The following is a 57,671-nucleotide window of genomic DNA, read 5'->3' as shown; positions in this document are numbered from 1 at the left end:
AGGCTCAATCATCGCCATCATGTCAGGGAAACTATTGAGCGTTACCCCGACAGACAAAAAGTAATCCACACCGCGTGCTTTTGCCTTGGCAAGCACGTCATCAATGCCGGTATGCAGCTTGTCGTAATCCAGTTTATCCAGGTGACAATGCGAATCTACTAACACGTTTTTTCCTCAGTATTCGGTTCTTTGCACGCTATGCGTGCGGTCTGTCTGTCTGTCTGTCTGTCTGTCTGTCTGTCTGTCTGTCTGTCTGTCTGTCTGTCTGGCCGCATGTTAAGGCTGGTTCATAAACCCTGTCAGCCAGTCGACAATCAACAGTTCCTGGTTCAGTCCGGTCTGTTGTTCAAGTTGCCGCAGCAGTGCATTAACTTTACGAACTTGGCTTTGCAGCAGAATCGGGTCTGTCGTCGCGGCTGCTTGCTGCACCAACGGAAGCGATTCACAGTGAATCAGGTGCTCTGTTACCCCTTGCTGCCATTTCAGACAGTCCACCAGGAAATAGCTCAGCCATTTCAAACTCTGATGCCCTTCTTCAACACACATGCCCGCAACGTCAAATACACCGAGGAAAGGCGGGTTCAGAAAACCAGCGAAAGCTTCCAGTAATTTACGGTAGCGGATATCCTGCCCCTGCTCGATGAACTGAAGCGTTGCCAGCGGTGCTCGCCCGTTAAGGCGAACAGTTTCAAGCGGGATACTTTGCATCAAGGCACTTTCGACCCAACGGCGGGTATCCGCTTCAGCCGGCATTGCAAGCCGCCATTTATTGCATCGGCTGTTTATAGTCGGCAGCAAATTGTCCAGTGACGTAGCCATCAGAATAAACTGACAGCCCGATGGCGGCTCTTCCAGAGTTTTAAGCAAGGCGTTTGCTGCTGCCTCTCCCATCACATCCGCCTGTTCAATCAGTATGACCCGCTCTCCGCTCAACTGCGATGTTTCAACAGCCCAACGGTTACACTGACGAATCGCATCAACCCCGATTTGCTTACCATCAACCGGCGCGAGGTGGTGATAGTCCGGATGCGTGCCCGCATCAAATAGCCGGCAGCTATGGCACATTCCACAAGGCTCTGTGATGCCATTCTGGCACAGTACGGTTTTGGCCAGCTGTTTCCCTAACGCCTCACGCCCGCTGCCTGTCGGTGCGACCAATAGAATCGCATGGTGGAGGCGTCCCTGATCCAGCAACTGCTGCCAGTTTTTCCAAATGCCTTCCTGCCAGGGATACAACATCTTACTGGCGCTCCAGCCATTGCTCGAGTGCATCGGTAATATCAGCGGTCACTTTCTCCAGAGACTGACCAGCATCAATGATAACAACACGTGGATCCTGCTCGGCCAGTTCAAGAAAACGGGCACGGGTACGATGGAAAAAATCAATGTTCATCTTTTCGATCCGATCCAGCTCTCCCCGGCCTCGAGCGCGCTCCAGACCGACAACCGGATCAATATCCATATAGATAGTAAAGTCCGGGCGAAAATCACCCAATACCGTATCACGCAGCTGAGCCATGACGGTTTGATTGAAACCACGACCACCGCCCTGATAAGCCTGTGAAGACATATCGTGGCGATCACCCACGACCCAATGACCGCCAGACAGAGCCGGTTTGATAACATTTTCCACCAGCTGTGAACGCGCGGCATACAGCAGCAGCAGTTCAGCCATGTCTGTCAGCGGCTCATCCGGATGGCCTTCTTTCACCAGTTTACGCATCTGCTCTGCCAGAGGGGTTCCTCCCGGTTCACGGGTTGATGTGATATCCGAGATCCCATGTTCAGCCAGCACGCGGGTAACCTGCTTGATGGCAGTACTTTTCCCTGCCCCTTCAAGCCCTTCAATTACGATAAACTTACCAGTCATTGTTATTTACTTAGTGTTCTGAGGTAGTCACGAACTGCACGGTTATGCTCAGTCAGTGTTTTGGAGAATTTGTGGCCACCTTTGCCATCGGCCACAAAATAGTAATAGCTGCTTTCAGCCGGTTTCACCGCCGCCAGAACAGACGCCTTGCTCGGCATCGCGATTGGCGTGGGCGGCAGGCCAAAAATCGTATATGTGTTGTAAGGGGTCGGGGTGCGTAGATCCCGCTTACGGATATTTCCGTCATAGCTTTCACCCAGCCCGTAAATCACGGTTGGGTCTGTTTGCAGACGCATTCCTTTATTGAGGCGGTTCATAAATACAGAAGACACCACACCGCGCTCATCATCCACCGCCGTTTCTTTCTCAATAATCGAAGCCATGATCAGCGCTTCATAGGGTGATTTCAGCGGAATATTTTGATCCCTGGTCTGCCAGGCTTCATCCAGCAGCGACATCATTGCCTGATAGGCGCGCCGCATCAGCTCAATGTCGGATGTTCCGGCAGTATAATGGTATGTCTCCGGCAGCAGGTATCCTTCCAGTTTCTCTATGCCCGAGGCCCCAATAGCTTTGGCAATCTCCGCTTCACTCATCGTTTTGCTGGCATGCTTCAGATATGGCGCCTGTGTCAGTTGGGTCTGCCAGTCAATAAAACGATCCCCTTCGATAAGAGTGATCGCAAACTGGTGCTCTCGGCCAGAAGCGATCAGTGCCAGGACATCACGCAGCGTCATCACCGGCGTGATCTGATAGGTTCCGGTTTTCAGCCTGACCAGTTCCGGTTCAAGACGCGGGATCCAGCGAGTCCAGGTTGATGGGCGAATGATTTTTTCCTCCGCCAAATGATTCAACAGGCCACGGAAAGATGTTCCGGATTTTACCGTGATCAGGACGTTTTCAGGTGTCTGCACCGGCAGATCAAGTGAAGACTTCACCTGCTGATACGACCAGACCAGTCCGCCCGCAATGATCAGCGATAACAGCAAACAGGCGATCAGCAACTTTTTTAGCACGTGTACAACCTCTTATTCAGTGCATTGAGCAAGGTTCGCTCAGTGAACTGTTTTCCTTTAATTTCATTTACCGGCACTAACGCCATCAGGGCATTAGTAATAAAGACTTCATCTGCACAAAGCAAGTTATCGAGGGGTGTTTTGACAAATTCTAAACAATATCCGAGCTGCTTGCAGAGCTCGATAATATGGCGGCGCATTACGCCATGTACCCCGGACATATCCAGTTCTGGCGTGAAAACCACATTTCCCTGGCGCCAGAAAATATTCGAAGCGATTGCCTCAACCACACAACCATTCACATCCAGTACCACAGCATCAAGCCAGCCATTTTGCTCAGCTTCGCGTTTCAGCATCACCTGCTCCAGACGGTTTAAATGCTTATGACCGGCGAGCATTGGCGACAAGGCTAGCCGCTGCTGACAAACCCCCAGAGTGATCCCATCTGCCTGCCACTGCTCATAATGAACCGGCCAGGCAAAATCAGACACAATTACCGTCGTCTGCTGGCACCCCACCGGACTGTAGCCCCGGCCACCTGCACCACGGCTTATCAGAATTTTGATACCACCTTTATTGGCATACTGCGCAGCTAGGCGCTCCACCTCAAGGGTTAGGGTTTCCCAATCTGGCTCGGCTATCGCCAATACCTGAAGCGTACGTTGCAACCGGGATAAATGATACGGCCAGAGTCGGACAGCCCCCTGCTCCACCAGCATGGTGGTGAAGCAACCGTCACCGTACTGCGTCGCCCGGTCAGAGATACCGAGCGTGTCTCCCGCTTTCCCATTGATCAGTATCATACCTAATCCCTGCGAATATGCTGAAAAAACAGATAAAAAAACGGCCCGGTGGGTTACCACCAGGCCGTACTATGATAACAGGTACTATAATAACAGGTTATCGTTAGATTTTCTTAAACAGCAGAGAGCCGTTAGTGCCGCCGAAGCCGAACGAGTTACACAGAGCGTACTCCAGTTTCGCTTGGCGGGCTTCGCCTGGTACGTAATCCAGATCACAACCTTCATCTGGATTATCCAGGTTGATTGTTGGCGGTACAACCTGATCAACCAGAGTCAGTGCCGTGATGATCGCTTCTACAGAGCCAGCTGCACCCAGCAGGTGACCTGTCATTGATTTGGTTGAAGAAACCATAACTTTATCAGCCGCAGCACCCAGTGCACGTTTGATACCCAGCGTTTCTGCTACGTCACCCGCAGGGGTAGAAGTACCGTGTGCATTCACGTAACCGATTTGGTCAGCATTGATACCCGCATCACGGATAGCCGCTTCCATGGCCAGTGCACCGCCGGAACCGTCAGCACTTGGTGAAGTCATGTGGTAAGCATCACCACTCATACCAAAGCCAACCAGTTCAGCATAAATTTTCGCACCACGAGCTTTCGCGTGCTCATATTCTTCCAGCATCATCATGCCGGCACCGTCACCCAGTACGAAACCGTCGCGATCTTTGTCCCACGGACGAGATGCAGCCTGAGGATCGTCGTTACGAGTAGACAGCGCTTTTGCCGCAGCAAAGCCACCCATACCCAGCGGAGTTGATGCTTTTTCAGCACCACCAGCCAGCATTGCATCTGCATCGCCGTAGGCAATCATACGTGCCGCGTGGCCAATGTTATGCAGACCTGTTGTACAGGCAGTTGAAATAGCGATATTCGGACCGCGCAGACCGTACATGATAGACATGTGGCCAGCGATCATGTTTACGATGGTTGAAGGAACAAAGAACGGGCTGATTTTGCGCGGTCCTTTTTCCAGCATTGCCTGATGGTTAGCTTCAATCAAGCCAAGGCCACCAATACCTGAACCAATAGCTACACCAATACGTGCGTTATTTTCTTCAGTGATTTCAATACCAGAGTCTTTTAATGCTTGCACGCCTGCTGCGATGCCGTACTGGATAAACAAATCCATTTTACGTGCATCTTTTTTCGACATGTAATCTTCACAATTGAAGTCTTTGACCATACCAGCAAAACGAGTAGCAAATGCGCTAGCATCAAAATGTTCAATAGTGCTGATACCGCTAGTTCCGGCAAGCAGGGCTTTCCATGAAGATTCAACGGAATTACCTACCGGTGACAGCATACCCATGCCAGTAACCACTACGCGACGCTTAGACACGATTAATTTCTCCGGGAATTGAGGATAAAACAGGATTCATAAGAAAAATCAGGCGGTCATGGTGACCGCCTGGAGGGAGTTCTTTAATTACTCAGATGCGCTAACAACGTAGTCGATAGCTGCTTGAACTGTAGTAATTTTCTCAGCTTCTTCGTCAGGAATCTCAGTATCGAATTCTTCTTCCAGAGCCATTACCAGTTCAACGGTGTCCAGAGAGTCTGCACCCAGATCGTCAACGAAAGAAGCTTCGTTCTTAACTTCAGACTCGTCTACACCCAGTTGCTCAACGATGATTTTCTTTACGCGTTCTTCGATGTTGCTCATTAATCTATTTCCTTAAAACAAGAATTCGCTAATGCGATTTGCTGTAGTTTATTCAATACTGCAAAAGTTGCAATACTCAACACGCTGGTCAAACCACGATTTTCAGTGAAAACAAATTGAGTTTGACCTGCATCATCAAGTTATGCAACTTTTTTGTTTAAATCATGTACATGCCGCCGTTGACATGCAGCGTTTCACCGGTTACATAACCAGCATCATCTGAAGCCAGGAAGGCAACAGCTGCTGCAATTTCACGCGGTTCACCCAGACGGCCAGCCGGAACATTAGACAATGTTGCCGCACGCTGATCATCATTCAGAGCTTTAGTCATGTCAGTTTCAATGAAGCCTGGAGCAACCGCATTCACGGTAATACCACGAGAAGCCACTTCACGCGCCATTGATTTAGTAAAGCCAATCAGACCCGCTTTCGCTGCAGCGTAGTTAGTCTGACCCGCGTTACCCATGGTGCCGACCACAGAACCGATGCTGATGATGCGACCGTAGCGCTTCTTCATCATAGAACGCAGAACCGCTTTTGACAGACGGAAAATAGACGTCAGGTTGGTGTCCAGGATGTCCTGCCACTCGTCATCTTTCATGCGCATCAGCAGATTGTCGCGAGTGATACCGGCGTTGTTCACCAGAATATCAACTTCACCGAACTCGTCTTTGATCTGCTTCAGAACCGCTTCAATTGATTCAGGAGAAGTGACGTTCAGCGCCAGACCTTTACCGTTTTCACCCAGGTACTCGCTGATCGCTTCTGCGCCTTTCTCAGAGGTGGCTGTACCAATAACAGTGGCACCGCGTTCAACCAGGATTTCTGCAATCGCACGGCCGATACCACGGCTTGCACCTGTTACCAGTGCAATTTTACCTTCCAGGCTCATTGTTATTCCTCTTTGCTTGGATTGAGGTGTCAGCCGCACAGGCTAAGGCTGCCCGGCTGACCCAGTATTTTAGTCGCTTGTTATGTAGCGGCTTTTTATTTCGCAGCTTCCAGTGACGCCGGATCGTTAACTGCTGAACCGCCCAGTGAACGGCTGATACGTTTAGTCAGGCCAGTCAGGACTTTACCCGGGCCAAACTCCAGCAGTGATTCCACACCCTCTGCTGCCATACGCTCAACAGATTCCGTCCAGCGAACCGGTCCATACAGTTGCTTCACCAGCGCCTGCTTGATTGCAGCCGGATCAGTTTCCGTTGCCACATCCGCATTATTGATTACAGGTACTGACGGTGCATTGAACGTGATCTCGTCCAGAGCAACGGCCAGTTTCTCAGCGGCAGGCTTCATCAGCGCACAGTGAGACGGCACAGATACCGGCAGAGGCAGTGCGCGTTTCGCACCCGCTTCTTTACACAGTACGTTGGCACGCTCAACCGCTTCTTTATTACCCGCGATAACCACCTGACCAGGAGAGTTAAAGTTCACTGGCGAACAAACCTGACCCTGCGCCGCGTCTTCACACGCTTTCGCAATCGCGTCATTTTCCAGGCCAATGATCGCTGACATCGCACCAGTACCCGCTGGGACAGCTTCCTGCATCAGCTGACCACGCAGCTCAACCAGTTTGACAGCGTCTTTGAAGTCAATCACACCCGCACAAACCAGTGCAGAGTATTCACCCAGGCTGTGGCCGGCCAGTACGTCAGGCTGGGCACCGCCCTGCTCCTGCCATACACGCCAGATAGCAACAGAAGATGTCAGCAGCGCAGGCTGAGTACGGTGAGTCTCATTAAGCAGTTCAGCCGGACCGTTCTGTACCAGTTCCCACAAATCATAGCCCAACACTTCAGAAGCTTCGGCAAAAGTCTGTTTAACCACTTCAAACTGCTCAGCCAGCTCCGCCAGCATGCCAACAGCTTGTGAACCCTGACCAGGGAATACAATCGCGAATTTAGACATTCGAGAATCCTTATTTTGTGACTGAAACATTCAGTACTAAATAGAGGGAGACCGTCAGATGTGCCGTTTGGCCCACAGGCTCCCTCATTGAAACGAATTCGGTAGGCTAAGCCTTAAAATTTCACCAGTGCAGAACCCCAGGTGAAACCGCCACCAAAGGCTTCCAGCAATAGGGTCTGACCACGTTTGATGCGGCCATCACGGACGGCTTCATCAAGCGCTGTCGGTACGGTCGCCGCCGACGTGTTACCGTGGCGATCAAGCGTGACCACAACCTGATCCATCGACATTGATAATTTTTTCGCCGTCGCGGAAATAATACGCAGGTTAGCCTGATGAGGCACCAGCCAGTCCAGTTCTGACTTGTCCATATTGTTAGCAGCCAGCGTATCTTTCACCAGGTTTGACAATTGAGTCACTGCCACCTTAAAGACTTCATTACCTGCCATGTACAGCCACTTGTCGTCGCTGAACGTCTGGCCATGTTCCGGCACCGCCAGGCTCAGCAGGCCACCAAAGTGACCGTCAGCATGCAGGTGGGTAGAAATAATCCCCGGCTCATCACTGGCACCAACAACAACCGCACCGGCACCGTCACCAAACAGGATGATCGTGGAACGATCTTCTGGATCACACTTGTGAGACAGCGCATCAGAACCAATTACCAGCACGTTTTTCGCCATGCCGGTCTTAATGTGCTGATCGGCAATACTCAATGCGTAGATGAAGCCTGAACACGCAGCGGCAATATCAAACGCCGGGCAGCCTTTAATATCCAGCATACCTTGCACCTGGCAGGCCGCCGATGGGAAAGCGTGGCTCGCACTGGTAGTCGCTACGATTATCAGGTCAATCTCGTCCTTGGCAATGCCAGCCATTTCAATGGCTTTCAGGGAGGCCTGATATCCCATTACCGCAACAGTTTCATCCTCTGCGGCAATGCGACGCTCTCGAATACCGGTACGAGCAACGATCCACTCATCGCTGGTATCGACCATCTGTTCTAAATCGGCATTAGAACGTACTTGTTCCGGCAGGTAGCTGCCAGTACCTAAAATTTTGCTATACATGAAGACTAATAATGCCTCTCGAGTAAGACTTGTTCCAAACGGTCACTGATTTTTATCGGTATCTGCCGTTTGACCTCGCAGACTGCTTCACCAATGGCATTGGTAAAGGCAGCGATATCAGCACTTCCATGGCTCTTCACCACAATACCGCGCAATCCTAACAGACTCGCGCCGTTATACTGGTCGGGGTTCAGTTGCCTGAGGCTCTCGAATAGGTCACGAAACAACCATTTAGCGACCAGACGCTTAAACGGATTGTCCGAAATGGCTTTTCGGATATTGTTTATAAATAGATTAGCCACCCCTTCGCTGGTTTTCAGGCTTACATTGCCAACAAAACCGTCGCAGACAATCACATCGGCTTTTCCGCTGTACAGCTGGTCCCCTTCCAGATAGCCTATGTAGTTAATTTCCTTAGCGTCCGCCAGCATTTCTGCACATCGCTTGACGAGATCATTACCTTTGATCTCTTCTTCGCCGATATTCAGCAGTGCAACGCGTGGCGCCGCCTTCCCCTGCTCGGCCAGTACCGCTCCCATCACCGCAAACTGGAACAGCGTATCAGCATCGCATGACACATTCGCGCCCAGATCGAGTAACCAGGTTTTCGTTTCGTTTTGGGTCGGAATTGCGGAAACCAGTGCGGGACGATCCACACCCGGCAGCTGTTTGAGGATATAACGGGACAAGGCCATCAGCGCACCGGTATTACCGGCACTGATACAGGCGTCTGCCTGACCTTCTGAAACCGCCTCAAGCGCTGCCCGCATCGATGAGCCCTGGCTATGGCGTAATGCCTGTGACGGCCGGGTATCGTTGGCGATGACATTGTCACAATGGACAATCTTAATACGGGGATGGTTGGTTTGATTCAGGAGAGAGAGTTGCGATGTGATCAAAGTCTGATCACCAAATAACATGACTTTAAGCTCCGGGAATTGCAACAGTGCCTGCACGGAGGCAGGCACTGTTACTTGAGGACCGAAATCCCCGCCCATTGCATCAAGTGCAACGGTTAGACCACTCAAGGCTCAACCTTACTTTTTGATAACCTTGCGGCCACGGTAGAAACCGTCAGCAGTCACGTGGTGACGTAGGTGAGTTTCACCACTTGCAGAATCTACAGACACAGCTGCAGTTGTCAGTGCATCGTGAGAACGACGCATACCACGTGCTGAACGTGATTTTTTGCTCTGTTGTACGGCCATTAACCCTACTCCTGTTAAAAATTACTTACTTCAAGTTTTTCAATACTGCAAACGGATTCGGACGCTCATCAGCAACGGGGATCTCACCAAAAGTCATGTTTCCGCTGGCTTTGCAGTCAGCTTCATCATGCATAGCGACTTGTGGCAATTCCAAAATCAACTCGTCTTCAACGATTTGAATCAGATTGATCTCACCATTTTCGTCGACGTCAGCCGGCTCATAAGCTTCCGGTAAATCATCTGCACCCTCTCGGTTGAGGAGCGGACTATAACAGAATTCAACACTATATTCGTGTTTGAATTCTTCCTGACATCTCTGACAGGTTAGCATCACTTCCACATCCGCGCGGCCTCGCATGAATGCAATATGACGCTGGTCCAGGTCAAATGATAAGGTGACGTTTGCATCACGTGTTACGCTCTGTGTTGACTCGGCCAGACGCTCCAGTAACTCGGCTTTGATGATGCCATCATAATCGAGTTTCTTTTGAGCGGCGCGAACCGGATCAACTTTAAGCGGCAATTTTACCTTTTGCATAGGGCGCGAATATTAGCCTTCTAATCAGCTTGAGTCAAAGGAAATGTGCTCGAATTAACAGCATTTAAGCTAATTCGAGGGTGCCATTTTACCTGCAGCGCAGTCGTCACCACCACTTCCGCCAATTTGATGGTAAATGCCCGCCAGAGAATGACCCGTTATGGTTTATTCAATGCGGTCAAATTACCGTCAACTGCCTGGTGAGATACCAGTCTCTCACCAGACTCACCTTCATTATATAGCCATTTATGCTGATGGCACGTAGACTATCTTCAATCAATTTCAACCGGAAACCCGCCATGACCCAACCCTTGCTGCTGGCATCGACTTCACCTTTTCGTCAGGCCCTGTTGGAAAAACTCCAGGTGCCCTTTTCTATCGCCAGTCCTGACTGCGATGAAACGCCTCTGCCCAACGAAAACGCTGAGCAGTTGGTTCGCCGTCTGGCCGAAGGGAAAGCCAAAGCCTGTGCAGCCAGTCATCCTGACCATATCATCATCGGGTCAGATCAGGTTTGCGTCATCAATGACAAGATCATCGGTAAACCATTGACCGAAGAGAAAGCCTGCCAGCAACTAAAAGACGCCAGCGGCCAGGTGGTTACCTTTTATACCGGCCTCTGCGTTTTTAATGCCCGAACCGGTGACAGCCGCGTTATCTGTGAACCTTTTCATGTTCACTTCCGCCAACTGAGCGATGAAGCCATTGCCCGCTATGTTGCCAAAGAGCAGCCGCTGTACTGTGCTGGCAGCTTCAAATGCGAAGGGCTTGGTATTGCCCTGTTTGACAGGTTAGACGGGCGAGATCCCAATACCCTTGTCGGTCTGCCGCTCATCGCCTTGTGCGATCTGCTGCAAACCCAGGGAATCGAAATCCTTTAGAGCTACGAATTACACCCACTCTCGCCTATCCGGCTAGGCTTCACCTGTTTGGTTTGAGGCTGTGGTTGTGGTTGTGGTTGTGGTTGTGGTTGTGTCAGTCAACCACTGATATAAACCCCAAACAAATAACGGCAGCTTTCGCTGCCGTTCGTGTTTGAAGTGCCACCTACGACCGATTTGGCATTACAACGCCAAACTGGGCAAATCACACCACTTACAAGCCAGAGCCTTACATCAGAAAGGAGCTCAACCACCCCTCACGCTGATTTTCGGCGCAATTGCTCGATGGCTTTCACCAGCATCGGCTCCATCGGCGCACTGATATCCATCTTTTCATCCGTTTGAGGATGCGTGAACTGGATATTCGCAGCGTGCAGGAACAAACGGTTTAGCCCCACCTTCTTTGTATACGCATCAAAACGCGGGTCACCATAGCGGTCATCCCAGGCAATCGGGTGCCCAGCATACTGACAGTGAACACGAATTTGGTGCGTCCGGCCGGTTACCGGGCTCGCCTGAATCAGGGTCGCCTGCTCCAGTCGTTCAATAATTTTAAAACGGGTGTCAGACGGCTTACCGTTCGGGTTCACCCGAACAATACTATTTACCTCATTTTTCAGCAGCGGTGCCGTCACTTTTTTACACGAAGCCTTCCACTCGCCCATTACCAGCGCATAGTAATATTTCTGCACGGTTTTCTGGCGGAACTGCTCCTGCAGCTGACGCAGTGCAGACCGCTTCTTGGCGACCAGCAAAATACCGGAAGTATCCCGGTCGATACGGTGTACCAGCTCCAGGAAACGCGCATCCGGACGCAACGCACGCAAGGCTTCAATGGCACCGAACTTCAGTCCGCTACCGCCATGCACAGCGGTACCTGACGGTTTGTTCAGAATCAGCATGTGATCATCTTCATAGATAATGCATGATTCCAGCTTCGCCACTTTATCCAGCTTCGTACTGACCGGCGCCTGTTCTTCCCTCTCCGGGACAACGACCGGAGGTACCCGAACCAGATCCCCGTCTTGCAGCTTGTATTCCGGTTTTATTCTTTTTTTGTTTACCCGCACTTCCCCTTTACGCAGAATCCGGTAAATCATACTTTTTGGTACATTTTTTAGCCGCGCCCGAAGAAAATTATCGATTCGCTGGCCTGCAAAATCATCAGAAATCTCGATGAACTGCACTTTTGGTTTATCATCTTTCATGGGTTTCATTCTAACATGCCTACAAAGCAGATTGCCGCAAAAAAGTCACCCTGCTATGATTGGCGTGCACAAGTGGGAAAAAGTGCCTACTTTGCTAACAGGGTGTGCAGAATACCACCCACCTGACTACTTTATATACCGCTCTAACGAATAACGCAGCATGTGGCGTAAGACGTTCACTTCCTTGGAGTGTTTTTTTGTTCTCTTTGTGACGATTTTTCTATTGGTGTGAGAGATACCGCCGTGATTACCGGTGTGCCAGCTGTACATTTACCGATCTAACCATCCAGGTACAGTTGGATAAGACGTGTTGCCATTAGCACCCCTGAAATTCCAGCCGTGAGGTTGCATGAAAGATCAGACTTGGGGTCGGGCACCACCAATACCAAACTTGGCGCTGAGAGAACGAGCACAACGAAATAACGAGTAAAATATAATGAAAAGAATGTTGATCAACGCAACTCAAAAGGAAGAGTTGCGCGTCGCATTAGTTGATGGGCAGAAGCTCTTCGATTTGGATATCGAAAGCCCTGGCCACGAATCTAAAAAAGCAAATATCTACAAAGGACGCATCACACGTATCGAACCAAGCCTGGAAGCAGCGTTCGTTGACTATGGTGCAGAACGTCACGGTTTCCTTCCTCTTAAAGAAATCGCCCGCGATTACTTCCCTGCTGATTACACTTACCAAGGCCGTCCTAACATTAAGGAAGTCCTGAAGGAAGGTCAGGAAGTTATCGTTCAGGTAGACAAAGAAGAGCGAGGCAACAAAGGCGCCGCGTTAACCACGTTTATCTCTCTGGCTGGTAGCTATCTGGTTCTAATGCCGAACAACCCGCGTGCAGGTGGTATTTCCCGCCGCATCGAGGGTGACGAGCGTACCCAGCTGAAAGCTGCACTGAGCACACTGGAACTGCCGCAAGGCATGGGCCTTATCGTGCGCACAGCCGGCGTGGGTAAATCAGCAGAAGATCTGGAATACGATCTGAACTACCTGCTGAACCACTGGGATCGCGTAAAAGACGCAGCAGACTCAGCACCAGCACCGTTCCTTATCCATCAGGAAAGTAACGTTATCGCTCGTGCTATTCGTGACTACCTGCGCCGTGACATCGGTGAAATCGTCATTGACAGCAAAAAGATCTACGACCGTGCCCGCGAACACATTCAGCAGGTACGTCCGGACTTCATGTCTCGCGTAAAACTGTATGAAAACAGCGATACACCACTGTTCAATCATTACCAGATTGAGAATCAGATCGAATCAGCCTTCCAGCGTGAGGTTCGTCTGCCATCAGGTGGTTCTATCGTTATCGACCCAACCGAAGCTCTGACCTCTATTGATATCAACTCCGCCCGTGCAACTAAGGGTGGCGATATTGAAGAAACCGCTCTGCAGACTAACCTGGAAGCGGCCGATGAAATCGCTCGCCAGCTGCGCCTGCGTGACTTGGGTGGTCTGGTGGTCATCGACTTCATCGATATGACACCAGTGCGTCACCAACGTGAAGTAGAAAACCGTCTGCGCGAAGCCGTCCGTATGGACCGTGCCCGTGTTCAGATTGGCCGCATCTCACGTTTTGGTCTGCTGGAAATGTCTCGCCAGCGCCTGAGCCCGTCTCTGGCAGAAGCGAGCCATCACGTTTGTCCTCGTTGTAGCGGTACGGGTGTTATCCGTGACAGTGAATCACTGTCGCTGTCCATCCTGCGTCTGATCGAAGAAGAAGCCCTGAAGGATAACACCTCTCAGGTACTGGCGATTGTGCCAGTGGCTATTGCTTCTTACCTGCTTAACGAAAAACGCCGTTCTGTTCAGTACATTGAAAAATCGCACGATGTGCGCGTGATCATCGTACCGAATGCCGATATGGAAACGCCGCACTTTGAAGTGATTCGTGTCCGTACCGGTGATGAGCATGAAACACTGTCTTACAACCTGCCTCGTGCGATTGAAGCATTGCGTGAAGCCGAGTCGAACGAATCGCCTCAAGAGCGCCTGACCGTGAAGAAGCGTGAAGAACCTGTTCTGCAAGGTTTCAGCGCGCCGCAACCAAAGCCGGAAGCCAAAGCGAAACCGCAGGCGGCTCCTGTTGCAAGCGCGCCAAGTGAAACCAAGCCAGGTATTTTCAGCCGCCTGATCACCGCGATTGCTAACTTCTTCTCGCCTGCCACTGAGGCAAAGCAGGAAGAGAAACAAGACAACGGTAAGCGTAACCGCCGTGACCGTCGTGACAACCGTCGTCCGGACAACCGTCGTAACGAGCGTCAGGAAGGCCGTCGTCAGCCGAAAGAAGGCACTCGCCGTAACCGTCCTGAACGTCAGGAAGCGGACAACAAGCAAGTTGCTGAGCAGCGTGAACAGCGTATGTCTCGCCGTCGTAACGAGAAGGCGAAAGACAAACCTGAACAACAGCAACCACAGGCTAGCGATAAGCAAGCAGCTCCGCAGCGTAAAGAGAAAGAGCAAAAACGTCAGTCACGCCGTGAAGACATTCAAGCTCAGAAACAGCGCCGCACTGAAGAGAAAGCACCAAAGGCTGCGAAACCTGCCAAAGCTGAAAAACCTGTTGTGGAAGAGAAGCCTGAGCAGGAAAAAGCCGCTAAGGTGAAACAACGTCGTCAGCGCCGTGACCTGCGTAAGAAAGTGCGTCTTACTGATGATGCCGAGCAGACACAAGAGCTGATGCTGGATGCCGTACAGGACGCGAAAGATGCTTCGCCACTGCAAGCAATGGGCACAGAAATGGCAAAAATGGCCAAGTCTGAAGAGATTGTTGAAGAAGCAGCGGAAGAAGCTATCGAACAGGACAACGGTGGTCAGGAAGGTAACGGTCAGCGCCGTAACCGTCGCTCGCCGCGTCATCTTCGTGCAAGCGGCCAACGCCGTCGTCGTATCCGTGACACCCGTCCGGAAAAAGATGAAGACGTTGAAGGCATCGTAACGGAAGCTGTGGGCCATGCGGTTGAAGAAGCCAGCGATGTTCTGAACGATATCGAAAACGTGATTTCTGTTGTTGAGAAACCAAAGGCGGTTCCTCGTCTGCACAGCGGCGTGGCTTCACCAGAAATGGCAATGGGTAAAGTATGGCCATCTGCGTCTAAAGAGCCGGTTGTCGCTCTGGATGAAGAAGCTGTAGTAGCAGAAAACGTAGCAGTTACAGAAGCAACGATTGCACAAGAAACGGTTGCCGTGACTGAAGCATCGGCTGTACCGGCACTGCGTAGCGGTGTAGCGTCTCCAGAGATGGCAATGGGTAAAGTCTTCCCACTGCGCTCAGAGGTGACGGCTCAAGCGCAACCAACCGAAGCGCCTGTAGCAGCCGAGCCTGCCCGCCAGGAAGCCGAGGTGACTACCGTTGAGGTTGTTGAATCAGCTGCAACTGAGGCGACTAACGTGGCTAAAGACGTTACGGTAGCCGAAGAGCCAGTTAACGCTGAAACAACCACGGCGGATGCTGAGGTTGCTGAAGCCGTTGCTGCTGCACAAGCCGCTATGATGGGTATGACAATGCCTATGGATGCTGAAGCAGATGCAGTCGCACCGGTAGCTGAAGCACCTGTTGTTGTGGCAGCAGTGAAAGAGCAAGTGACGGCGAATACACCTCGCGGTAACCATGCTGTTTCTCCGATGACCAAAGCACCAGCACCATCAATCGTAGCGGAACCAAGCATCGTGGCCATCGCACCAATGCGTGAACCTCGTGTACTTGGCCGTCAAGGTGGCAGCCAGGGAGCAAGCAACCGTGCAACATCGCCAATGAGCAAACCGACTGCAGAATAAGCCGTCTGGCTCTCACCTGCTGGTACCATCCGGCAGGTGACGATGAAAGTACCCATAAAAGCCATGCCTTAAACGGCATGGCTTTTTTATTGCCAAATGTTTGTAACAACGGTGCCTCCGGCTATCGTGATTTCTCCTTTACGGCTTGAACTCACAACGAGCACACCGCAGACATGCCCACTACCTGCAAAATCACACGTTTTTCAAAATAAACGTAATAGCCATCAAGCTTTTTTACATTCCGAGACAAATCTTGCTAAACAAGTTGAACAAAAGTTGAACCGAATCACAGATTTCTGTAGGATCACGGCCTTTGTACGCTCTTTGTCATCACCAGACCCAAAGCAAATCGAATCATCATGTTTGAGTTCCCACAATTTTCAAGACAGTCAGTCAAAAATGACGTTCTTTCAGGGCTGACCGTTGCCCTGGCTCTTGTTCCGGAGGCTGTTGCCTTCGCTTTCGTTGCCGGTGTCGACCCAATGGTCGGCCTGTATGCCGCGTTCATCGTCGGCCTGGTTACCGCGGTTCTTGGCGGCCGCCCGGGTATGATTTCCGGTGCCACCGGTGCTATGGCCGTTGTCATGGTCAGCCTGGTTGCCGAACACGGAATCCAGTACCTGTTTGCTGCTATCATGCTGGCGGGCGTATTCCAGATCCTCGCCGGTGCCTTTAAACTGGGTAAGTTCATCCGTATGGTTCCTCATCCGGTCATGATCGGTTTTGTGAATGGTCTGGCGATCGTTATTTTCCTCGCTCAGCTTGGCCAGTTTAAAGTACCGGATGCAACCGGGGCGCTTCAGTGGATGCAGGGTACCCAACTTTACCTCATGCTGGGCCTGGTGGCCCTGACGATGGCCATCATTTACTTCCTGCCTAAACTGACCAAAGCTGTTCCGTCTTCACTGGTTGCAATTATCACCGTTACCGCGTTGGTACACGGCCTGGGCCTGGATACCCGTACGGTGATTGATTTTGTCCGCTCGATGAGTGGCAATGCCGACGCTACTCTGGCAGGTTCACTGCCGACGTTTGCGCTGCCTGAAGTTGGCTTCAATCTGGAAACCTTGAAGATTATTCTGCCGTACTCTCTGATTCTGGCAGCCGTTGGCCTGATTGAGTCGCTGCTGACGCTGACCGTGATTGACGAAATGACCGGAACACGCGGTCAGGGGAACCGGGAATGTGTCGGCCAGGGCCTGGCTAACATGACCTGTTCGGTGTTTGGTGCAATGGGTGGCTGTGCGATGATCGGCCAGTCAATGATCAACATTAATTCCGGAGGCCGTGGCCGTCTGTCAGGCATCACAGGGGCCGTGGGTCTGCTGCTGTTCATTCTGTTCGGCTCTGATCTGATTGAAATGATCCCGCTGGCGGCGCTGGTTGGTGTGATGTTCATGGTCGTGATCGGCACCTTCGAATGGGCAACCTTCAAGCTGGCACGCAAGGTACCAAAACATGACTTTTTCGCCATCATCCTGGTGACAGGGGTCACTGTGGCGTTCGACCTGGCACTGGCAGTACTGGCGGGTGTGATCTACTCTGCCCTGGTTTTTGCCTGGGAACATGCCAAGCATATTTTCGCCACCAGCCACACCGATGAGAACGGCTCGAAAATCTATGAAGTGAACGGTCCGCTGTTCTTCGGCTCAGTTTCTCATTTCCTGGACCTGTTTGACTCAAAAAATGATCCACAAGACGTGATCATTGATTTTGCTCAGTCGCGTGTTGCTGATCACTCTGCAGTCGAAGCCATTGATACCATCGCCGAGCGCTATGCCAGCCAGGGTAAAACGCTGCACATCCGTCACTTAAGTCCTGAATGTCGTTCCCTGCTGAAAAAGGCCGGTAATCTGGTGGAAGTTAACCTGATGGAAGACCCGACGTACAAAGTAGCGACCGATACTCTGGGCTAACCAGCCACGATAGTCGTTTTGTGGTGCTGGTTTTCTGGCGCTGGCTTCCTTGCTCTGGATTTTTGGTGCTGGTTACCTCGCGCAGAAAGATGTTAACAGCTAAATCAAAACGCCCGCGTAATGCGGGCGTTTCATTGCATATTACAGACGTGAAGAACATACCTGAGCGATCGTCACGAAACGTGAACGCCACTCAGCGAATCGGCAATGTATCCAGCAGTGCTTCAGCTGCGTCTTCCACTAAGTCCAAAACATGTTCAAAGCCGTGAGGGCCACCGTAATACGGGTCTGGAATTTCGGTGACGCCGCTGCGGCCATACGCCATAAACAACTTCACCTTGTGTCGATAGTCAGCCGGACAAATGGCCTGAAGATCCCGTAAGTTAGCGTTATCTGCCGCTAATATCAGGTCAAATACTTCAAAATCCTCCGGAATAACCTGGCGGGCACGCATCCCCGAAAAACTGTATCCCCGAGCTTCCCCTGCTGCACGAGAACGCGGATCAGGCAACTCTCCTGCGTGATAACCTATTGTCCCGGCAGAATCGATCTCCATGGACAGCCCACGTTCTGCCACTTTAGTCCGTAATACCGCTTCAGCCGTCGGTGAACGACAAATATTACCCATGCAGACGACCAAAACCCGTTGCACCATACCCTCTCCTGTTACCCATTAAGACCCATAGCCAGTACCTCAGCAATAGCAGTTTGCCTGCCTATCTTCAAGCCTGCCCGCCAATCCTGTGACTGCTGCTGAAAATAAATTCATCAATAGCTTCGCACGGCCTCAACACTACCCTATCCTTCATGCCTTAGATCTCAAATGCCAGATGATCCCCGTGACATAGTAGACCGGATGAATATACCGTGTCAGAGCGACAAGTTCTGGGGTTAACACCTGCGCGTAAATCACAGCCTGCCGCGAAGTGACCGCTAAACAAGTCCAGCCACAGGCCAATGCCAGATTTAAAAAACAGAAGAGTGAAATATTGAAAATCACAGCTGAAATTGATGTATCCCGCCAAGAGCACGAAGCAATTACTCGGTTGCGAAATGCCGCATTCCCCGAGCATCAGGTAGCACGTTCTTATTACAAGCAATTACCCCATATGCGAGTGACGAAATACCGGGATGACACACTTGTCGGTTATATGGGGCTGGATTATCGGGTCATCAATGTCGCTGAGACCCCACTAAAAATACTGGGAATTATTGATTTTTGCATCGACGCGAATTATCGGGGAAAAGGTATAGGCTCAGCGATGTTAACTGAACTCAGCGATTATGCCATAACAAAAGATGTTGACTTCATTATCCTGATTTCCGATTTGGCAGCCTTCTATACACGTCACGGTTTTACCCAAGTCAGCGAGCCAAATACCTGGTTAAGATTACATGAACATCAAAGTTATGGTGTGGCGACTGAGCATGTCGACGATCTTTTCATTAAATCGATCAGTGGCAAAGTCTGGAATAACGGCTCAATCGACTGGCTAGGCTATATGTATTAATTGCTTTTCACCGACACCCTATTTTTGAACTTATTTTATTCGATTGAATCATCGTTCGACGCGGTATCGTCATTTACATTGCCCAAGCCGCTAAAGACACTTTTTTAATCTTGATCACAAATACATGAGAATAACTTTCATTTATTTCTTAACATATTGTTACACGAAGCATATTATTGCGTTATCCATTCATCCAATGAGAAAGAAATGAAAAAGTTAGTGCTGTTTTTTCACTGCCTGGCAGTGATGCTCCTTTCCGGCTGTGTGACGACCGGCGCAAAATTTGATAACTCTGTAAAAGTCGACAGCGATAAAAGTGCCCTGTATCTGATGAGGCAAAGTAAATTTGTTGGAGCACTGATTTGTCGTCCCGTCATCATTGATGAGGTTGAAAAAGGCTGTCTGACAAATGGCGGCTTTCTTCGCGTAGACCTTGAGCCTGGTGAGCATGTCATTACGATGCCAAAGGTAAATCGTAGTGACTGGTTTAAAGAATTAAAAGTTAACGGCACATTTAACCCGGGCAAGATCTATTATCTGGAATGGACCGGAGAACTGGTCAATCTCAATGTCTTACCCATGGGTGCTCTGACAAACGTCGAAGGGGAGACCCAAAGCATGCTTATCGAGCACACTGAAAGTGGCGCACTCTCTATTCTTAAAGGTTTAAGAAACTCGAATTAAGTGACTCAAGCTCAACGCTAACACTTTTACCGCCAATTTTTGCAGGATTCAAACACCACATACGCTTGGCTGAATCCTGTTTTTCTTCAATATCGTCCCTTTCTCAGATCACCGCCAATATAAATGCGTTGAAACATTCAGGTTGCAATACAGGGATTCACATAGCTGCCACATATCCGCTACACTGGCCGTATTCGATTTTCTTGGCGGCTTAGTCTTAATTATTCCTCAGCAGTCAGCCAATGAGTGTTGATTATCTTCAATAGTCCCCATGCGTACATTGCACCAACATGGAGATACGCCGCGGTCCACTGTTATAGCACCGTTGAACAACCAGATGTGACGATTCCGTACCCTCGATGGATAAATGGGTTGCGCAGGAGCTAGCCAGCGATATGAAAAAAGAAACTTGGTTACCGACCACGGACTCTACACACGCCAGACGTAAATACAAGCAGCACACTAACAAGCTTACTTAACAAGCTATAAATAAAAATAGAGGATTAACATGGAAGTCTCATGCCACTGTGGAAATATCACCCTGAAAGCGAACTATAAGCCTGAAGAAGTGGGTGAATGTAATTGCTCTATTTGCCGCCGTTATGCCGCATCATGGGCGTACTACCCACCGCAAGAGGTGGTGATCAGTTTTGCAAAAGAAAGGTCAATATTCTACATCTGGGGTGACAAAGAAGTTGAGTTCCACCGCTGTCACCTCTGCGGCTGTATCACGCACTATAAAACCACGCCTCAATGCGCTTCCCAGATAATAGCGATCAACATGAAAATGGCTGACACCGAATTACTGCAAAGTATTCCGGTCAGAAAAATTGATGGGGCGCAGTATTAAGCAACGGGTGCCGCAACAACTGGATAATGTTATCCAAAGCGGCAATCAGTTTGCACCAACAAAACGGAAAATGGATAACCAGCATTATGCGCCACTCATTAAGAGAAAAAATCATCGACGTTTGTACAAAAAAGATCGCGAAGAAAGGAGAAAACGTGGGGGTTTCTTTTTATGCATTCTTTGCCAATAAAAACGATGACCCGGAATTACTGATGGAAGCGGCGACTTGGTGGATACACACTCATCAGCTGGATCATTTTGAAAAAGCGAGGAAGATTATCACTATGGTAGAAGCTGGCCGTTAACCACTACGGCAATTAAATACGCTCAATGCTTCTTTAATTATTCACAAAGCAGCCGAAGGAAGTGCTGTCACATTTTTACTGAAAAGGGAAAAGATGAAACTGTACAAAGTCACACGCCAGCATCGAAGTGAATACCCTCACCCTATTCATTTTGCGAAAGGCGCCACATTGTTCGTAGGCGAAGAATATCAAGGTCAGGAAGAGTGGCACAACTGGTTTTATTGCCGGACTGAAGACGGTGCAGCCGGATGGGTTCCCGAGCAAATTTTCAAAAGAATAACCAATGACACGGCCATTGCACTTAAAAGCTATACCGCGCGGGAATTAAACGTGGATGAAGGGGATACACTGTATGGATCAACCCGTATGAACGGTTGGATATGGTGTGAATTTCCAAATTGTAGCAATAAAGTCGAAACCTCTGGCTGGGTACCCATCGATAACCTGACAGATGCATGCACACTCACTCAGTGCTAACACAGGAAGCAGGACAAGCAAAAAGTGAGCGATACCAAAACCATGACCAGCCGTTCAATTAAAACACAGGCAACCAATAATCGGTTTTTAGAAGATCCTCTTCCTGCCCCCAAATACCCACGTTGCGAATAACTATTCGTGATTCGTCTTACATTCCGAGGGATGCGAACTTCGTATACTGCCAGAAAGAAGTTATTTACATTCATCTCAATTAAGTCAGCCTTGAGAATTTTATGCTTTTAAATAAAACAATAAAAAGAGAAGTCGAGTCACTACGGCGACAATTACAGCAAGAACGAGAAAACCATCAAGCTGAAATCCAGGAACTTAATGCTGAATTAAGCCAGCTTCACCAGAAACTCGATCTAGAAAAACAATCCAACACTTTAGAGATTGCTCTGCTGAATTTACATCTGCGCGGCAGTGGAATGCTGGAAACGATCCGTAATGGCTTAGCCAGCAGCGCGGAGAGTCTGGAGCAAGAAAATGAGGCACTAAAAGAGCTTGATGAAATGTTTTCTCAAACTCATCAGGCGTTAAGACGGCTCACTTCAAGAGCGGAAAAAATCGAACAGCAGGCACAGGAGAGCATGGAATCTGCCATTGTGCTGGACAACACGGCCAACGCTATCGGAAAATTAGTCGGAATGATTCAGGAAATCTCATCGCAGACCAACCTATTAGCCCTGAATGCCGCCATTGAAGCCGCACGGGCCGGTGAAGCAGGACGTGGGTTTGCCGTGGTTGCCAGTGAAGTCAGAAACCTGGCCGGTAAAGCTCAGAGCGCCAGTTCGGATATTGAATCACTGGTCAATCAGGTACAATCGCAAACTGACGGCATCAAAAAATCAATCAATGAAAATCGTCATTGCGCCGATGATGTTGCCACATCAGCGACACAAATTGAGATCGTAGTTTCTGACGTACTCACTAAGTCTAAGCACATGCAGGAAGTGATTAGAGCTGCATCCACAAGGGCTTTTCTTGATACGGTGAAACTTGATCACACGGTCTGGAAAAACAATGTCTATAGCCAAATCGAACAGCGAAACTTTGCCTCTGTCCTGAATGCCCATACCGAATGCCGTCTGGGCAAGTGGTACTTTGAGGGCGCGGGCATGGAAAAATACAGCCATTTACCGAGTTTCAGCAAACTGAACCCGCCACACCAGTTAGTGCATGATTCCGGTAAAAACGCATTACATGCAGGGTTACATCAGTCATCACAGGCACTACTCCAGCATATTGAAGCCATGGAAAGTGCCAGCGATGACGTGGTACAGGCTATTGATCGATTACTGGATGATGTTCTCAGCGAGTACTGAGTATTCGTCCTGATCATGCCCGTTAAGCTAAAGCCGTCTCGAGACTGTAAATAATTCTGTGAGACGGCCTCATGAAACAATTCTGTACAGACCGGAGCAGGTAACTTGTATTAGTTCAGGTAACTTGCTCTAAACCTGCTTACAACGACAGTTAAAACAATACGGTTCAGACCATTTGTTACACTGATTTCTCCGCTACCTGACGGATGTGCGCCGCCACACTGGCTAACTCGGCATCATCAGCGCGATGACTGTCATGGGAAGAAAGGTAGCCTTCATATTGCTCAAAGTATTTGTCAGACACTGATTCTACCGGTTGGAAACGGGAATCATTTCCTGTTCCGTGCATCGGGAACAATTTACTGTGCAAGTGATCGACGCCGTATCCTTCAAAAAACATACCGGTCCGTGCGACATTCTCGAAGGATTTATCCAGCAATCGGGCAACCTGTTTGGTAGCCAACACCAGTTTGCTCAGCACCTCATCCGATTGTTCAAAGGCGTAACTGCCATGATGAGCTTTAGGAATAACGACAGTAAACCCTTTGGTATTGGGGAAAATAGACAGAAATGCCAGATGGTCTTCATCTTCCCAAACTTTATGACACGGTGCATTCCCGGCCACGATCTCACAAAATATGCAGCTCATTTAATCCTCACTTCCTGTCATTTTTACAATTATCTCTAACTAACGGCAACTAAGCACAATCCTGTTCTGTGTGGTCAGTATCTGGCTGATACTGCGTTTTACCGTGTTCTTGTCTCGGTGCTCATCCGTCTCAATATGCACCAGAATATAAACAATACCAAGTGTATCAGCGGTTTTCATCTAAGTGACGAGAGTCTGAATTGAAACGGCCTTGCTTCACCAACCCGTTACGTTCAGTTAGCTGATCGCTTGACTTACATCCACCGACGCGCTCAATGCTCAAAAATGCCTTATCCGGAGCAGGAATGGCGGGAGAAAATCGTTAATCACTCCTATCTACCCCTCATCTCCATCCCTTTGTATTCCCACAATATCACTGGCTATTATTATTGCCCTGGCGGCTTCTTTTATGATTATTCCGACGGTGCATCTTGTTATTCTTTTTACGATATCGCTTTCTTACGGTATAGCTTTCTCACGATATAGATTTCCCTAACCATTTTCAGTACCTTACAGCTACTTATCGCATCGCCTTCAGCCAGGAACCTTCATGAACAAGCAATGGCAGACCTTTCTCATCGCATTAGCCTTTTTCACCCGCATCCCGATACCAGCCGATACCCCCTATTCACCGGAGCGGTTGAATCAGGCCAATCGCTACTTTGCGCTGGTTGGGGTACTGATCGGTTTGTGCAGCGCGGCGGTCTTCTGGCTGAGTGCGAATTTTCTGCCGGTTTCCGTCGCAGTATTGCTGGCGATGGGAGCCAGCTTATTACTGACCGGCGCATTCCATGAGGATGGTCTGGCAGACGTGTTTGACGGGTTTGGCGGTGGTTGGGATGTGGCGCAAAAACTCACCATCATGAAAGACTCCCGGCTGGGTACATATGGCGCTGCCGCTCTGTTCATCAGCTTAGGGCTGAAATGGACACTGCTGACCGAGCTGGCGACACTCAACATTGAACTGGCCGCTACCGCATTGATTGTGATGCACGGCCTGAGCAGGGCCATCGCCGCCAGTCTGATCTTCAGTTATCCCTATGTCCAGTTGGATCAGCAAAGCAAGGTGAAACCGCTGGCGACTCAGCAAAGTCATCAAGATTTGTGGGTTTTAATTTTTACCGGTTTGTTTATATTACTGCTTTTACCGCTATCGACAGCAATCGGGGTTACCGTTGCACTACTGCTTGTCCGCCACTTGTGTGGCCGATGGTTTACCCGGCAACTGGGTGGCTACACCGGAGACTGTCTGGGTGCCACACAGCAGCTTGCAGAAATCGCGGGTTATCTTGTGTTATTAGCAAGCCTCTCATCCTAACAAACGGAATAAGGTTCTCATGGCAGACCAGAATCAGAAAGACGAACGTTACAAAGCCCGTCAGCAGAAAATCAAAGAAGAAGTTGATGCACGCGTCGATGCGGCCCAGCAAGAAAAAGGCCTGTTTTTGATCATTACCGGAAACGGTAAAGGCAAATCCACCAGCGGCTTTGGCACTATCGCACGCGCAGTTGGCCATGGTCAGAAATGCGGCGTCGGCCAGTTCATCAAAGGTACCTGGGACTGCGGCGAGCGTGCACTGCTGGAACAGCACGGAGTAAATTTTGCGGTCATGGCAACCGGGTTTACCTGGGAAACCCAAAACAAAGAGGCAGACACGCAGGCAGCGCAATCAACCTGGGCTGAGTGTAAAATAATGCTGGCTGACGACAGTTACGATGTGGTTCTGCTGGATGAGCTGACTTACATGGTGACCTACGGCTACATTGAGCTGGAAGAGGTCTTAGAAGCCATTCAAAACCGTCCGGCCATGCAATCAGTGGTTGTAACCGGACGTGGCGCACACCGCAGCCTGATTGAAATGGCGGATACCGTTTCGGAAGTTCGCAATGTCAAACACGCCTTCGAAAGCGGTATTAAAGCCCGTAAAGGCGTTGACTGGTAATAATGGGATACCGGTGCAAACTTGTGCCGGTTACTACCTGCCCCGCTGAATTTCACTTTATTCATCAAGCATTGAACTCACTGCAGGCTGCCGGTAAAGAACACTCCTGCAGACGGCGGCCTTTCTGTATCCTGGCTCACCAGCCTTTCAACCACACTGTTTCCCCTATAACGTAACAGAATCATTCCAGTTTTCCGGCAAGCTTAATATAATGAAATCATTATCTTGCTAAAAGGATTGACCATGTCTTCCCAGTTACCGCCGCAGTTTACCCGGCCCTTTATGAAAATCTTCCATATTCTGGAAGCCATTCTGCTGGTTGCGATTACCCTGGCAACCCTCGCAGCCATGGTCAACGAGTTCATTCACGTGTACGTGAACAAGCAAATTCAGCTGACAGATATTCTGCTGATGTTCATTTACCTGGAAGTACTAGCCATGGTGCAGCAATTTGTCACCAACGGTAAGATCCCGGTTCGTTATCCGATTTATATCGCCATCATGGCGATCGCCCGATACATCACACTCGGCATGAAAGAGTTGGATGGTATTTATGTTGTCTGGCTGGCCCTGGCAGCCTTTATTCTGGCCGCTGCCACGCTGCTTATCCGTGTCGGGCACCATTACTGGCCGTATGAGAAGCTCACTGATCCGGCAAAAAATCAGTCGGAAGACTGACAAAAGCGGATCACTACAGCCAGACGCGAATACGGATAAATCCAGAAAGCCACCAGATTGCTGAAAACAAAAAGGGAGTGTCGCTACACTCCCTTTTTCATTAAGCCTTTATAAGGGCGTTTGCCCGGTCTGCCGTTCCGCGATATTCACGCAGTGCACGATATAAAACAGAATTTATCCGGTGATTGTCTCAGAACGTTTTATCAAACAGCCGAAATGAATAAGCAAACAAAGAGCCATTACTCCACCCGATGATATCCAGGGTTATTTAATCTGCGTCACATCGGGCGACACGCTCTTTGCGATGCTTCTTTCGGTAGAAATCCAGCGCTTTCTGTAGTGCTTTGTCATGCATCCTTGCCCGTAGCACATCCAATTCAGTCTTTTTCATTATTCACCTCTGTTGGCACTTTCGGGGCGGCTAAACAGCTGGAGGTCATACCCTAAAAATCAGGATCGCTAATCACCAATAAACCGCTACAGATTGCTGACTGCACAATCTATACGAAGCATTTTATGTCTTATTCCCTGAAACGCGGCTGAAGAAAAGGAATTTCGTTTGGCGCGTTTTTAATCACTATAGCTATTTGCTGTTATCAGAGCACACCTTTATTCTGAAAAAGCATGAATCTATGATTGCTTTTAAAATTCAGCATGAATATCAAACAATAATCATAAAAAAATGCCAACAGGATCAACCTGATGGCATTCGGTATCCGAGACTTAATTTCGATTAAACAACAATTTGAGCAATGGTATAACCTATTGCACACGCCGAGATCACACCAATCAGGCCCGGCATCATAAAGCTATGGTTAAAGTACCACTTACCGATTTTGGTTGTCCCGGTCACGTCAAAGTTGCAGGTCGCGATGTCTGACGGATAGTTAGGAATAAAGAAATAGCCGTACGTAGCTGGCATCAAACCAATCAACAGAGCCGGATTCAGTCCCATCGCCATCCCTACCGGCAGCATCATACGCGCAGTAGCCGCCTGGCTGTTCACCACCACCGAAACGATGAACAGCGCCAGTGCGAAGGTCCATGGGTATTCCTGCACCATTTCAGTGATGCCCGATTTGAATGACGGCATCGCGTACTGGAAGTAGGTATCACTCATCCAGGCGATACCAAAAATCGCAATGGCCGCCACCATACCAGATTTGAAAACCACCCCTTCCGGGACTTTCTGAACATTTGTGCCTGTTACCAACAGAATCAGACCACCAAACGCCAGCATCATCATCTGGATGATGACAGACATCGGAATCGCCTTCTCATCGCCAATAGTACGGACTTCCGGCACCATCGCCACAAACACAATCGATATCAGCGCTAACAGAAACAGCAGCACGGCATGTTTGGCCGACGCCGGCAGGATTTCGTCGAGCGACGTGGACGTGGTATTCAGGATTTTGTCTTTCCACAGCGGATCACGCAGACGACGCTGATACTCAGGATCGTCTTCCAGATCAGCACCACGGCGCAGGCTGTACAGCGACAGTAGCAGGGTACCCAGCAATGTTGAAGGCACTGTCACCATCAGGATCGTCAGCAGGTGAATGCTTTCCTGAACACCGGAAAGTTGGGCAAGGTAATAGACCACTGCGGCAGAAATTGGACTGGCAGTAATCGCCAGCTGCGAAGCCACAGAAGAAGCGGCCATTGGTCGCTCCGGGCGGATGCCGTTTTTCAGAGCCACATCCCCGATGATCGGCATGATGGAGTAAACCGCGTGACCGGTTCCCAACATGAACGTCATGGTGTATGTCACCAGCGGACCGAGGAAAGTAACGCGCTTTGGATTACTGCGCAGGATACGCTCAGCAACCTGCAACATATATTTCAGGCCACCAGCGGCTTCCAGAATAGATGCACAGGTCACCACGGCAAGAATAATCAACATTACCGTGATTGGCGGGGAGGTGGGCGGCATTCGGAAAACAAACACTTCAACCAGCAGACCGAGCCCCGACACGACGCCCAGGCCGATACCACCAAACCGGCTACCGGTATATAACACGAGAAGGAGGAATAAAAACTCCAGATACAGCATACTCGCTATCTCCCTATATCGAAAAATGCATATCCCACAAGCGGGATAATAATTAACCTTTTAATCAGGACGACAAGTATACTGAGCGAATTAAATCACTGGCTATGCGAATCTACTTAGTAATTTCAGTAACTTATATTTATGTGACAAATGACGGAAATTTGCTTTCTTTCCACCCATTTTATTCCACAGGATGAATACTATTGAGAAACCCGTTATTTACCTCTCCGCAACAAACCGGGCATCCATTGGTTGTTAAATCACTCATCCGAATATTTATCCAGCATTGGATACACAGAACGTTCAGTCCTCATACCTTCCAACCCACTTACCGCCGACTTCTTGCCAGAACCACCACACAAAAAAAGACGAAGGCCGCAATACGGAACCAATGAAAGGACGTCAAAAAGAAAAACCCGGCTCACCAAGGTTTACCGGGTTTGTCATTTGACCAATTGTCAGCCGTTGCTCAAAACGAACAGTTAATATCTATGACATATTGCTCATCGTCATTCATGATCGTTAGTTGCTGGCAAATGTTACCGGATGAGGGCACTCCGAGACATGGCACAAATTAGCATCAATATCCTGATTTCCCAGCAATCGCAACCACAGTGCCGGCAGATGCTTCGGTTTAACAGGCGGCGTCGGTAGCTGAACCGGATCGGTCAGCAGCCATTCTTCGGCTTCATCCTGTTGCGCGAGCGAGAACTGAAACGGCATGTAATCAAGAATGCCTAAACGCAGGTCCGTTACCACCAGTGTGTTATCACGCTGCTCATATTTCACAAACCCCGCACTAAAGCGCTCGATCATTTGCAGGTAGTTGGATCGTTCTTCAATCGGCCAATGGCCACGGTTTTTGGCAATAAAATCGACCTCGGTGTTTTTATCCAGCAGTGAGGTCAACCCTTCCCAGTAATAAGCGCCATCGTGAACAACAACACGCCAAAGCAGGGTATTAAACGGCGTTGGAGTAATAAAGACCGGTCTTTCAGCCAGCGGGGTGTCCGCCAGTTGCGTTTCAACGCGGTGCGATACCAGACTGTATGCAACCAGCGACCAGATCAGATACACCGACGAGATCGCGACACCAACCCGACACAGGTGCGCCATTTTATCCCGCCACATCAGACTGGCGGCCAGACACACCAAAAGAGGCACAGTGTAGAGCGGATCGATAATAAAAATACTGGATATCGCGACCGGTAGCGCCAGCGGCCACAATAACTGCGTGCCATAACTGGTAAAGGCATCCAACAACGGATGGGTAATCAAACACGCCGCAACCAGCAGCCACAATCGGGGCAAACCCATGCGAGTGGGCTTAACAGTTTGCCATATCCAGCTGAGCAAAAATGAAAACGGCAGCAACACCAGTAATGAATGGCTGAAGCCACGGTGGTTGACCATATCGGAAACCGGATCGCCGTAGCTGATTAGCACATCTAAATCCGGAAGCGTGCCTAATGCCGCCCCGGCCAGCAAGACTTTCGGCGAGCAATTTCTACCCGCAATCATTCCGGCCACCGCTGCTCCGAGAGCAGCCTGGGTCACTGAATCCACTTCAACTCCTTATTAAGGCTGTGTTTAATCACACAAGATTATGAAAACCGGAGCGTACCATACCAGATTTTGCTCTCAGACAATATGTAAAGCGTACCCGCCAGACGCATTCGTTTACAAAAGTAAAACTTGGGCGCGGCTCGCAGTTAACCTGTCTGGAATTCGCTAGGGTGGATGGGGCAACAACCATTCACTCAAGCTATGCAGTCTTAGCTATTCACTCTTAGAGGGGAGATGAGATGCCAACAAAAGTGTCTGAATACATGACGCCGAAAGTCATTACTGTTGAGCCACACACCGGGTTGAGGGAGGCATTCTTCATGATGAAAGATGAAGCCATCCGCCACCTGCCAGTGGTGGACGCGCAGGGTGAGCTGGTCGGCATTGTCAGCGATCGGGAACTGCGTCGGCCGGGCTGGGTTGATGAAACCCCGGAGATTGGTCACGAGTATCAGCTAACGGATGATTTGCTGATACAGGATGTCATGTGCACAGATGTCGTATCCGTCCATACCTACGACACATTGTCCAGAGCCATTGGCACCATTCTGGAACACCAGATCGGAGCGGCACCGGTTCTGAACAAATCTGGCGAGCTGGTTGGCATGTTGTCTGCCGTCGATTTACTCAAAGCGTTTCAGGACAGCCTGGAGCATCAGAAAACGCAGAAAAAGAAAAAAGCCTTTGTCTAATCCTCAGGCTTCCTCAACGGTCCTAACCTCGCTGCCGTACTCTGTTTTTCATCACAGCAGCAAAACATTGATACAGTACAAACAACAAGGCCTGCAGATGCAGGCCTTGTATTGATATCAACTTGAGCCCATTCAAAGCGAACCTCTCGCTCTCGTTGAACAGTCCTGAGTTTAAACAGCTCTTCATTGAGCAAAATTAGCTGAGCTGCTATGCGTTGAACGATGCTTAGTTAAACAATGCTTAGCTGAACAATTTTTAATTGATCAACTTAGTTGAAAAGCCCTTTCAGCAGCTTGTCGGCCACGTCTTTAACGCCTTCATCTTTGGCTTTGTCACCCAACAGTTTCTCCAGACCGCGCTCAACCTCTTTCTTGGCTTTCTTCTCCAGCTCGTTATTCTGCTTCAGCAGCATTGCCAGATTCAGCCCGAATTTCGGCTCCGTCCAGTTACCTTTCACATCAATCGGCACAGTCAAGTTAGCCACTTCATCAATGTCTTTACCGCCCTGCCCTTTGCTGGTTGCCACCAGAGAGGTGTTGATCAGGAAGTTGAGCTCTTCAGACATCAGGTTGGTCGAACCCTTGCCATCCACCCGTAACAGCGGTGAATCGACATCGATGTTATCGGTTGAGGCCACCCCATTGCCTACCTTGAAAGTCGCTTTCATGGCAGAGAAGTCCGTTTTACGCTCTTCTTCGACATAGTCGGCTTTCTTGCCTTTCAGGGTCGCACGCGCTTCACGGATCATTTCAGGAATGTTTACACCGTAGATCGCGCCATCAGAAAAGTTAATCGCCAGTGTGCCGGCAACGTTCTGGCGAATACGACTTTCCGACAGACCAGTGCCTGACAGGTTAACACTGATATCGCCCGTACCGGCCAACACATCGTTTTGCGCCACATCCATCAGCAATGGGTGAACCTGAACGCCTTTGATTTGTTTGTTCACTCGGTAAGTTGGCAGTTTGCCGTTCGCATCCAGCTTCGCGGTAGCGTGAATACTGCCCTGATACAATTTGGCATCCAGCGATGACATGTTCAGCACACCGTTTTTGATGGTCAGTTTCAGCAACACATCGCTCAGCTTGGCATTTGCGGCTTTGAATTTGCCGATTGCTACATTCGCTGCCAAATCAACGGTTTTCAGTGCCGACAGATCCGGCTCTGCGTCCTTATCTTTGGCCGCTGCCGGAGCCTGTGGTTTCTGGCCACCTTCAGCCGGTGTTGCCGCCTGCTCCTGTGCCGATTTTTCCGTACCCAGGAAGGCATCCAGATCAATGTTGTCTGAGGCCAAATCAATGCGAATGACTGGCACATTGGCAGACTTAAATGAGCCTTTACCAGTCAACGACAGTTCATCGATATCCGCCGCAAGGTTCGACAGAGTCGCCTTCTGCTCTTTCAGCTGATAAGTCGCATCGGTTTTCAGGGCTACCTTCATTTCCGGACGCGGCAGTACCGCCCCCTTCAGGTCGGCTTTCATATCCAACGCTTGCACATCAACAACAGTTAATGCTGGATCCATTTTCAGGCGGGTCGAGCCTTTGGCATCGAACGTCAAATCCGGAATCTGACCTTCTACCGCGAACTCGATCGCCGACCATTCACCCAGTTTGAACTGATCCATCGCCAGGGTAAAACCACGAATGTCGTTTTTCGGATCATTAACTGCAGCTTGAAGACTCAGCTTTTTCAGCTCAGCCGTGTCCATCGCTTTGGCAATCATCAGCTCAGTATTGCCTTTCGCCTGGAAGTTCAGTTCACCGTTTTTGCCCGTTACGTCAAAGCTGGCTGCGGTCCACTCACCGGGCGCAAAGCGATTCAGTACAAAGTCCAGTTTGTCGACCTGTGTCAGCGTACCGGCTTTATCGTCACGAATCACTGCACTGGCATCCACAATTTCAATGCCTTCCAGTGACAGAGCCCATGCTTGCTTTGGCGCATTGGCCGTGTCTTTAGCCGTATCCTGTGCTGAGGTGTCAGATCCGGATTCGTCTTTTGCCTGTCCCAGGCCATCCAGGTTGCTCTTACCTGATTTCAGCGTTTGGATAAATACCCGGCCGCCGTGCAGGCTGACATTGCCAATTTCCAGCTGATTTGACAGTAGCGGCAATACCGATACTGACAACTCTGCACGGTCAAAACGCATCAGGTTTTCTTCCGCAAACCCTGCCGGATTACGGAATTCCGTTTTTCCGATATCCAGCCCCACGCTTGGGAAAAAGCGCCAGCTGATATCCCCGTCCATTACCAGCTCACGCCCGGTGGCTTTCTTAACCTGCTCGGCAATCATTGGCTTGAACTGGTTTGGGTCAACCAGTGCCAGCAGAGCTACAATGCCGATCACCGCGACCAGCACAATTGCCAGTAAGGCAAATAAAATCTTTTTCATTGAATCCCCATTTCAACAGCGCATTTCAACGAGAAGCCTAAACGTATCTCTCTGATAAAGACAAATAATTTTGCTGTAAGTTTTCTGAACCATAAAAAAACAGGCAGCGGATGCTGCCTGATTGAAAGGATTGATTATACACGAAACAATTATGCGCGCAGTAGCTTACCAATGTGGGCTTTCAGTACATCGATCGCGATTCGGTTCTTACCGCCGCGAGGCACGATGATGTCTGCATATTGCTTAGACGGTTCAATGAACTGCATAAACATTGGACGAACAGTTTTCTGATACTGTGCCAGAACAGATTCCATTGTACGACCACGTTCCGCCACGTCACGCTGCAGACGGCGCAGCAGGCAGATGTCCAGCGGCGTATCCATAAATACGCTGGCGTGCATCAGTTCACGCAGGCGAGGATCCGTAAGCAGCAGAATACCTTCCAGAATGATCACCTTTTTCGGCGTCAGAGTGGTGGTTTCTTCCATACGAGTGTGTTCGCTATAACTGTAACGAGGAACTTCAACCGCTTCACCGTTAATCAGCTTTTGCAAGTGGTCGCAAAGCAAATCGTGGTCAAGGGCATTTGGATGGTCGTAGTTCGTCTTAACCCGCTCTTCCATGCTCAGGTGACTTTGATCGTTGTAGTAACAATCTTCCGTGATAACACCGATCTGATGATCGCCTACTTTTTCTTTTAGCTCTTTATAAACTGTACTGGCGATCAGACTTTTACCGGATGCAGAGGCACCTGCAATACCGATAATAACGCATTGGTGTGAGTGTTCAGACATATCAGAAAGCACCTGTGAAACAACTTAGCGAGGTGAAAAATACCTGTCTAAACAAAACACTGCTCGCATCGAGATGCCCGGTACATTGTTTGAAACAGGTATAATTTGGCATAAATAAACCGCCTGATTATAGGCAGTTGTGGCCGCAGATGCCAGTAAAAATACGGCTTCCGCGGCATTTGGTCAGAATGTCTGCAACTTAGAAAAAGCAATCGGTTACATGGTGCGAATGGTAATTTGCTCCGCCACCGGGGTACCCTGCCAGTACAAACGGCTGGCCACATTTCCGGCCAGTTCAATGTAGGTTTGTGCCTGCTCAGACTCCGGTGAAGCCGCTACCGTCGGCTTACCCTGATCGATATCTTCCCGAATTTTAATATGCAACGGTAACTGGGCCAGAAGCGGGACCGCATACTCTTTGGCCATGCGTTCTGCACCACCGGTACCAAAAATCGGTTCATGGTGACCGCACTGGCTGCAGATATGGTAACTCATGTTCTCCACTACCCCGACAACCGGGACATCCACCTTATTAAACATACTGACCCCTTTAATCGCATCGGCCAGCGCCAGATCCTGCGGCGTAGTGATCACCACCGCGCCGGTAACCGGGATCTGCTGTGCCAGCGTCAGCTGAATATCGCCAGTACCCGGAGGCATGTCGATAACCAGGTAGTCCAGATCCGGCCACCAGGTTTCCATCACGATCTGCGACAATGCTTTGGACGCCATCGGTCCCCGCCAGATTGCGGCATTCTCAGCCGGCACCAGATACCCGATAGAGTTGGTGTACAAACCACATGACTCGACCGGCAGCATGTGCTTGCCGTCCGTTGACTGCGGTTTCTCGTCGGTTGCTCCCAGCATCATCGGTACTGACGGGCCATAAATGTCGGCATCCAGCAGACCCACTTTGGCGCCCTGCGCCTGCAAGCCCAGCGCTAAATTAACCGCCGTTGTGGATTTACCTACGCCCCCTTTAGCCGAACTGACAACGACAATGTTCTTCACCCCGCGCAGTGGCTGTTTCTCACCGGCAGCCAGCGGCGCAACCCGGCATGAGAGGGCAAACTTCGCTTCTGCGGGAATATGGTTGGCCTGCTGCTGACTGAAAATCCATTGTTCCAGTAATTCAACAACCGTGGCGGCGGCAAAGGGGAACACAACGGAAATCGTACCGGTTGCCGAAACTGACACCCAATTAGGTGTATCAGCCCACTCTTCGTGAAGCCAGGGATGCTCAAACTGATTAAGCCAGCGGGTAATGTCTGCGACGCTCTCAAATCGGATCATTGAGTCACTCATGGTTATTTAGCGCTCCATTTTTACTCTTTCTTTTCATCCTATCACCAATGAAAAGCCTACGCTTCTGGTTTACCGCCATAAACCTCAGATCCTCCTAGGCAACGAGTTATCCATCAGGTAGTATTCAAGACTACGTTTTTATTACCCATCATGAGCGAAATAAGACACTATGGCTGCAAATCCAAGAAAAATTCTGGTGACCTGCGCCCTACCGTACGCTAACGGTTCGATCCACTTGGGTCACATGCTAGAGCATGTGCAAGCGGATATCTGGGTGCGCTATCAGCGCCTTCGCGGCAACGAAGTTCATTTCATCTGTGCAGACGATGCACACGGTACTCCAATCATGCTTAAGGCCCAGAAGATGGGTATGGAACCTGAGCAAATGATTGCCGAAGTGAGCAAAGAGCACCAGGCTGACTTTGCTGGCTTCGATATTAGCTTCGACAACTACCACAGCACGCACTCTGATGAGAACCGCGAGCTGGCGTCTTTCGTCTACACCAAACTGAAAGAAAATGGTTTCATCACCAGTCGCACCATTTCTCAGCTATTTGACCCAGAAAAAGAAATGTTCCTGCCGGATCGTTTCGTTAAAGGGACCTGTCCGAAGTGTAAGGCTGAAGACCAGTACGGCGACAACTGTGAAAGCTGTGGTGAAACTTACAGCCCGACTGAGCTGATCAATCCTAAGTCGGCAGTTTCCGGCGCAACGCCAGTAATGAAAGATTCTGAGCACTTCTTCTTCGACCTGCCTCAGTTTGAAGGCATGCTACAGGCGTGGACCAAATCTGGTGCCCTGCAGGAAGAAACCGCGAATAAAATGCAGGAATGGTTTGAATCCGGCCTGCAACAGTGGGATATCTCGCGTGATGCGCCATACTTTGGCTTCGAGATCCCAGGTGAAACCGGTAAATACTTCTACGTATGGCTGGATGCACCAATCGGCTACATGGGCTCATTCAAAAACCTGTGTGACAAACGCGGTGACCTGAACTTCGACGAGTTCTGGAACAAAGACAGCTCAACGGAACTGTACCACTTCATCGGTAAAGACATTGTTTACTTCCACAGCCTGTTCTGGCCTGCAATGCTGGAAGGTGCGGGTCTGCGTAAACCAAGCAATGTGTTCGTTCACGGCTATGTGACCGTTAACGGTGCCAAGATGTCAAAATCTCGCGGTACTTTCGTTAAGGCCAGCACTTACCTGAAACACCTGGATCCGGAATGCCTGCGTTACTACTACGCGGCAAAACTGAACAGCCGTATCGACGACCTGGACCTGAATCTGGAAGACTTCACCCAGCGTGTTAACAGTGACGTAGTGAACAAGATTGTTAACCTGGCTTCCCGTAATGCTGGCTTCATCAGCAAGCGCTTTGACGGCAAGCTGTCTGACACTTGTGTCGAGCCAGATCTGTACGCAGAGTTTGTTGCAGCGTCTGACCGTATTGCAGAGCTGTACGAAACACGTGAATTTGGCCGTGCTATCCGTGAAATCACCGCACTGGCTGACAAAGCGAACCAGTACGTTGACGAGAAAGCACCATGGGTTCTGGCCAAGGAAGAAGGCAAAGATCAGGAGCTGCAGGATGTGTGTTCTGTGAGCCTTAACCTGTTCCGTGTTCTGATGACTTACCTGAAACCGGTTATGCCAAAATTGGCAGAACGCTGTGAAGCCTTCCTGAATAACGCCCTGACATGGGAAGGTCTGGCACAACCGCTGACCAACCATGAAATCGCTAAGTTCAAAGCACTGTTCAACCGTATCGATCCTAAGTTCGTTGAAGCGATGATCGAAACCTCGAAAGAAGAAGCAGCAGCGGAAAAAGCGGCTGATGAAGCAGCGTCAGCTAAACCAGCCGCGGCGGGTGCGCTGGCAGAAGAGCCAATCGCTGACGAAATCGAATTTGATGACTTCGCGAAAGTAGACCTGCGTATCGCCAAAATCATTGCGTGTGAAGCCGTGCCAAAAGCAGACAAACTGTTGAAGCTGCAGCTGGATCTGGGCGGCGAAACCCGTCAGGTCTTCTCAGGCATCAAGTCAGCTTACAGCCCTGAAGATTTGATTGGTAAGTACACTGTCATGGTGGCAAACCTGAAGCCACGTAAGATGAAATTCGGCATGTCTGAAGGCATGGTGCTGGCTGCTGGCCCAGGCGGTAAAGACCTATGGCTGCTTGAGCCGCACGAAGGCGCACAGCCTGGCATGCGCGTCATGTAAGTCGACGCCCGGTTACCTTTAACCGGTAACCTGTTGTTATGAACTATCGTTAAAAAAAGGAGCCTTCGGGCTCCTTTTTTATTCTCCCGCCATTTGTGCGGGCTTACTTATCCAAATCTGGCTTGCTGGTTCCTGTTAAACCTTAGAGCCACTCTAGCCCAAATGCTGCAGAGCTTTCGTTTCGCCCCTACGCAATCATTTCTGCATTGTGAGCCTTGAAGCTTCCCTTTCACCTCAACCCACCAGCATCAGCGAACACTGTATGTTTGTCTTTGTGCCTCGCGTATATGCGCTTTTTCGCTTTTTCGCTTTTTCGCTTTTGGGTATTTGCCGTCTGTCTGTATGTTGACCGCTAGCTTTTTTGCGACTTGATCGGTCGCGACCATAGTGACAAGGGCGCAGGTAGACTTTTTGATGCGTCCCTTTACACAGAAGGCTTCCTCTTAGTACACAAGTTTGCACACAAGAATAAGTATGCAACTTAGCGCGCAAAATAAATACGCCGCCGCCAAAACCTATTAAGTGAAGACAAATCCTTTTTAACCAATAAGTTACATATGAGCACTCGAATTCAGGGAGAGGCTATCAATATATGCTCTGCAAAAATGTTAACAGCGTAAAACTCTGAAAACGATCCTCATCACACCAAACCGCAAAAGCAACGTAAAAATTATCTTCAATCCAATTCACGACATAAAAATCGAGCTATTATTATCACCAAGGTTAAAATTTGGTTAAAAACATTGTTTTCAGCACTTGTCGTTATTGATAAAAGTGTGATCTAAAACATACCTTTGATTATTAAACAGCATTTTACTTCGCATTAACACCAGAACTGCTGTTAACCTGCTCCGCACTCTGACGAATGACTGACAGAGTGAATAATTATAAGGAGTGTTCTTTTCATGCAAACTCAAAAGAAAAAAATGTCCCTTACCGGCCGAGTCATTCTCGGTATGGTACTGGGCATCCTGACCGGGTTTATTATTCGTTCCCTCTTTTCTGAAGATTCTTTTGTTCACGAATATATTGTTAACGGCCTGTTTGAGGTCGGCGGGGCTATTTTCATTGCCAGCCTGAAAATGCTGGTTGTGCCTCTGGTCTTTGTTTCTCTGGTTTGCGGTACCAGTACCCTGAAGGATCTCAGCACGCTGGGCCGTTTGGGAGGAAAAACGCTGGCCTTCTATCTGGCAACGACAGCCATTGCCATTACTCTGGCACTGGTAATGGGTAACCTGTTCCAGCCAGGGGCTGGTGCCGATCTGTCCGCGGCGACTACCTTTGCCGCGAAAGAAGCCCCATCACTGGGACAAGTGATTATAGGCATGTTCCCGACAAACCCAATCAGTTCAATGGCAAACGGTAACACACTGCAGATCATCGTATTTGCTATTCTGTTTGGTATTGCCATCAGTGCTGCGGGCGAAGCGGGGGAACGTATTGCCGGAGTTTTTGCGGACCTGAACGAAGTCATCATGAAGCTGGTTGCGCTGCTGATGCACGTGGCACCGTTTGGTGTGTTCTTCCTGATGGCAAAACTGTTCACAGGTCTGGGCATTGATGCAATCTTCAATCTGTTCGGTTACTTCCTGGTTCTGTCTTGTACTCTGCTGATTCACGGTCTGGTTGTTTACAGCTCAATGCTGAAGATCTTCTCTGGTCTGAGCCCGAAAATCTTCCTGAAGAAAATGGAAGATGCCATCATGTTTGCTTTCTCGACGGCTTCGTCTAACGCGACCATCCCGATCACGATGGAAACCGCGACCAAGCGCCTGGGTGTCAGCAACCGTATCGCGTCATTCACGGTTCCTTTGGGTGCGACCATCAACATGGATGGCACTGCAATCATGCAAGGTGTGGCGACAGCGTTCATCGCACAGGCGTTTAACATCGATCTGACCATGAGTGACTACATGGCTGTGATTCTGACAGCGACTCTGGCATCAATTGGTACAGCCGGTGTGCCGGGTGTCGGCCTGATCATGCTGGCTATGGTGCTGAACCAAGTTGGCCTGCCGGTTGAAGGGATTGCGCTGATCATGGGTGTTGACCGTCTGCTGGATATGATTCGTACTGCCGTCAACATCACTGGTGACAGTTGTGTAACCTGTATTGTGGCTAAGTCTGAGGGTGAACTGGATCTGACCCGTTACCACAACCCGCATGCTGGAGAAAAAGAAGAAGAAGTTCATCTGCATCCGGCAACGGGTACACACTCTAAGCCAGCCTCACAGGGCGATATGTAACAGCAGTGCTCGGTAAGAGTTAATGACTCAGAGAAAAAGCTCCTTCGGGAGCTTTTTTATTTGCACTGAAAAGATCCATCGTTGCACCACTACAGTATCAATGCGTTATTTACTCCAATCACTCTGTGTTTTTCAGTTTTAATTCAATGAATTAAATAAAGTAAATCAGCCACTTTTCAGGCACATTACTTGCTGAACTGTCTCTTTAAGGCTTCATCGCGCCAAGGAGGCAGCAATGCTCTATGTTTTTTCCACACTCTTTGTTGTGGCGCTTGCGCTGGCTATTTACGCTTACCGTGCGAAGCAGACCCGTCTGATGCTGCAAAGCCGTTTTAATCAGGTGATTGGCTTACGCCAGTTGATTCATTTATTGCGATTTCACCGACGCCAGACCCACCAATGGCTGAATATTCATCTCAATACGACGACAGGCTCCCCTCCTGCGCAGCCGGAACCACCGGCTTTGGCAGAGAGCCGGGCCATCAAAAACCTAATCCAAAGCCTGACCAACCTGGCCGAACCTAGCAATCGCCCGATGTATCGCATTTTAGCTAAGCGGCTCCACAGCCTGCTTGAGGAATGGCCCAGCTATTCGCTGCAGCGCAACCAAGTAGAACACGGCAAGCTTATTCGGCATGTTCTTTACCTGATTGACGATACCATCACACAGAGCCTGATTGCGGCCGAGCAGAATCATATCTTCAACCACTATCAGGCAGTATGGCCGGTGACTCTGAATGCAATCGACAGCCTGAGTCGCTTTCGCTACACCATTCATAACTTTTCGGTCGGCAGCCCTGCGATGGAAAGGGAATTACGTCTGCACCTGCAAATATTGAAACGTCGACTGGGGCAAATGACTCTGCCCATTCATGAGCCTGTCCCCCCACTGATACTGGATACCCTGTTTGGCCAGTTTGACGATATTCCGCTCTACGTTGCCGATGAAGACCAGGTTCGGGATGCACTCTACCAGTTCTCCCAGCAGGTATCAGACACACTGTTTCAACTGTTCGATGGCATGCTGGCGGAAATAGCCAATGAGGTCGAGGTCAAACTGCCCGAACTGCATCAACATCAGGGTACAGGTGTATTGCCCTTTAACCATCTCTAACCGAGTTTTTGGCGATTCCAGCCAATTAGCCAGTGGTGTTAATGCTTCCTGTTAACGGGCACGTGGCACAGCTCAGAAGAAGCGGTTCACAAACCACATTTCAGGCATAAAAAAACCGGCCATCAGGCCGGTTTTTCATGTTTGGGGAAAGATTAACTAAATTAATCTTAACCAATGTGCGTCGCGCCACCCATGTACTTCTGCAGCACTGCTGGAATACGGATACGACCGTCAGCTTCCTGGTTGTTTTCCATGATAGCCACCATGGTACGACCTACTGCCAGACCAGAACCGTTCAGCGTGTGAACCAGTTCAGGTTTCTTCTCACCTTTACGGCGGAAGCGAGCCTGCATACGACGCGACTGGAAATCCCACATGTTAGAACATGAAGAAATCTCGCGGTATGTACCCTGAGCAGGTACCCACACTTCCAGATCGTAAGTCTTACATGCGCCGAAGCCCATGTCGCCAGTACACAGCACGACTTTACGGTATGGCAGTTCCAGCAATTGCAGAACCTTCTCAGCATGGCCAGTCAGTTCTTCCAGCGCAGCCATTGAGTCTTCCGGACGGGTAATCTGAACCAGTTCAACTTTATCGAACTGGTGCATACGGATCAGACCGCGCGTATCGCGACCGTATGAGCCCGCTTCAGAACGGAAACATGGCGTGTGCGCCGTCATCTTCAGTGGCAGATCTGCCTCTTCAGTGATGGTGTCGCGTACCAAGTTGGTCACAGGCACTTCTGCCGTCGGAATCAGAGACAGTGTACGTGGCTCTTCATCATTCACTTTCTCAGTCAGTGGCTGAGTGTGGAACAGGTCTGCGCCGAATTTCGGCAACTGGCCAGTACCAAACAGGCTGTCTGCATTCACCAGGTACGGTACGTACATCTCGGTGTAGCCGTGCTCGTCAGTGTGCAGATCCAGCATAAACTGAGCAATCGCACGGTGCAGACGGGCAAACTGGCCTTTCATGACGATAAAGCGAGCACCCGAGATTTTCACCGCGCTAGCGAAATCCAGGCCACCACCCAGCTCACCCAGGTCAACGTGATCTTTCACTTCGAAGTCGTAAGTTTTTGGCTCACCCCAACGTGAAATCTCAACGTTATCTTCTTCGTCTTTACCTACCGGCACAGAGTCATCTGGCAGGTTAGGAACAGTCTGAGTAATGGTATCGAGTTCAGCTTGCAGTGCAGACAGGGCTTTCTTCGCTTCGTCCAGCTCAGAGCCCAGGTTACCTACTTCCGCCAGGATGCGCTCGGCTTCTTCGTGATCGCCCTTCGCTTTCGCTTGACCAATGGACTTCGATCGGGAGTTACGCAGTGCCTGCAGCTCTTCGGTTTGGACCTGAAGAGTCTTACGCTTTTCTTCTAAGGAACGAAGTAGTTCAACATCAAGTGTGAAACCACGGCGCGCTAATTTTTCGGCTGTTGCGTCCAGCTCAGTTCGAAGTAATTTAGAATCTAGCATGCTAATCCTGTGCTCATAACGATCTAAAATGCACATTATTTAGCCAATGCGATGGCTAAATAATTTTTGAATCATAATACGTTAGCGGCGCTAACGCTGATTTATCAACAATACCCAAAAAGCCCTATTATTGATAGCGCTTTGACGCGCTTTTTGCATCTAATGAAGCGAGATAATCTAACTTTTCGGCAATTTTGGTCTCAAGACCCCTGTTAGTCGGGTGATAGTAACGCGTCCCGGCCAGCTCCTGCGGGAAATAACACTCACCGGCCGCGTAGGCTCCGGGTTCATCATGCGCATACCGGTATTCCTGCCCGTAACCCAGTTCTTTCATCAGTTTGGTCGGTGCATTCCGCAAGTGATGTGGCACTTCATAGTCGGGGTGGTTCGCCGCATCCTGCTTCGCCTGCTTGAAGGCGGTATAAACAGCATTGCTCTTTGGCGCGCAGGCCAAATACACAATTGCCTGCGCAATGGCCCGTTCACCTTCATACGCCCCCACCCGGGTAAAGCAGTCCCAGGCAGATACTGCCACCTGCATCGCACGCGGGTCAGCATTTCCGATATCTTCTGACGCAATCGCCAGCAAGCGGCGGGCAACATAGAGCGGGTCACATCCCGCCTGCAGCATCCGGGCGAACCAGTACAATGCACCGTCCGGGCTGGAGCCGCGGATTGACTTGTGGACTGCAGAAATCATGTCGTACCACAAATCCCCCTTATTATCGAAGCGGGCAATCTTTTCGCCGGCGACCTCCGCCAGCAAGGCGAGCGTGATCTGCTTAACGCCTTTCTCATCTTCCTCGGCCATATCGATCAGCTGTTCAAGGTAGTTGAGGGACATTCTGGCATCCCCGCCGACCAGCTCAGCCAGACGCTCCTTCACGTCTTCGACAAAGCACAGATTGGTTTCGCTGATTCCGCGTTCTCTGTCAGCCAGCGCCTGTTCAATCACCGCGAGAATATCCGATTTCTCAAGTGATTTGAGCTTATAAACACGCGCACGGGACAACAGCGCGTTGTTCAGCTCAAATGAGGGATTTTCCGTGGTAGCGCCAATAAACGTGACAGTACCGTCTTCAATATGCGGCAAGAACGCATCCTGCTGGCTTTTATTGAAGCGATGTACCTCATCCACAAACAAGATGGTGCGCCGTCCGGCCATTTTATTGTCACGGGCTTTATCAATCGCCGCACGGATGTCTTTGACCCCGGAGGTCACCGCAGACACCCGCTCGACCTCCGCATTGGCATAGTGAGCGGCGACTTCAGCCAGCGTGGTTTTCCCCGTACCCGGTGGCCCCCACAGGATCATTGAGTGAAGATGGCCGGCTTCTAGTGCACGACGGAGCGGTTTCCCTTCCCCCAGAATATGCTTCTGGCCAATGTATTCCTGGACAGTACGTGGTCTCATCCGGGCCGCCAACGGGCGAAAATCCGATGAGAAATCGAGGCTGAAGTTATTCAAATGAACCACTCCTTAAAAACAAAATTAGGTGGCATTACACCACCTAAACATAATCATTGTAACGATAAGGGATATCTGGCGCCTTACTGGCGCTGATCATCCAATTCGACGCCTTTTGGCGGCGTAAAGGTAAACAGACTCGCCGCTGGCACCGTTTTGTTGAACTGGCTGAAAGCAAAGTTGCTGCGCTGACCATCTTGCTCAATCACAGTGAAACTCCGCACTTCACCATTTTTAGCCACAGTCACAATAAACTTGCCCATTGATGAAGCACCGCTCTTCGGAGTCAGGGTGAACGTATCCACCGTTTGCGACACATTGTATTTCTGCCAGTCGGCAGCACTGTTTCGCGTTAACAGCACAAATGGCGTCTGTTCGGTCGCATCTCTGAGCCACATGGCTGTCACCTGTTCAATAAACGGGCTGTAATACCACAGTGTGCGGCCGTCAGAAATCAGAATGTTTTCATCTGGAGTCTTAGTATTCCAGCGGAACAGGTTCGGGCGCTTGATCGCCACGTCGCCCTTGCCTTCAACCAGCACATCGCCATCAGGGCTGATTACTGTTTGTTTAAAATTGGCCGTGAAAGCATTCACTTTTGCCAAGCGCGTGGTCAGCTCCTGCTGAGGCGTTGCCCATGCTTGCGCTGACAGCCATAACGGAGCAGAAACCAGCAGACTCAATGCGATTTTTTTAATCATTCGTGTTTACCTTATTATCGGCCCGCTGATACAGCAGGCCGTTTGTAATGGGTTAATCCCGAGGCGGTGGCGGCGGTGCCAGCACTTCGCGATTGCCGTTATGCCCCGGAGCACTGACAATACCATGGGCCTCCAGCTGCTCGACAATACGGGCCGCACGGTTGTAACCGATCTTGAATCGACGCTGCACCCCGGATACTGAGCCGCGACGAGATTCAGCAACAAACTGCGCCACTTCGTCAAACAGCTGATCCAGGTCATCGTCTCCAGCCACCGGCGCTTCGCCCGGCAACAGGCCATCAGCCCCTTGATCTGTATCCAGAATCCCTTCGATGTACTGCGGTTTACCTCGGGCTTTCCAGTCGTTCACGACATTGTGTACATCGTCATCGGATGCAAAGGCACCGTGTACCCGAATCGGGTGGTTTTGTCCCGCCGGTAAGTAAAGCATATCACCCATTCCAAGCAGCGATTCTGCACCGCCCTGATCCAGAATGGTACGGGAATCGGTTTTGGTCGAGACCGTAAAGGCCATACGACTTGGAATGTTGGCCTTAATCAGACCGGTAATCACGTCAACCGACGGACGTTGCGTTGCCAGCACCAGGTGGATACCCGCCGCACGCGCTTTCTGAGCCAAACGAGCAATCAGCTCTTCCACCTTCTTGCCGACCACCATCATCAAATCAGCAAATTCATCGACAATAACCACGATGCTAGGCATTTTTTCCAGCAACGGCGGATACTCGTCCATGCTGTCACCCGGTCGCCACAGTGGGTCGTGAATTGGGTGACCAGCAGCAGCCGCTTCTTTCAGCTTGGCATTGAAGCCGGCCAGGTTACGCACCCCGCACGCGGCCATTAGCTTATAGCGACGTTCCATTTCACCCACACACCAACGCAGCGCGTTCCCCGCGTCTTTCATGTCGGTCACAACTTCGGTCAGCAGATGCGGAATTCCTTCGTAAATCGACAGCTCCAGCATTTTCGGGTCAATCATGATGAAACGACAATCTTCCGGTTTACACTTGTAGAGCAAGCTGAGAATCATCACGTTCACCCCGACCGATTTACCGGAACCGGTTGTACCGGCCACCAGCAAGTGAGGCATTTTGCTCAGATCTGCCACTACCGCTTCACCGGCAATGTCATAGCCCAGCACGATAGGCAGTGCGCCCTTCTTGTGCTGGAAGTTATCACTGGCGATCACTTCCGACATATAAACCGTTTCGCGGCTGACGTTCGGCAGTTCAAGGCCGACGTACGGTTTGCCCGGAATCACTTCCACAACCCGCACCGCAGAGGCAGACAAGGCCCGAGCAAGGTCTTTCGCCAAACCGGAAATACGGCTGACTTTCACACCCGGCGCCAGATCCAGCTCGTAACGGGTAATAACCGGCCCCGGGTAAACCCCGACCACCTTCGCCTTGATCTTGTAATCCGCCAGCTTTGATTCAACCAGCATGGCCGTTTGCTTCAGTTCTTCCTCTGTTGCCGGCTGTACCGTCTGTCTTGCCGGTTGCAACAGTTCGATGGTTGGCATCGGCGTAGTCGGTACCGGTAAGTCCTCTTCCCGCTTCATCAGGAATGGATTATCCAGACCGGCTGCATGTGCCTGCGCTTTCTGGGCATCCCGGATTTTCTTCAGGAAAGCCTCTTCATCACTCAGATCAGCATCGCTTTGTGCATCATCGAAGTCGTCATCATAATCATCATCGCTGTCAACACTGGCATGTTGCTCTGCACGTTCCAGTTCAGACATCCCGTCCTGCACACCAATCTCGATCTCAGACGACGGCATCGGTGCTGCTGCAAACGATGTTTCCGTAACCGACTGTGTAGCTGTTGTAACTGGCTGGGTATGAACCGAGGATGAATATGCCGGTTCATTTTCCGGTGTATATACCTCTGACAGCAACTGAGACGGTTCCTGGTCCAGTTCAGGCTCGGAATATGAAGATTCGTTACGGGGCTCTGGGTAACGGTGAGGCTCAGTACTTGGTTCAGAAGCCGACATTTCCGCTTCGCTGGCCTTCAGCAAAGCATCGCTATCTTCGACATACACCGTAAAGTTTTCATCTCTTTCGAGTTCACGCTCCAGATCTGCGATGGTCATCCCTTTCGCTTGCTGCGTGGGCTGCAGCGACGATGCGGATTCAATCACAGAAGTGGCAGTCGCGACGCCAGACGGCGAAACACCTGAATGCGAGGTATTTAGCTGCGGGGTATTTGGCTGTGCCGTACTCTGCGGCTGCGTATTTTGTAGAGACGCATTTTGTTGAGTCGCGCTTTGTTGAGCTGCACTTTGATGAGATGTACTTGGCTGAATTGCACTTGGTGCGGTTGAGGCCGACACAGTTTGAGGCTGCACTTGAGGCACAGCGGAAGGCCGTTCTGATGGCCGTACCGGCTCAGGCGTTGCTACAGCCTGGCCGTGCGGATGCATTGCTTGCGGCTGCTGCATAGCAACGGGCTGAGATGACACCGGCTGAACCGGGCTCGGCGACGTATGCGTACCAGTCTGGGGCTGAGTTTGCTGAGGCTGAGAAGCTTTCACCTGAGCAGCATGTGTCTGAGGCGCATGTACCTGAGAAATCATAGTCTGAGGAGCGGTAGCCTGGGGAGCCTGAGCAACCGACGCATTCACCCCCTGAACCATTGCTGGTTGAGGCACTTGCGCAGCCACTGCCTGTCCTGCACCCGGCTGTTGTGGCTGGACAGGCTGACGCAAGCGTCGCTCCGGCATCACAATCATAGGCTCAGAACCGGCACCGTGTTCCGCTTTCGCCGCCGGGGAAGACAACAATGGATCTGCGGCTTGCCCCGGTTCACCAAATTGCGGCTCTTTTCGAGCGAAAACATGCCGATCTTCAGCCTGTTTTGCGGCCTTCGCAGCCTGAGCATCACTGCTTGATGCCAGCAGGACGTCATCGGCATCCGGCTCAGTGGCCATTTGCTGAATCAGCTGCTTACCAAATTCGGTCTGGTGCTCATCCGGAATATCAGCGGCAAACGGCGTCAGGGTTTCAGAACGGTCCGAACGTACCTTGTTCAGCATACCGGCCATCGATTTCAGGGTATTCTCCCCCAGAAAATCGACAATATTGAGCCAGGAAATACCGGTAAACAGGGTAAAACCGACAGCCCAGGCAAACATGAGTACCAGTGTCGCACCCAGCAGATTAAACAGCGGCAGCGCCATATTGGAGACTACATCGCCAATCACACCACCAGACGAGAAGTACCAGATGTCATCGAAGTTCAAATCCGCCAGACCGCAGCTGGCTACGAATAGTACCAGCAGGCCCAACAGACGCGTACCGTAAATCATGTAATCCAGCTTCAGAGGTTGTTCACGACGACGGAACAATACCCAGGCTGTAAGAATGATCACGGCCGGTAACGGATACGCTAACGAGCCCAAAGTAAACAGAAGGGTATCTGCCACCAGCGCTCCCAATGCCCCAGCTTTATTCTGAACCGGCCCTTCCCATGCGGTCTGAGACCAGGAAGGATCTGCCGGATTAAAGCTGAGCAAGGCGATCATGATAAAAATAGCAGCCAGAATGCCAACAATTAAGAAGCTTTCCAGTAAGCGCTGCCCCCCAGAAAGGCGAATGATAGGCTGCTTTTTGCCCTTAACTTTCCTCAAAAAACACTCCGATGTAACCACTAAAATGCACCTGAAAAATCGTTACCTGCATTCCTTATCAATGAAAAACACTCAATAAGTGAGCAGGTTGCCTATTATGCTGACAGTCGTCACTGGCTGTTCAGGCGCTATTGAATCTGTTGCCTTATCTTATACTAAATGCTGGCTGTTTTTGCCATTTTGAGAGTGGCGGAAGGTAAAGAGTTGGTGATTTTTTCAAAGGCTGTGCTGAAAATCCCAGCGCCAGATACAAATCAAGCGGCTCTGCAGCGGCCGCTTGATTTATCCTGTACTTCAAAACGCTGGTAAATTAGCGTGTTTTAATAACCAGGTTGTTGGTCTGCTTAACTTCTTCCATAACCACGTAGGTACGGGTGTCGTTAACGCCTGGCAGGCGAAGTAGGGTCTCGCCAAGTAGCTTACGGTATGCGGACATATCCGATACACGTGTTTTAAGCAGGTAATCGAAGTCACCGGAAACCAGGTGACATTCCTGAATGTCTTCCAGTTCCTGTACTGACTTATTGAATTGCTCAAACACGTCCGGCGCACCACGGTTCAGGGTAATTTCAACGAAAACCAGCAGTGAGGCATCCAGATATTGTGGATTCAATAATGCAGTATATCCGCTGATGTATCCCTGACGTTCCAGCCGACGCACACGCTCCAGACACGGTGTTGGAGAAAGGCCTACACGCTTAGACAGCTCAACGTTTGAAATACGACCGTCTTTTTGAAGTTCATTCAGAATGTTACGGTCAATGCGATCCAATTCCTTGGATGGTTTCTTTTTGGTATCTACCATTTTTTATTCCACCTTCTTACTTCCTTGCAAAAAAATATACTACATCTTTCTATTATTTAGAATCAAATACTCTGACAGTCAAACTATACTGCCATTAGATCTGCATTTACAACCTCATCAGTAGCCAATCATTCCAGATGCCAAGGGAGGTGAAGCATGATCATTGGCGTCCCTAAAGAAATCAAAGATCACGAATACCGTGTGGGATTAGTCACGAGCAGTGTTCGCGAGCTTACCTCGCTGGGTCATCACGTCCTGATTGAAACCCAAGCTGGGGCTGGCATCGGTTTATCTGATGCTGATTATGTAAAAGCCGGCGCTGAAATTATTTCTGACGCCAAAGAAGTTTTTACCAGATCAGAGATGATTGTCAAAGTAAAAGAACCCCAGGCCGGAGAAAGATCTCTGCTCCGCGAGGGACAAATTTTATTCACCTATCTCCATCTTGCACCGGATTTTCCACAAACAAAAGACCTCATTAACAGCAAAGCTATCTGTATTGCTTACGAAACCGTCACTGATTCCTCAGGCAAATTACCGCTTCTCGCCCCCATGTCAGAAGTTGCCGGCAGAATGTCTATCCAGGCTGGCGCCCAAACCCTAGAGAATTCTCACGGTGGCAGAGGCTTGCTGCTCAGTGGTGTACCGGGCGTCGAACCGGCAAACATTGTGATTCTGGGTGGTGGCGTCGTCGGCTCAAATGCCGCCCGAATTGCGATGGGAATGCGGGCAAACATTACGCTGCTGGATCGTAACCTGGAAACCCTTCGGGCTCTGGATCAGGAATTTCAGGGCAAAGTCACCCTACTCTACTCAACGAATGAAGCGATTGACAAGCTCGTCCCTGAGGCAGACCTGATCATCGGAGCAGTGCTCATTCCGGGGGCCGCAGCTCCCAAGCTGATCTCTGCCGAGCATGTGAAGCGCATGAAACCCGGCTCGGCTCTGGTTGATGTCGCCATTGATCAGGGTGGTTGCTTTGAAACATCACACCCGACCACGCATACCGAACCCACTTATATAGTGGATGACGTTGTTCACTACTGTGTTGCCAACATGCCCGGCGCGGTGGCCCGTACTTCTGCTTTTGCCCTGAATAATGCCACCCTACCCTATGTCATTAATCTGGCTAATAAAGGATATAAAAAAGCCCTGCTCGACGATCCCGGATTCCTTGCGGGCATGAATGTGATGTACGGCAAAATCACCTGCAAGGAAGTTGCTGATGCCTTTAACCTGCACTATACCGATCCAACCGTGGCTATCAGCATGCATTAACCAGCAAGGATTAACGACGACGTTACCGCTCTTTTATAATCACAAAGAATTACTTATAAATATTTAATATATGAAAATTCACTTCCTGCCGGACGGAACCACAGGCAGGAAGCCACTTCTCCCCTCCCCACATTTAGCCTTCAGAAATCCCCCTTTCATTAGGCACGCAATTTACCTACAATCACCCATCACATAATAGAAATCTCATTTCAGCCTGGAGAAGTAATGAGTAACGTAAGACACAGCAAACTGCTCATCCTTGGTTCTGGCCCGGCGGGTTACACCGCAGCTGTCTACGCGGCACGCGCAAACTTGAAGCCAGTGATGATCACTGGTATGCAGCAGGGCGGCCAGCTGACCACCACAACCGAAGTTGAAAACTGGCCAGGCGATGCCGAAGGGTTAACGGGTCCAGCTCTGATGGAACGTATGAAAGCCCACGCGGAACGATTCGAAACTGAAATTATTTTCGATCACATCCAGGAAACTGACTTCAGCCAGCGTCCTTTCCGTCTGAAAGGCGACAATGGCGAGTACACCTGTGATGCGCTAATTATTGCTACCGGTGCGTCTGCGAAGTACCTGGGGCTGGAATCAGAAGAAAACTTCAAAGGCCGCGGCGTGTCTGCCTGCGCTACCTGTGACGGTTTCTTCTATCGCAACCAGAAAGTGGCGGTGGTCGGCGGCGGTAACACTGCCGTTGAAGAAGCCCTGTACCTGTCCAACATCGCGTCTGAAGTTCACCTGATCCACCGCCGCGACACCTTCCGTTCAGAGAAAATCCTGATCAAACGACTGATGGACAAAGTCGAGAACGGCAACATCTTCCTTCACACTGACCGCACTCTGGACGAGGTTCTGGGTGATGAGATGGGTGTAACCGGTGTGCGTATTAAAGACACCAAGTCTGATGCGACGGAAGAGCTGGAAGTGATGGGCGCCTTCATTGCGATTGGCCACCAGCCAAACACCAGCATTTTCCAGGGTCAGCTGGAGATGCATAACGGCTACATTAAAGTTCAGTCTGGCACAGATGGTAATGCTACCCAAACCAGCGTTACCGGTGTATTTGCTGCGGGTGACGTGATGGATCATACCTACCGTCAGGCCATCACTTCAGCCGGTACCGGCTGTATGGCGGCGCTGGACGCCGAGCGCTACCTGGACGCGCTGGAAGAACAACAATAATCTTTATCCGGCCACTCCTCCCGAGTGGCCGTTTTTCGCCTTCACCTTTAGCCGGCAGCTTATGCGGCGCAAGATTTTCTTATGGATAAACAACTACAACGCGATTTAACCAAATGGTTGAAATCACAGAGCAAACTGGCCAAACACTGGCTCATGCTCAGTGTCGGCCTTGGTTTTCTGTCGGGGTTGCTACTCGTTGGCCAAGCGGCACTGCTTGCACATATCCTGCATCAGCTCATTATCGAGCACACAGACAAATATCAACTTGTCAGCAGCTTTGTCAGCCTTTTTGTGATTGTCGGCCTGCGTGCCTTTTGCAGCTGGGGCCGGGAAGTGGCCGGATACCGCTGTGGCGAACAAGTCCGTCTTCATATTCGTGAACTGATCCTGCAACGTCTTCAGGCGTTGGGGCCAGCATACATCAAAGGTAAACCGGCCGGTGTCTGGGCCAGTCTGGTACTGGAACAGATTGAAGAGATGCAGGATTTCTTCGCCCGCTATATCCCTCAGATGTCGATAGCCGTTCTGGTACCACTGGTCATTCTGGTGGCAGTATTCCCGCTGAACTGGGCGGCTGGCCTGATTTTCCTGATTACTGCCCCACTGGTTCCGATTTTTATGGCGCTGGTGGGACTGGGTGCCGCAGATGCAAACCGGCGCAACTTCAAAGCGCTGCAGCGTCTGTCCGGCCATTTTTATGACCGCCTTCAGGGATTGCAGACATTACGCTTGTTCAACCGGGCTGAAGCCGAGGCAGAAAACCTGCACGCGGCTTCCCATGTGCTGCGCAAGCGCACCATGGAAGTACTGCGGATGGCTTTCCTGTCTTCTGCCGTGCTGGAGTTTTTCTCTGCCATTTCCGTCGCGATTGTGGCTGTTTACTTTGGCTTTGCCTTTATCGGTGAGCTGAATTTCGGCCATTACGGTGTACCCATTACGCTGTTTACCGGCTTGTTTATTCTGGTGCTGGCACCGGAGTTCTATCAGCCGCTGCGTGATTTGGGCACCTTCTACCACGCCAAAGCCCAGGCCATTGGTGCGGCGGAATCACTGGTGGAATTCCTTAACACCGAAGCCGATGGCATGAGCCAGGGGGATACAAACCTGGACTCACCGGAAACCATCCGGATCGAAGCGGAAAACCTGGAAGTGCTCAGCCCTCAGGGGCAAGTGCTAGCGGGTCCACTAAGCTTCGCCATTCAGGCGCATGAACAAGTGGCGCTGGTGGGACCAAGCGGTGCCGGTAAAACCAGCCTGCTCAATGCCCTTCTGGGCTTTCTGCCCTATCGCGGCAGCCTGAAGGTCAACGGCAGTGAACTGAGCGAACTGGATCACAGCCAGTGGCGTCAGGCCATCAGCTGGGTCGGTCAAAACCCTCTGCTACTGCACGGTACGGTGCGCGACAACATCACACTGGGCAACCCGCTGGCGACGGATGAACACATTCAGCAAGTGGCTAGACAGGCTTATGCTGACGAGTTTATCCAGCGTCTTGAGCATGGTTACCAGCATCCGGTTGGTGATCGCTCCAGCGGTCTGTCGGTCGGTCAGGCGCAGCGTATTGCCGTTGCCCGAGCCATGTTGCAAAGCGGTGCTTTCTGGCTGCTGGACGAACCGACAGCCAGTCTGGATGCCAACAGTGAGCATCTGGTACTGGAAAGTCTGAAACAAGCCACTGATGGCCAAACCACGCTGATGGTCAGCCACCGATTGGATCAACTCGCAGCCATGGACCGGGTAATGGTGATGGAAAACGGCCAGTTGGTACAAAACGGTCATTTTGATGATATTCGCCAGCACGGGCTGTTGGCCGATATGCTGTCTCACACCGATAAGAGGGATCTCGATGCGTGAATTAATCCCTTACCTGAAACTCTACCGTAAACACTGGTTCGGTCTGACTCTGGGGATGCTGCTGGGTCTGGCGACGCTGCTGTCGGCCATCAGCCTGCTGACGCTGTCCGGCTGGTTTATCGCCGCCTCAGCGGTCGCCGGATTGACCATTGCCCGTGAGACGTTCAACTACATGTTGCCGGGGGCCGGCGTTCGCGGTTTCTCAATGGCCCGAACGGCGGGGCGCTGGGGCGAGCGTGTGGTCAGCCATAACGCAACCTTCAAGCTGCTGGCTGATCTACGCCTGTTCTTCTTTCGCAAGCTAACCCCGCTGATTCCGGGTAGGCAGGCAAATCTGCGTGATGCCGATCTGCTCAACCGTCTGGTAGCAGATGTAGATGCCATGGACCATGTGTATCTGCGTCTGGTCAGCCCGTTAATCATCGGGGTTATCGGCCTGCTGGCGATTACCGGCTTTCTGGCCTGGTTCGATCTCACGATTGGCCTAACACTGGGTGCCATTCTGCTGACCCTGATGTTAAGCCTGCCGGTAATTTTCTACCGTCTGGGTAAGACCCACGGCCAATCTCTGACGCTGGCAAAAGCCAACTACCGCATACGCCTGCTGGACTGGATTCAGGGCCATGCTGAACTGCTGCTGTTCAATGCCGAAGAACGTTACTACCGTGAAGCTCTGGACGAGCAGGAAAGTCTGCTGGCCGCACAGCGCCGCATGGCTAACCTGACGGGTATGGCCAACGCCATACTGATGGCTGCCACAGGCTGGACACTGGTACTGATCACCTGGCTGGCGGCAGATGGCGTGCATGGTCAGGCACCGGATCCATTCGTTGCCATGATAGCCTTTGCAACCATGGCCAGTTTTGAGCTTATGATGCCGGTTGCTGGCGCGTTCCAGTATCTGGGACAAACCCTGACTTCTGCACGTCGTCTGAATGAGATCATTCAAACAACCCCGGATACACCGTTTGACCCGAACGGGCACAGCGCGAACGTTCAGGGCACAATTACCATTGATGACATCGCTTACACCTATTACGGCAGTGATGAGCCTGTGCTTAAAGGCATCAGCCTGACGATTCAGGCGGGTGAGAAAGTCGCGCTTCTGGGACGTACCGGATGCGGTAAATCGACCCTGCTTCAACTGCTGACCCGGAACTGGGATCCGCAACAGGGACAGATCACACTGGATGGTGTGCCGCTGCCGCAATGGCAGGAAGCCGCTTTGCGCTGCGCCATCACCGTTGTCAGCCAGCGTGTGGACGTGTTCAATGGCTCATTGCGCGAAAACCTGATTCTGGCCAAGCCATCAGGCACCGATGAAGAATTCTGTGACGTGCTGGAAAAAGTCGGCCTGAGTGCACTGCTGAAAGGTAAAGGGCTGGATACCTGGTTAGGTGAAGGTGGCCGTCAGATTTCCGGTGGTGAACGCCGCCGTATCGGTATCGCCCGCGCGCTGCTGCACGATGCCCCGATTCTGCTGATGGATGAACCAACAGAAGGACTGGATCGCCGTACTGAACAACAGATCATGTCGTTGCTGCTGGAGCATGCAAAAGACAAGACGGTACTGTTCATTACGCACCGCTTGGTCGGTCTTGAGCAGATGGATCACATCTGTCTGATGGATGAAGGTCAGTTTATCGAACAGGGCCGCCACCGTGAATTACTGGCTCAACACGGTCGGTATGCCGAATTGTGGCAACGTATTTAAACGCCGCTGCTAGGTAACCCTCCAAAAAAAGCGAGAGTAAATACTCTCGCTTTTTTTTGTGTTTTTCTCTAGCTCATGCTTTAACTCAGCGGAGCAATCCAGGCATCGTTGATTTTTGCCGTCAGGATATGATCTTCCCACTGCCCATTAATCATCAGATAATCGCGTGCTTCACCTTCAATGGTAAAGCCACACTTCTTCAGAACCGCGGCGCTTCGGCCATTGCGCGGCATATAGGCTGCAATAATACGGTGCATATCCTGATCATCGAACATCCACTGATTAGTGGCCGCTAATGCACGGGGCATGATTCCACGTCCCTGATACCCTTCATCGAGTGAGTAGCCGACATGGCAGGCGAAAAACGGATATCTGACTACGTTGCTGTAGTTCACCACCCCACAAATTTCATCACTGTCATGCATCTGAATCACGAAGTAGAAAGCCATTTTATGCTTTTGCAACTGCACCAGTTGTTCCAGGCGGCGCTGCCAGCCGGACTCAGTGAAGAAGGCCTCTTCACGTACAGGTTCCCAAGGCTGCAGGTACTGGCGATTGCGCTGGTAATAGCGGGTAATCGCGGACAAATCCTTGGTGGTGATCAGGCGCACTTTGCCATCGTTGCCACCTTGGTCATCACTGATTTCGATCGTCGTCGCCCGACTGATAATTGAATGTAACAACAGCACTTCATCCTATGGCTATCTCAGATAGCTGAAACGTTAGCACAGGGGCACAACATTGACTATAAACTTATGGCAGGACAAAGATTTGGTCTTTTGTATCAACTATGCTTGTCAAATCAGCGCCCGCAGCGACGCCAACTAACACAGTGAAGACTATGTATTACGACTCTATCAACTCGGTACTGGGTAAGATATACCTGCTGGCTGACGAACAGGGGCTCCGACAGTTGATCCTTGCCAGTGACGGATTCACTCCCGACAGTCACTGGGAACATCACCCGGTTTTTATGGCACCTTATATCAAGCAACTGACCGAATATCTCTCTGGAAAACGTAAGACCTTCACCCTCCCCCTCGCCCCACAGGGTACCGATTTTCAACGCCAGGTCTGGCAGGCCATTAGCGATATCCCCTTTAACCATCATCGCTCTTACCAGGAACTGGCGACTCGCCTCAACCAACCGTGTGCCATGATGGCGGTCGGCATGGCGAAAAATGTCAATCCGATACCCATCATTATTCCCTGCCACCGGGTGAAATACGAACACAGCAAGCAGTGCTCCTGCCGGTACGGGAAAGGGTTTATCGACCAGCTTCAGGCACTGGAAAAAGGGGAAGTCAGCCTGATTTAGACTGCGTCCATCAGTTATAGCGTTTTATCGCAGATTGGCTTTTCACCCGCGGTCAGCGCTACATTCTGCGGACAGAGAGTCTTTGAAATTGAGAGGTTTGAGATTGAGAGGCTGGGAAGCTGGGAAGCTATTAGGCCCAAAAAAAACAAGGAGGCACCATGGCCTCCCTGTTAAATCACCGATTAAGTCGTTAGCTAGCGAGCTGCACCCTCGCAACGCCTTAAACTCTCTCTTAGTGTTTGTTGATTCCGTATTCACGCAGCTTGTTTGCTACAGCCGTATGCGAAACCCCGAGGCGCTTCGCCAGTTTCCGGGTAGACGGATAGCTGCGATACAGGCTGGTCAGGATCCCGGACTCATAACGCTTCATAATGTCATCCAGCGAACCGTCCAGCGTTTCTTCACTGATGACCGTCGTGGACTCATTTTCCGGTAACTGGACATCTTCCACCCGCATCTCACCGCTATCCAGTTGAGTCATGGCCCGGAACAAGACATTGCGCAGCTGACGGATGTTACCCGGCCAGGCGTACTGGCTGAGATATTGCGCGACCTCCGGCGAGATGGCCGGTTTGGCCTGTTGCAGTTCCTGAGCAAACTGAGACAGGAACAGCTCGGCCAGTGGCACAATATCAGCTGTCCGCTCACGCAGTGGCGGCACCACCAGCGACAGGACGTTCAGGCGATAGTAAAGATCCTCACGGAACTGTGCGGCAGCCACCAGATCCGGCAGCTTCTTCTGGGTCGAGCAAATCACCCGGACGTTAACCCTCACTTCCTTCTCTTCACCGACACGGCGGAAACTGCCGTCCTGCAGGAATCTGAGCAGTTTAATCTGCAGGTGCTCTGACATTTCCCCGACTTCATACAGAAAAGCCGTACCGCCATCAGCCTGTTCAAAAATCCCTTTCTTGCCCGGCTCCGTGGCCGTTGCCGCCATACCGAACAGTTCAGTTTCCGCAGCATTGTCAGGCATCGACATGCAGTTCACCAGCAGGAACGGATTATCACGGCGCAGGGAACGCTGATGGCAGGCGCGTGCCAGCATTTCTTTTCCGGTACCGGTTTCGCCCTGAATCAGTAACGGCGCATCCAGCATCGCCAGTTTCTTGGCTTGTGATATCAGCTGCTTAAAACGTGAAGACTGGCCGACCAGATGCTCAAAGCCGTTATCACCGCTGAGCTGGCGCATAGCCAGTGGCATTTTGGCTTCAGACAGGGATTTCAGCAATATCACCGCACTGGCAAGCACCTGCTCTTCACTTTCGTCAGCCACATAGACTGGCATCACTTCCATGACGTAGTCCATACCCGCCAGCACAATCAGCTCACTGCGTTTCCCGGCGCTCTCTTTTTCCAGCCACTGGTGGACGTTAAAGCCGAGCAGCGCATGGATATTTTCGCCCACAATCTCATTGCGGCTTTTGCCCAGAACCATTTCAGCAGCATCGTTGGCCAGATCAACTTTCCCCTGCAAACTGATAGAGAAGAACGGATCCGGCAGAGCTTCAAGCAGCGCTTTCAGCTCTTTGTGCTCA

General features: G+C 50.6%; 50 protein-coding genes (2 of these 50 only partly in view). 21 read left to right on the top strand and 29 right to left on the bottom strand.

Annotation, left to right across the window (positions count from 1 at the left end):
• From C9I92_RS12315 to yceD, 13 genes are all read right to left on the bottom strand, one after another.
• Positions 1-165, bottom strand: the start of a protein-coding gene (locus C9I92_RS12315) for a TatD family hydrolase (RefSeq protein ID WP_047883406.1). It extends 612 nt beyond the left edge of the window; only the first 165 of its 777 coding nucleotides appear in the window; its start codon is at positions 163-165; its stop codon lies off the left edge, out of view.
• 111 nt (positions 166-276) lie between these two features.
• Positions 277-1,239 (bottom strand): DNA polymerase III subunit delta', encoded by a 963-nt coding sequence (gene holB, locus C9I92_RS12310; protein WP_047883405.1) that lies wholly within the window; start codon positions 1,237-1,239, stop codon positions 277-279.
• Between the two features lies 1 nt (position 1,240).
• Positions 1,241-1,870: a dTMP kinase gene (tmk, locus tag C9I92_RS12305; protein WP_047883404.1), complete on the bottom strand. Its 630-nt coding sequence runs from the start codon at positions 1,868-1,870 to the stop codon at positions 1,241-1,243.
• Positions 1,871-1,872: 2 nt separating this feature from the next.
• Positions 1,873-2,886, bottom strand: a complete 1,014-nt coding sequence (gene mltG / locus C9I92_RS12300) for an endolytic transglycosylase MltG (RefSeq protein ID WP_047883403.1) — start codon at positions 2,884-2,886, stop codon at positions 1,873-1,875.
• Positions 2,880-3,689: an aminodeoxychorismate lyase gene (pabC, locus tag C9I92_RS12295; RefSeq protein ID WP_047883402.1), complete on the bottom strand. Its 810-nt coding sequence runs from the start codon at positions 3,687-3,689 to the stop codon at positions 2,880-2,882. Before pabC ends, mltG begins: the two co-directional genes overlap by 7 nt.
• Before the next feature lie 103 nt (positions 3,690-3,792).
• The gene (gene fabF, locus C9I92_RS12290) at positions 3,793-5,031 is read right to left on the bottom strand and encodes a beta-ketoacyl-ACP synthase II (RefSeq protein WP_047883401.1); all 1,239 of its coding nucleotides are present in this window, start codon (positions 5,029-5,031) and stop codon (positions 3,793-3,795) included.
• An 87-nt stretch (positions 5,032-5,118) separates the two neighbouring features.
• Entirely contained in the window at positions 5,119-5,355 is a 237-nt protein-coding gene (gene acpP / locus C9I92_RS12285; RefSeq protein WP_047883400.1) for an acyl carrier protein, read from the bottom strand.
• Positions 5,356-5,512: 157 nt separating this feature from the next.
• Positions 5,513-6,247 carry a 3-oxoacyl-ACP reductase FabG gene (gene fabG / locus C9I92_RS12280; protein WP_047883399.1) on the bottom strand — a complete coding sequence of 245 codons (735 nt, stop codon included), beginning with the start codon at positions 6,245-6,247 and terminating at the stop codon, positions 5,513-5,515.
• 95 nt (positions 6,248-6,342) lie between these two features.
• On the bottom strand, positions 6,343-7,266 hold the full coding sequence (gene fabD / locus C9I92_RS12275) for an ACP S-malonyltransferase (RefSeq protein ID WP_047883398.1): 924 nt from the start codon (positions 7,264-7,266) through the stop codon (positions 6,343-6,345).
• 113 nt (positions 7,267-7,379) lie between these two features.
• Complete coding sequence (locus C9I92_RS12270) at positions 7,380-8,336, bottom strand: beta-ketoacyl-ACP synthase III (protein ID WP_047883397.1); 957 nt, start codon at positions 8,334-8,336, stop codon at positions 7,380-7,382.
• Positions 8,337-8,341: 5 nt separating this feature from the next.
• The gene (gene plsX, locus C9I92_RS12265) at positions 8,342-9,364 is read right to left on the bottom strand and encodes a phosphate acyltransferase PlsX (RefSeq protein WP_084712426.1); all 1,023 of its coding nucleotides are present in this window, start codon (positions 9,362-9,364) and stop codon (positions 8,342-8,344) included.
• A 9-nt stretch (positions 9,365-9,373) separates the two neighbouring features.
• Entirely contained in the window at positions 9,374-9,544 is a 171-nt protein-coding gene (gene rpmF, locus C9I92_RS12260; protein WP_047883395.1) for a 50S ribosomal protein L32, read from the bottom strand.
• Between the two features lie 25 nt (positions 9,545-9,569).
• Positions 9,570-10,082: a 23S rRNA accumulation protein YceD gene (yceD, locus tag C9I92_RS12255; RefSeq protein ID WP_047883394.1), complete on the bottom strand. Its 513-nt coding sequence runs from the start codon at positions 10,080-10,082 to the stop codon at positions 9,570-9,572.
• 299 nt (positions 10,083-10,381) lie between these two features.
• Between yceD and C9I92_RS12250 the strand changes: the two genes are divergently transcribed.
• Complete coding sequence (locus C9I92_RS12250; RefSeq protein WP_047883393.1) at positions 10,382-10,963, top strand: Maf family protein; 582 nt, start codon at positions 10,382-10,384, stop codon at positions 10,961-10,963.
• A gap of 257 nt (positions 10,964-11,220) precedes the next feature.
• On the opposite strand, the gene rluC is transcribed toward C9I92_RS12250, so the two are convergent.
• Positions 11,221-12,171 carry a 23S rRNA pseudouridine(955/2504/2580) synthase RluC gene (gene rluC, locus C9I92_RS12245; RefSeq protein ID WP_047883392.1) on the bottom strand — a complete coding sequence of 317 codons (951 nt, stop codon included), beginning with the start codon at positions 12,169-12,171 and terminating at the stop codon, positions 11,221-11,223.
• Positions 12,172-12,607: 436 nt separating this feature from the next.
• Between rluC and rne the strand changes: the two genes are divergently transcribed.
• A complete protein-coding gene (gene rne / locus C9I92_RS12240) occupies positions 12,608-15,952 on the top strand; it encodes a ribonuclease E (protein WP_047883391.1) in 3,345 nt (1,114 codons plus the stop codon).
• A 359-nt stretch (positions 15,953-16,311) separates the two neighbouring features.
• Entirely contained in the window at positions 16,312-17,868 is a 1,557-nt protein-coding gene (locus C9I92_RS12235) for a SulP family inorganic anion transporter (RefSeq protein ID WP_047883390.1), read from the top strand.
• 193 nt (positions 17,869-18,061) lie between these two features.
• On the opposite strand, the gene C9I92_RS12230 is transcribed toward C9I92_RS12235, so the two are convergent.
• Entirely contained in the window at positions 18,062-18,520 is a 459-nt protein-coding gene (locus C9I92_RS12230; protein ID WP_207103680.1) for a low molecular weight protein-tyrosine-phosphatase, read from the bottom strand.
• A 337-nt stretch (positions 18,521-18,857) separates the two neighbouring features.
• On the opposite strand from C9I92_RS12230, the gene C9I92_RS12225 reads away from it, so the two are divergent.
• From C9I92_RS12225 to C9I92_RS12200, 6 genes are all read left to right on the top strand, one after another.
• Complete coding sequence (locus C9I92_RS12225; protein WP_047883616.1) at positions 18,858-19,379, top strand: GNAT family N-acetyltransferase; 522 nt, start codon at positions 18,858-18,860, stop codon at positions 19,377-19,379.
• Between the two features lie 207 nt (positions 19,380-19,586).
• A complete protein-coding gene (locus C9I92_RS12220) occupies positions 19,587-20,063 on the top strand; it encodes a DUF2846 domain-containing protein (protein ID WP_047883388.1) in 477 nt (158 codons plus the stop codon).
• 508 nt (positions 20,064-20,571) lie between these two features.
• Positions 20,572-20,913, top strand: a complete 342-nt coding sequence (locus C9I92_RS12215; RefSeq protein WP_047883387.1) for a GFA family protein — start codon at positions 20,572-20,574, stop codon at positions 20,911-20,913.
• Between the two features lie 86 nt (positions 20,914-20,999).
• Positions 21,000-21,218, top strand: a complete 219-nt coding sequence (locus tag C9I92_RS12210; RefSeq protein ID WP_047883615.1) for a DUF6500 family protein — start codon at positions 21,000-21,002, stop codon at positions 21,216-21,218.
• Between the two features lie 93 nt (positions 21,219-21,311).
• A complete protein-coding gene (locus tag C9I92_RS12205; protein WP_047883386.1) occupies positions 21,312-21,695 on the top strand; it encodes an SH3 domain-containing protein in 384 nt (127 codons plus the stop codon).
• 233 nt (positions 21,696-21,928) lie between these two features.
• The gene (locus C9I92_RS12200) at positions 21,929-23,020 is read left to right on the top strand and encodes a methyl-accepting chemotaxis protein (RefSeq protein WP_047883385.1); all 1,092 of its coding nucleotides are present in this window, start codon (positions 21,929-21,931) and stop codon (positions 23,018-23,020) included.
• A gap of 178 nt (positions 23,021-23,198) precedes the next feature.
• Here C9I92_RS12200 and C9I92_RS12195 read toward each other — a convergent pair whose 3' ends face one another.
• Positions 23,199-23,669, bottom strand: a complete 471-nt coding sequence (locus C9I92_RS12195) for an HIT family protein (protein ID WP_047883384.1) — start codon at positions 23,667-23,669, stop codon at positions 23,199-23,201.
• Positions 23,670-24,219: 550 nt separating this feature from the next.
• Here C9I92_RS12195 and C9I92_RS12190 point away from each other — a divergent pair.
• The 3 genes from C9I92_RS12190 (at position 24,220) to C9I92_RS12180 (ending at position 26,290) form a co-directional block, all read left to right on the top strand.
• Positions 24,220-24,987: an adenosylcobinamide-GDP ribazoletransferase gene (locus tag C9I92_RS12190; protein WP_047883383.1), complete on the top strand. Its 768-nt coding sequence runs from the start codon at positions 24,220-24,222 to the stop codon at positions 24,985-24,987.
• 19 nt (positions 24,988-25,006) lie between these two features.
• The gene (cobO, locus tag C9I92_RS12185) at positions 25,007-25,612 is read left to right on the top strand and encodes a cob(I)yrinic acid a,c-diamide adenosyltransferase (protein ID WP_047883382.1); all 606 of its coding nucleotides are present in this window, start codon (positions 25,007-25,009) and stop codon (positions 25,610-25,612) included.
• Between the two features lie 243 nt (positions 25,613-25,855).
• Positions 25,856-26,290 (top strand): phosphate-starvation-inducible protein PsiE, encoded by a 435-nt coding sequence (locus C9I92_RS12180; RefSeq protein WP_047883381.1) that lies wholly within the window; start codon positions 25,856-25,858, stop codon positions 26,288-26,290.
• Between the two features lie 268 nt (positions 26,291-26,558).
• On the opposite strand, the gene C9I92_RS25790 is transcribed toward C9I92_RS12180, so the two are convergent.
• From C9I92_RS25790 to C9I92_RS12170, 3 genes are all read right to left on the bottom strand, one after another.
• Positions 26,559-26,681 carry a hypothetical protein gene (locus tag C9I92_RS25790; RefSeq protein ID WP_277991780.1) on the bottom strand — a complete coding sequence of 41 codons (123 nt, stop codon included), beginning with the start codon at positions 26,679-26,681 and terminating at the stop codon, positions 26,559-26,561.
• A 342-nt stretch (positions 26,682-27,023) separates the two neighbouring features.
• Positions 27,024-28,346 (bottom strand): anaerobic C4-dicarboxylate transporter, encoded by a 1,323-nt coding sequence (locus C9I92_RS12175; RefSeq protein WP_047883380.1) that lies wholly within the window; start codon positions 28,344-28,346, stop codon positions 27,024-27,026.
• 522 nt (positions 28,347-28,868) lie between these two features.
• Positions 28,869-29,912: a metal-dependent hydrolase gene (locus C9I92_RS12170; RefSeq protein ID WP_047883379.1), complete on the bottom strand. Its 1,044-nt coding sequence runs from the start codon at positions 29,910-29,912 to the stop codon at positions 28,869-28,871.
• 239 nt (positions 29,913-30,151) lie between these two features.
• On the opposite strand from C9I92_RS12170, the gene C9I92_RS12165 reads away from it, so the two are divergent.
• The gene (locus C9I92_RS12165) at positions 30,152-30,604 is read left to right on the top strand and encodes a CBS domain-containing protein (protein WP_047883378.1); all 453 of its coding nucleotides are present in this window, start codon (positions 30,152-30,154) and stop codon (positions 30,602-30,604) included.
• A 269-nt stretch (positions 30,605-30,873) separates the two neighbouring features.
• Here the strand turns inward: C9I92_RS12165 and C9I92_RS12160 are convergent, their stop codons facing one another.
• The 3 genes from C9I92_RS12160 to apbC form a co-directional block, all read right to left on the bottom strand.
• Positions 30,874-32,997 (bottom strand): AsmA family protein, encoded by a 2,124-nt coding sequence (locus C9I92_RS12160; RefSeq protein WP_047883377.1) that lies wholly within the window; start codon positions 32,995-32,997, stop codon positions 30,874-30,876.
• 149 nt (positions 32,998-33,146) lie between these two features.
• Positions 33,147-33,791 carry a uridine kinase gene (udk, locus tag C9I92_RS12155; protein ID WP_047883376.1) on the bottom strand — a complete coding sequence of 215 codons (645 nt, stop codon included), beginning with the start codon at positions 33,789-33,791 and terminating at the stop codon, positions 33,147-33,149.
• A 216-nt stretch (positions 33,792-34,007) separates the two neighbouring features.
• The gene (gene apbC, locus C9I92_RS12150; RefSeq protein WP_047883375.1) at positions 34,008-35,084 is read right to left on the bottom strand and encodes an iron-sulfur cluster carrier protein ApbC; all 1,077 of its coding nucleotides are present in this window, start codon (positions 35,082-35,084) and stop codon (positions 34,008-34,010) included.
• A gap of 181 nt (positions 35,085-35,265) precedes the next feature.
• On the opposite strand from apbC, the gene metG reads away from it, so the two are divergent.
• The 3 genes from metG (at position 35,266) to C9I92_RS12135 (ending at position 40,680) form a co-directional block, all read left to right on the top strand.
• Entirely contained in the window at positions 35,266-37,320 is a 2,055-nt protein-coding gene (metG, locus tag C9I92_RS12145) for a methionine--tRNA ligase (RefSeq protein WP_047883374.1), read from the top strand.
• A 905-nt stretch (positions 37,321-38,225) separates the two neighbouring features.
• Positions 38,226-39,566 carry a dicarboxylate/amino acid:cation symporter gene (locus C9I92_RS12140; protein WP_047883373.1) on the top strand — a complete coding sequence of 447 codons (1,341 nt, stop codon included), beginning with the start codon at positions 38,226-38,228 and terminating at the stop codon, positions 39,564-39,566.
• 235 nt (positions 39,567-39,801) lie between these two features.
• Positions 39,802-40,680 carry a hypothetical protein gene (locus C9I92_RS12135; RefSeq protein ID WP_047883372.1) on the top strand — a complete coding sequence of 293 codons (879 nt, stop codon included), beginning with the start codon at positions 39,802-39,804 and terminating at the stop codon, positions 40,678-40,680.
• Positions 40,681-40,847: 167 nt separating this feature from the next.
• Here C9I92_RS12135 and serS read toward each other — a convergent pair whose 3' ends face one another.
• From serS to lrp, 5 genes are all read right to left on the bottom strand, one after another.
• The gene (gene serS / locus C9I92_RS12130) at positions 40,848-42,155 is read right to left on the bottom strand and encodes a serine--tRNA ligase (RefSeq protein ID WP_047883371.1); all 1,308 of its coding nucleotides are present in this window, start codon (positions 42,153-42,155) and stop codon (positions 40,848-40,850) included.
• Positions 42,156-42,282: 127 nt separating this feature from the next.
• The gene (locus C9I92_RS12125; protein ID WP_047883370.1) at positions 42,283-43,623 is read right to left on the bottom strand and encodes a replication-associated recombination protein A; all 1,341 of its coding nucleotides are present in this window, start codon (positions 43,621-43,623) and stop codon (positions 42,283-42,285) included.
• Between the two features lie 83 nt (positions 43,624-43,706).
• Positions 43,707-44,321: an outer membrane lipoprotein periplasmic chaperone LolA gene (gene lolA / locus C9I92_RS12120; protein ID WP_047883614.1), complete on the bottom strand. Its 615-nt coding sequence runs from the start codon at positions 44,319-44,321 to the stop codon at positions 43,707-43,709.
• Positions 44,322-44,376: 55 nt separating this feature from the next.
• Positions 44,377-47,976, bottom strand: a complete 3,600-nt coding sequence (locus tag C9I92_RS12115) for a DNA translocase FtsK 4TM domain-containing protein (RefSeq protein ID WP_084712424.1) — start codon at positions 47,974-47,976, stop codon at positions 44,377-44,379.
• A 310-nt stretch (positions 47,977-48,286) separates the two neighbouring features.
• The gene (gene lrp / locus C9I92_RS12110) at positions 48,287-48,781 is read right to left on the bottom strand and encodes a leucine-responsive transcriptional regulator Lrp (RefSeq protein WP_036832575.1); all 495 of its coding nucleotides are present in this window, start codon (positions 48,779-48,781) and stop codon (positions 48,287-48,289) included.
• Between the two features lie 156 nt (positions 48,782-48,937).
• Here lrp and ald point away from each other — a divergent pair, with 156 nt between their 5' ends.
• The 4 genes from ald to cydC all read left to right on the top strand — a co-directional run bounded on the left by ald (position 48,938) and on the right by cydC (position 54,815).
• Positions 48,938-50,059 carry an alanine dehydrogenase gene (gene ald / locus C9I92_RS12105; RefSeq protein ID WP_047883368.1) on the top strand — a complete coding sequence of 374 codons (1,122 nt, stop codon included), beginning with the start codon at positions 48,938-48,940 and terminating at the stop codon, positions 50,057-50,059.
• 225 nt (positions 50,060-50,284) lie between these two features.
• The gene (gene trxB, locus C9I92_RS12100; protein ID WP_047883367.1) at positions 50,285-51,247 is read left to right on the top strand and encodes a thioredoxin-disulfide reductase; all 963 of its coding nucleotides are present in this window, start codon (positions 50,285-50,287) and stop codon (positions 51,245-51,247) included.
• A gap of 81 nt (positions 51,248-51,328) precedes the next feature.
• Positions 51,329-53,101: a heme ABC transporter permease/ATP-binding protein CydD gene (gene cydD / locus C9I92_RS12095; protein WP_047883366.1), complete on the top strand. Its 1,773-nt coding sequence runs from the start codon at positions 51,329-51,331 to the stop codon at positions 53,099-53,101.
• Positions 53,094-54,815 carry a heme ABC transporter ATP-binding protein/permease CydC gene (cydC, locus tag C9I92_RS12090; protein ID WP_047883365.1) on the top strand — a complete coding sequence of 574 codons (1,722 nt, stop codon included), beginning with the start codon at positions 53,094-53,096 and terminating at the stop codon, positions 54,813-54,815. Before cydD ends, cydC begins: the two co-directional genes overlap by 8 nt.
• An 80-nt stretch (positions 54,816-54,895) precedes the next feature.
• On the opposite strand, the gene rimJ is transcribed toward cydC, so the two are convergent.
• Positions 54,896-55,498 (bottom strand): ribosomal protein S5-alanine N-acetyltransferase, encoded by a 603-nt coding sequence (gene rimJ / locus C9I92_RS12085; RefSeq protein WP_047883613.1) that lies wholly within the window; start codon positions 55,496-55,498, stop codon positions 54,896-54,898.
• Positions 55,499-55,656: 158 nt separating this feature from the next.
• Here rimJ and C9I92_RS12080 point away from each other — a divergent pair, with 158 nt between their 5' ends.
• A complete protein-coding gene (locus C9I92_RS12080; protein ID WP_047883364.1) occupies positions 55,657-56,133 on the top strand; it encodes a methylated-DNA--[protein]-cysteine S-methyltransferase in 477 nt (158 codons plus the stop codon).
• Positions 56,134-56,365: 232 nt separating this feature from the next.
• Here C9I92_RS12080 and tyrR read toward each other — a convergent pair whose 3' ends face one another.
• A protein-coding gene (tyrR, locus tag C9I92_RS12075) for a transcriptional regulator TyrR (protein WP_047883612.1) crosses the window boundary here: on the bottom strand, positions 56,366-57,671 show its 3' portion. The gene runs 230 nt beyond the window's last position; 1,306 of the gene's 1,536 nt are visible here — the last part of the coding sequence; the start codon falls outside the window, past its right edge — the gene reads right to left on this strand; it ends in the stop codon at positions 56,366-56,368.

Origin of the sequence: Photobacterium ganghwense, from assembly GCF_003025595.1 — a bacterium.
Lineage (GTDB): Bacteria > Pseudomonadota > Gammaproteobacteria > Enterobacterales > Vibrionaceae > Photobacterium > Photobacterium ganghwense.
The sequence above is the reverse complement of the archived record's forward strand: the minus strand, read 5'-3'. Positions and strand labels throughout refer to the sequence as shown.

Coding starts and splice junctions, on each gene's coding strand:
- serS (WP_047883371.1), bottom strand. CDS start 42,155: ATGCTAGATTCTAAATTACTTCGAACTGAGCTGGACGCAACAGCCGAA.
- C9I92_RS12210 (WP_047883615.1), top strand. CDS start 21,000: ATGCGCCACTCATTAAGAGAAAAAATCATCGACGTTTGTACAAAAAAG.
- cobO (WP_047883382.1), top strand. CDS start 25,007: ATGGCAGACCAGAATCAGAAAGACGAACGTTACAAAGCCCGTCAGCAG.
- C9I92_RS12215 (WP_047883387.1), top strand. CDS start 20,572: ATGGAAGTCTCATGCCACTGTGGAAATATCACCCTGAAAGCGAACTAT.
- rluC (WP_047883392.1), bottom strand. CDS start 12,171: ATGAAAGATGATAAACCAAAAGTGCAGTTCATCGAGATTTCTGATGAT.
- lrp (WP_036832575.1), bottom strand. CDS start 48,781: ATGGTAGATACCAAAAAGAAACCATCCAAGGAATTGGATCGCATTGAC.
- yceD (WP_047883394.1), bottom strand. CDS start 10,082: ATGCAAAAGGTAAAATTGCCGCTTAAAGTTGATCCGGTTCGCGCCGCT.
- acpP (WP_047883400.1), bottom strand. CDS start 5,355: ATGAGCAACATCGAAGAACGCGTAAAGAAAATCATCGTTGAGCAACTG.
- C9I92_RS12180 (WP_047883381.1), top strand. CDS start 25,856: ATGTCTTCCCAGTTACCGCCGCAGTTTACCCGGCCCTTTATGAAAATC.
- fabG (WP_047883399.1), bottom strand. CDS start 6,247: ATGAGCCTGGAAGGTAAAATTGCACTGGTAACAGGTGCAAGCCGTGGT.
- C9I92_RS12135 (WP_047883372.1), top strand. CDS start 39,802: ATGCTCTATGTTTTTTCCACACTCTTTGTTGTGGCGCTTGCGCTGGCT.
- C9I92_RS12205 (WP_047883386.1), top strand. CDS start 21,312: ATGAAACTGTACAAAGTCACACGCCAGCATCGAAGTGAATACCCTCAC.
- pabC (WP_047883402.1), bottom strand. CDS start 3,689: ATGATACTGATCAATGGGAAAGCGGGAGACACGCTCGGTATCTCTGAC.
- holB (WP_047883405.1), bottom strand. CDS start 1,239: ATGTTGTATCCCTGGCAGGAAGGCATTTGGAAAAACTGGCAGCAGTTG.
- fabD (WP_047883398.1), bottom strand. CDS start 7,266: ATGTCTAAATTCGCGATTGTATTCCCTGGTCAGGGTTCACAAGCTGTT.
- rne (WP_047883391.1), top strand. CDS start 12,608: ATGAAAAGAATGTTGATCAACGCAACTCAAAAGGAAGAGTTGCGCGTC.
- C9I92_RS12220 (WP_047883388.1), top strand. CDS start 19,587: ATGAAAAAGTTAGTGCTGTTTTTTCACTGCCTGGCAGTGATGCTCCTT.
- C9I92_RS12165 (WP_047883378.1), top strand. CDS start 30,152: ATGCCAACAAAAGTGTCTGAATACATGACGCCGAAAGTCATTACTGTT.
- C9I92_RS12175 (WP_047883380.1), bottom strand. CDS start 28,346: ATGCTGTATCTGGAGTTTTTATTCCTCCTTCTCGTGTTATATACCGGT.
- apbC (WP_047883375.1), bottom strand. CDS start 35,084: ATGATCCGATTTGAGAGCGTCGCAGACATTACCCGCTGGCTTAATCAG.
- C9I92_RS12160 (WP_047883377.1), bottom strand. CDS start 32,997: ATGAAAAAGATTTTATTTGCCTTACTGGCAATTGTGCTGGTCGCGGTG.
- C9I92_RS25790 (WP_277991780.1), bottom strand. CDS start 26,681: ATGAAAAAGACTGAATTGGATGTGCTACGGGCAAGGATGCATGACAAA.
- C9I92_RS12080 (WP_047883364.1), top strand. CDS start 55,657: ATGTATTACGACTCTATCAACTCGGTACTGGGTAAGATATACCTGCTG.
- C9I92_RS12200 (WP_047883385.1), top strand. CDS start 21,929: ATGCTTTTAAATAAAACAATAAAAAGAGAAGTCGAGTCACTACGGCGA.
- udk (WP_047883376.1), bottom strand. CDS start 33,791: ATGTCTGAACACTCACACCAATGCGTTATTATCGGTATTGCAGGTGCC.
- rpmF (WP_047883395.1), bottom strand. CDS start 9,544: ATGGCCGTACAACAGAGCAAAAAATCACGTTCAGCACGTGGTATGCGT.
- C9I92_RS12270 (WP_047883397.1), bottom strand. CDS start 8,336: ATGTATAGCAAAATTTTAGGTACTGGCAGCTACCTGCCGGAACAAGTA.
- C9I92_RS12195 (WP_047883384.1), bottom strand. CDS start 23,669: ATGAGCTGCATATTTTGTGAGATCGTGGCCGGGAATGCACCGTGTCAT.
- C9I92_RS12250 (WP_047883393.1), top strand. CDS start 10,382: ATGACCCAACCCTTGCTGCTGGCATCGACTTCACCTTTTCGTCAGGCC.
- C9I92_RS12190 (WP_047883383.1), top strand. CDS start 24,220: ATGAACAAGCAATGGCAGACCTTTCTCATCGCATTAGCCTTTTTCACC.
- tmk (WP_047883404.1), bottom strand. CDS start 1,870: ATGACTGGTAAGTTTATCGTAATTGAAGGGCTTGAAGGGGCAGGGAAA.
- C9I92_RS12235 (WP_047883390.1), top strand. CDS start 16,312: ATGTTTGAGTTCCCACAATTTTCAAGACAGTCAGTCAAAAATGACGTT.
- C9I92_RS12140 (WP_047883373.1), top strand. CDS start 38,226: ATGCAAACTCAAAAGAAAAAAATGTCCCTTACCGGCCGAGTCATTCTC.
- metG (WP_047883374.1), top strand. CDS start 35,266: ATGGCTGCAAATCCAAGAAAAATTCTGGTGACCTGCGCCCTACCGTAC.
- cydC (WP_047883365.1), top strand. CDS start 53,094: ATGCGTGAATTAATCCCTTACCTGAAACTCTACCGTAAACACTGGTTC.
- ald (WP_047883368.1), top strand. CDS start 48,938: ATGATCATTGGCGTCCCTAAAGAAATCAAAGATCACGAATACCGTGTG.
- trxB (WP_047883367.1), top strand. CDS start 50,285: ATGAGTAACGTAAGACACAGCAAACTGCTCATCCTTGGTTCTGGCCCG.
- cydD (WP_047883366.1), top strand. CDS start 51,329: ATGGATAAACAACTACAACGCGATTTAACCAAATGGTTGAAATCACAG.